45 protein-coding genes (1 of these 45 running past the window's edge) are annotated in these 57,671 nt (G+C 64.4%); 11 read left to right on the top strand and 34 right to left on the bottom strand.

Annotated elements, in window-relative coordinates; genetic code table 11:
• Positions 1 to 132: 132 nt before the first annotated feature.
• Positions 133 to 5,175 (top strand): diguanylate cyclase domain-containing protein, encoded by a 5,043-nt coding sequence (locus LSO07_RS19055; protein ID WP_151096285.1) that lies wholly within the window; start codon positions 133 to 135, stop codon positions 5,173 to 5,175.
• Positions 5,176 to 5,202: 27 nt separating this feature from the next.
• Here the strand turns inward: LSO07_RS19055 and LSO07_RS19060 are convergent, their stop codons facing one another.
• The 19 genes from LSO07_RS19060 to LSO07_RS19150 all read right to left on the bottom strand — a co-directional run bounded on the left by LSO07_RS19060 (position 5,203) and on the right by LSO07_RS19150 (position 26,874).
• A complete protein-coding gene (locus LSO07_RS19060) occupies positions 5,203 to 6,645 on the bottom strand; it encodes a nucleobase:cation symporter-2 family protein (protein WP_151097774.1) in 1,443 nt (480 codons plus the stop codon).
• Between the two features lie 526 nt (positions 6,646 to 7,171).
• Positions 7,172 to 7,330, bottom strand: a complete 159-nt coding sequence (locus tag LSO07_RS19065; RefSeq protein WP_170846291.1) for a hypothetical protein — start codon at positions 7,328 to 7,330, stop codon at positions 7,172 to 7,174.
• Positions 7,331 to 7,563: 233 nt separating this feature from the next.
• The gene (locus tag LSO07_RS19070) at positions 7,564 to 7,914 is read right to left on the bottom strand and encodes a hypothetical protein (RefSeq protein ID WP_151096286.1); all 351 of its coding nucleotides are present in this window, start codon (positions 7,912 to 7,914) and stop codon (positions 7,564 to 7,566) included.
• Positions 7,911 to 8,408 carry a glycoside hydrolase family 19 protein gene (locus LSO07_RS19075; RefSeq protein ID WP_151096287.1) on the bottom strand — a complete coding sequence of 166 codons (498 nt, stop codon included), beginning with the start codon at positions 8,406 to 8,408 and terminating at the stop codon, positions 7,911 to 7,913. The genes LSO07_RS19070 and LSO07_RS19075 overlap by 4 nt, the downstream gene beginning before the upstream one ends.
• A 14-nt stretch (positions 8,409 to 8,422) precedes the next feature.
• Positions 8,423 to 8,851, bottom strand: coding sequence for a hypothetical protein (locus LSO07_RS19080; RefSeq protein ID WP_034785835.1), 429 nt, complete (start codon positions 8,849 to 8,851; stop codon positions 8,423 to 8,425).
• A 68-nt stretch (positions 8,852 to 8,919) separates the two neighbouring features.
• Positions 8,920 to 10,242, bottom strand: a complete 1,323-nt coding sequence (locus LSO07_RS19085; protein ID WP_151096288.1) for a hypothetical protein — start codon at positions 10,240 to 10,242, stop codon at positions 8,920 to 8,922.
• Positions 10,243 to 11,097: a hypothetical protein gene (locus tag LSO07_RS19090; RefSeq protein ID WP_151096289.1), complete on the bottom strand. Its 855-nt coding sequence runs from the start codon at positions 11,095 to 11,097 to the stop codon at positions 10,243 to 10,245.
• A 394-nt stretch (positions 11,098 to 11,491) separates the two neighbouring features.
• On the bottom strand, positions 11,492 to 13,330 hold the full coding sequence (locus LSO07_RS19095) for a hypothetical protein (protein ID WP_151096290.1): 1,839 nt from the start codon (positions 13,328 to 13,330) through the stop codon (positions 11,492 to 11,494).
• On the bottom strand, positions 13,330 to 14,160 hold the full coding sequence (locus LSO07_RS19100) for a hypothetical protein (RefSeq protein WP_151096291.1): 831 nt from the start codon (positions 14,158 to 14,160) through the stop codon (positions 13,330 to 13,332). Before LSO07_RS19100 ends, LSO07_RS19095 begins: the two co-directional genes overlap by 1 nt.
• 20 nt (positions 14,161 to 14,180) lie before the next feature.
• On the bottom strand, positions 14,181 to 14,885 hold the full coding sequence (locus LSO07_RS19105) for a hypothetical protein (protein WP_151096292.1): 705 nt from the start codon (positions 14,883 to 14,885) through the stop codon (positions 14,181 to 14,183).
• Positions 14,882 to 15,166 (bottom strand): hypothetical protein, encoded by a 285-nt coding sequence (locus tag LSO07_RS19110; RefSeq protein WP_151096293.1) that lies wholly within the window; start codon positions 15,164 to 15,166, stop codon positions 14,882 to 14,884. The genes LSO07_RS19105 and LSO07_RS19110 overlap by 4 nt, the downstream gene beginning before the upstream one ends.
• Positions 15,163 to 17,337, bottom strand: coding sequence for a hypothetical protein (locus tag LSO07_RS19115; protein ID WP_151096294.1), 2,175 nt, complete (start codon positions 17,335 to 17,337; stop codon positions 15,163 to 15,165). The genes LSO07_RS19110 and LSO07_RS19115 overlap by 4 nt, the downstream gene beginning before the upstream one ends.
• A complete protein-coding gene (locus tag LSO07_RS19120) occupies positions 17,334 to 18,803 on the bottom strand; it encodes a hypothetical protein (RefSeq protein ID WP_151096295.1) in 1,470 nt (489 codons plus the stop codon). The genes LSO07_RS19115 and LSO07_RS19120 overlap by 4 nt, the downstream gene beginning before the upstream one ends.
• Positions 18,800 to 23,440: a phage tail length tape measure family protein gene (locus LSO07_RS19125; protein ID WP_191909725.1), complete on the bottom strand. Its 4,641-nt coding sequence runs from the start codon at positions 23,438 to 23,440 to the stop codon at positions 18,800 to 18,802. Before LSO07_RS19125 ends, LSO07_RS19120 begins: the two co-directional genes overlap by 4 nt.
• A 51-nt stretch (positions 23,441 to 23,491) precedes the next feature.
• On the bottom strand, positions 23,492 to 23,695 hold the full coding sequence (locus LSO07_RS19130) for a phage tail assembly chaperone (protein ID WP_051991236.1): 204 nt from the start codon (positions 23,693 to 23,695) through the stop codon (positions 23,492 to 23,494).
• A 140-nt stretch (positions 23,696 to 23,835) separates the two neighbouring features.
• Positions 23,836 to 24,279, bottom strand: coding sequence for a hypothetical protein (locus tag LSO07_RS19135; RefSeq protein ID WP_151096297.1), 444 nt, complete (start codon positions 24,277 to 24,279; stop codon positions 23,836 to 23,838).
• Positions 24,280 to 24,355: 76 nt separating this feature from the next.
• Positions 24,356 to 25,561 carry a phage tail tube protein gene (locus tag LSO07_RS19140; RefSeq protein WP_099394051.1) on the bottom strand — a complete coding sequence of 402 codons (1,206 nt, stop codon included), beginning with the start codon at positions 25,559 to 25,561 and terminating at the stop codon, positions 24,356 to 24,358.
• 335 nt (positions 25,562 to 25,896) lie between these two features.
• On the bottom strand, positions 25,897 to 26,439 hold the full coding sequence (locus tag LSO07_RS19145; RefSeq protein WP_034783962.1) for a zinc finger-like domain-containing protein: 543 nt from the start codon (positions 26,437 to 26,439) through the stop codon (positions 25,897 to 25,899).
• Between the two features lie 18 nt (positions 26,440 to 26,457).
• On the bottom strand, positions 26,458 to 26,874 hold the full coding sequence (locus tag LSO07_RS19150; RefSeq protein ID WP_099394052.1) for a FeoC-like transcriptional regulator: 417 nt from the start codon (positions 26,872 to 26,874) through the stop codon (positions 26,458 to 26,460).
• Positions 26,875 to 27,023: 149 nt separating this feature from the next.
• Here LSO07_RS19150 and LSO07_RS19155 point away from each other — a divergent pair, with 149 nt between their 5' ends.
• Positions 27,024 to 27,737, top strand: coding sequence for a S24 family peptidase (locus LSO07_RS19155; RefSeq protein WP_052140253.1), 714 nt, complete (start codon positions 27,024 to 27,026; stop codon positions 27,735 to 27,737).
• 44 nt (positions 27,738 to 27,781) lie between these two features.
• On the opposite strand, the gene LSO07_RS19160 is transcribed toward LSO07_RS19155, so the two are convergent.
• From LSO07_RS19160 to prpB, 7 genes are all read right to left on the bottom strand, one after another.
• A complete protein-coding gene (locus LSO07_RS19160) occupies positions 27,782 to 29,668 on the bottom strand; it encodes a propionate--CoA ligase (protein ID WP_151096298.1) in 1,887 nt (628 codons plus the stop codon).
• 31 nt (positions 29,669 to 29,699) lie between these two features.
• Positions 29,700 to 30,959: a hypothetical protein gene (locus LSO07_RS19165; protein WP_151096299.1), complete on the bottom strand. Its 1,260-nt coding sequence runs from the start codon at positions 30,957 to 30,959 to the stop codon at positions 29,700 to 29,702.
• Positions 30,960 to 30,971: 12 nt separating this feature from the next.
• Positions 30,972 to 32,498, bottom strand: a complete 1,527-nt coding sequence (locus LSO07_RS19170) for an MBOAT family O-acyltransferase (protein WP_151096300.1) — start codon at positions 32,496 to 32,498, stop codon at positions 30,972 to 30,974.
• A 137-nt stretch (positions 32,499 to 32,635) separates the two neighbouring features.
• On the bottom strand, positions 32,636 to 33,826 hold the full coding sequence (prpF, locus tag LSO07_RS19175; protein WP_151096301.1) for a 2-methylaconitate cis-trans isomerase PrpF: 1,191 nt from the start codon (positions 33,824 to 33,826) through the stop codon (positions 32,636 to 32,638).
• 116 nt (positions 33,827 to 33,942) lie between these two features.
• Positions 33,943 to 36,537 carry a Fe/S-dependent 2-methylisocitrate dehydratase AcnD gene (gene acnD / locus LSO07_RS19180; protein WP_151097777.1) on the bottom strand — a complete coding sequence of 865 codons (2,595 nt, stop codon included), beginning with the start codon at positions 36,535 to 36,537 and terminating at the stop codon, positions 33,943 to 33,945.
• Between the two features lie 11 nt (positions 36,538 to 36,548).
• The gene (gene prpC, locus LSO07_RS19185) at positions 36,549 to 37,703 is read right to left on the bottom strand and encodes a bifunctional 2-methylcitrate synthase/citrate synthase (RefSeq protein ID WP_034783952.1); all 1,155 of its coding nucleotides are present in this window, start codon (positions 37,701 to 37,703) and stop codon (positions 36,549 to 36,551) included.
• Positions 37,704 to 37,772: 69 nt separating this feature from the next.
• A complete protein-coding gene (prpB, locus tag LSO07_RS19190; RefSeq protein WP_034783951.1) occupies positions 37,773 to 38,660 on the bottom strand; it encodes a methylisocitrate lyase in 888 nt (295 codons plus the stop codon).
• Positions 38,661 to 38,710: 50 nt separating this feature from the next.
• Here prpB and LSO07_RS19195 point away from each other — a divergent pair, with 50 nt between their 5' ends.
• Positions 38,711 to 38,968 (top strand): hypothetical protein, encoded by a 258-nt coding sequence (locus tag LSO07_RS19195; RefSeq protein ID WP_151096302.1) that lies wholly within the window; start codon positions 38,711 to 38,713, stop codon positions 38,966 to 38,968.
• Positions 38,969 to 39,029: 61 nt separating this feature from the next.
• Here the strand turns inward: LSO07_RS19195 and LSO07_RS19200 are convergent, their stop codons facing one another.
• Together LSO07_RS19200 and LSO07_RS19205 are read right to left on the bottom strand one after the other, a co-directional pair.
• Entirely contained in the window at positions 39,030 to 39,278 is a 249-nt protein-coding gene (locus tag LSO07_RS19200; protein WP_034783948.1) for a hypothetical protein, read from the bottom strand.
• A gap of 123 nt (positions 39,279 to 39,401) precedes the next feature.
• Positions 39,402 to 39,638, bottom strand: coding sequence for a hypothetical protein (locus tag LSO07_RS19205; protein WP_070257673.1), 237 nt, complete (start codon positions 39,636 to 39,638; stop codon positions 39,402 to 39,404).
• Between the two features lie 188 nt (positions 39,639 to 39,826).
• Between LSO07_RS19205 and LSO07_RS19210 the strand changes: the two genes are divergently transcribed.
• The 6 genes from LSO07_RS19210 to LSO07_RS19235 all read left to right on the top strand — a co-directional run bounded on the left by LSO07_RS19210 (position 39,827) and on the right by LSO07_RS19235 (position 49,162).
• The gene (locus LSO07_RS19210) at positions 39,827 to 40,684 is read left to right on the top strand and encodes an MBL fold metallo-hydrolase (protein ID WP_151096303.1); all 858 of its coding nucleotides are present in this window, start codon (positions 39,827 to 39,829) and stop codon (positions 40,682 to 40,684) included.
• Positions 40,685 to 40,973: 289 nt separating this feature from the next.
• Positions 40,974 to 41,831 carry a serine O-acetyltransferase gene (gene cysE, locus LSO07_RS19215; RefSeq protein ID WP_151096304.1) on the top strand — a complete coding sequence of 286 codons (858 nt, stop codon included), beginning with the start codon at positions 40,974 to 40,976 and terminating at the stop codon, positions 41,829 to 41,831.
• Between the two features lie 121 nt (positions 41,832 to 41,952).
• Entirely contained in the window at positions 41,953 to 43,422 is a 1,470-nt protein-coding gene (locus LSO07_RS19220; protein ID WP_208672422.1) for an MFS transporter, read from the top strand.
• A complete protein-coding gene (locus LSO07_RS19225; RefSeq protein WP_052140251.1) occupies positions 43,419 to 44,561 on the top strand; it encodes an efflux RND transporter periplasmic adaptor subunit in 1,143 nt (380 codons plus the stop codon). The genes LSO07_RS19220 and LSO07_RS19225 overlap by 4 nt, the downstream gene beginning before the upstream one ends.
• 9 nt (positions 44,562 to 44,570) lie before the next feature.
• Positions 44,571 to 47,711 (top strand): efflux RND transporter permease subunit, encoded by a 3,141-nt coding sequence (locus tag LSO07_RS19230; RefSeq protein ID WP_151096305.1) that lies wholly within the window; start codon positions 44,571 to 44,573, stop codon positions 47,709 to 47,711.
• A 5-nt stretch (positions 47,712 to 47,716) separates the two neighbouring features.
• Positions 47,717 to 49,162 (top strand): efflux transporter outer membrane subunit, encoded by a 1,446-nt coding sequence (locus LSO07_RS19235; RefSeq protein ID WP_191909726.1) that lies wholly within the window; start codon positions 47,717 to 47,719, stop codon positions 49,160 to 49,162.
• A gap of 19 nt (positions 49,163 to 49,181) precedes the next feature.
• Here the strand turns inward: LSO07_RS19235 and LSO07_RS19240 are convergent, their stop codons facing one another.
• Positions 49,182 to 50,087, bottom strand: coding sequence for a LysR family transcriptional regulator (locus LSO07_RS19240; protein ID WP_034783938.1), 906 nt, complete (start codon positions 50,085 to 50,087; stop codon positions 49,182 to 49,184).
• 213 nt (positions 50,088 to 50,300) lie between these two features.
• Between LSO07_RS19240 and LSO07_RS19245 the strand changes: the two genes are divergently transcribed.
• A complete protein-coding gene (locus tag LSO07_RS19245; RefSeq protein ID WP_191909727.1) occupies positions 50,301 to 50,465 on the top strand; it encodes a hypothetical protein in 165 nt (54 codons plus the stop codon).
• 13 nt (positions 50,466 to 50,478) lie between these two features.
• Here the strand turns inward: LSO07_RS19245 and LSO07_RS19250 are convergent, their stop codons facing one another.
• From LSO07_RS19250 to gshA, 5 genes are all read right to left on the bottom strand, one after another.
• Positions 50,479 to 51,288, bottom strand: coding sequence for an HvfC/BufC N-terminal domain-containing protein (locus tag LSO07_RS19250; RefSeq protein ID WP_151096307.1), 810 nt, complete (start codon positions 51,286 to 51,288; stop codon positions 50,479 to 50,481).
• Positions 51,278 to 52,138, bottom strand: a complete 861-nt coding sequence (gene bufB, locus LSO07_RS19255; RefSeq protein WP_151096308.1) for an MNIO family bufferin maturase — start codon at positions 52,136 to 52,138, stop codon at positions 51,278 to 51,280. The genes LSO07_RS19250 and bufB overlap by 11 nt, the downstream gene beginning before the upstream one ends.
• Positions 52,138 to 53,649 carry a BufA1 family periplasmic bufferin-type metallophore gene (bufA1, locus tag LSO07_RS19260; RefSeq protein WP_092605669.1) on the bottom strand — a complete coding sequence of 504 codons (1,512 nt, stop codon included), beginning with the start codon at positions 53,647 to 53,649 and terminating at the stop codon, positions 52,138 to 52,140. The genes bufB and bufA1 overlap by 1 nt, the downstream gene beginning before the upstream one ends.
• A gap of 85 nt (positions 53,650 to 53,734) precedes the next feature.
• Complete coding sequence (gloA, locus tag LSO07_RS19265; protein ID WP_151096309.1) at positions 53,735 to 54,130, bottom strand: lactoylglutathione lyase; 396 nt, start codon at positions 54,128 to 54,130, stop codon at positions 53,735 to 53,737.
• A 35-nt stretch (positions 54,131 to 54,165) separates the two neighbouring features.
• Complete coding sequence (gene gshA / locus LSO07_RS19270) at positions 54,166 to 55,797, bottom strand: glutamate--cysteine ligase (protein WP_151096310.1); 1,632 nt, start codon at positions 55,795 to 55,797, stop codon at positions 54,166 to 54,168.
• A 428-nt stretch (positions 55,798 to 56,225) separates the two neighbouring features.
• Here gshA and LSO07_RS19275 point away from each other — a divergent pair, with 428 nt between their 5' ends.
• Positions 56,226 to 57,671 carry the start of an indolepyruvate ferredoxin oxidoreductase family protein gene (locus LSO07_RS19275; RefSeq protein ID WP_151097779.1) on the top strand. It continues 2,079 nt past the right edge of the window, so only the first 1,446 of its 3,525 coding nucleotides appear in the window; its start codon is at positions 56,226 to 56,228; the stop codon falls past the right edge of the window.

Below are 57,671 nucleotides of genomic sequence, written 5' to 3' on the forward strand. Positions count from 1 at the left end.
TTTACAACACAGCCCATCGCCCCGCTCCGTCCCCCATGACTCCCTACTGATATAATACTAACAATCAACTAATATTCCGAAATGTGCGCCTCAGGGCTCCCGCAACTGTCTGTGTAACGCCAAGCCCAGCCCATGCGCTCCCTTTTCGACTACGAGATCATCAAACAGCTGCACAGCGGTGCCCGCTCTCGGGTTTACCGCGCCCGGGCCGCCGATGGCACGACGCTGATCGTCAAGATGCCGAATCAGCAGTTCCCCTCATTTCAGCAACTGGCACAATTCAAGCGCGAGTATGCGATCGCGCGCCGCTGCCGCCATCCTGGCGTGGCGCATCCGCTGGCGCTGCAGCTGCACGGCGGGCGCTGGACGATGATCCAGGAAGATACCGGCGGCCTGGCGCTCGACCAGGTGTTGCGCGCGCAGGTGGCGGCGCGCAGGACGCCGTCGCAGCCCGCATTGGCGCTGGACGATTTTTTCGACATCGCGCTGCAACTGTGCGCGGTGCTGGACGAGGTCCATCGTCAGGGCGTGATCCACAAGGACATCAATCCCTCCAATCTGGTGTGGAATGCCGAGCGGCGTCTGCTGCAGCTGATCGATTTCGGCATCGCCTGTGAACTGCCCTCTGAAAGCCATGGCATCGTCAATCTCCAGACACTGGAAGGCACGCTGCGTTACATGGCGCCGGAGCAGACGGGGCGCATGAACCGGCGGGTCGATTGGCGCGCCGATTTCTATGCGCTCGGCGCCACCTTCTACGAACTGCTGGCCGGCCAGGCGCCATTCGAGACGGGCGACGAGATGGAACTCGTGCATTGCCATATTGCGCGCAGCCCGGACTGGTCGCACCCTGCGCTGGCAAGCTTGCCTGGCCCGCTGCTGCCGATCATCCAGCGGCTGCTGGAAAAAAATGCCGATCAACGCTACCAGAGCCTGCAAGGCTTGCGCAGCGACCTCGAAGCCTGCCGCGCGAAAAAGCCGGCGCAAGCGCTCAAGCTGTCCGACCACGACGGCCGCTTCCTTGTGCCACAAACGCTGCACGGGCGCGAGGATGCCATCGCCGTGCTGCTGGCGGCGTTTGAGCGCAGTGCCGCAGGCACGTGCGAGATGCTGCTGGTGGCCGGCCATTCGGGTATCGGCAAGTCGGCGGTCGTCAACGAGGTGCAAAAACCCATCATCGCCCGGCGCGGCCGCTTTCTGTCCGGCAAATTTGACCAGCTCCAGCGCGACGTACCGTATGCCTCGCTGATCCAGGCCTTCCAGGGGCTGGTGCGCCAGTTGCTCGGCCAGCCCGAGGAAACGCTGCGGCAGTGGTCCGCAAAACTGCACCAGGCCCTGGGCAGCGGCGTGGGGGTGATCGTCGAGCTGATTCCCCAACTGGCCTTGATCGTCGGCCCCACCGACGCGATGCCCGCGTCGGCGCCGGCACAAGCCCAGCTGCGCCTGGACCGGCTGTTCCCCCGCTTCGTCGAAGTCTTCGCCTGCGCCGGGCATCCTCTGGTGCTGTTCCTCGACGACCTGCAATGGGCCGATGCGGCCACGCTGCGGATGATCGAACGGCTCATGGTCTCCTGCGACAGGAGCTGCATGCTGGTCATCGGCGCCTACCGCGACAACGAAGTAGGCGCCGCGCACCCGCTCATCGCCCTGCGCGACAAGCTGCTCGCCCGTGACGTACGCCTGTCGACGCTATTGCTGAGCGCACTGACCGAGCCGCAGGTGGCGCAAATGGTGTCGGCCACCGTGCGCGTGGCGGCCCCCGATTGCGCGCCACTGACCAGCATTTGCTACCGCAAGACGGCCGGCAATCCCTTTTTCCTCAACCAGTTCCTCGCTGCGCTCAATGAGACAGGGCATCTGCGCTACCGGGCCGCCGACGATTGCTGGGACTGGGACTTGCCCGCGATTGAACAGGCCAAATACACAGATAACGTGGTCGAGGTGCTGCTGGAAAAAATCCGCCGCCTGCCCAGCGTAACGCAGCACCTGCTGCAACTGGCCGCCTCCAGCGGCAACCGCTTCACGCTCGACACGCTTGCGCTGGCAGTGGAGCGCGCTCCCCGGCAAACACAGCAAGACTTGTGGCCGGCACTCAGGGCGGGATTGATCCAGCCGCTCGACGAACGCTATAAATACGTCAACGGCGACACCGCTGCGGGCAACAGCGGCGTCAGTTACCGCTTCCTGCATGACCGGGTGCAGCAAGCAGCCTACCTGGTCGCCGATGCCGCTACGCGGGTGGCCAACCATCTTCTCATCGGTCGTCTGCTCCTGCGACATACGGCACCCGAGCGCCAGGACGAGACACTGTTTGACATCGTCGAGCAGCTCAACGCGGGGCGTGCGCTGATCGGCGATGCGGGCGAGCGCGCGCAGCTGGCGACGCTCAATCTCCAGGCCGGCGTCAAGGCACGGCGTTCTGCCGCGTTCCAGTCCACCCTGGAGCACATGCGCATCGGTCTCAACCTTCTGCCGGCGGACGCATGGAACGTCCACGCCGGCCTCTGGCTCGAACTGCAGCTGGGCGCGGCCGAAGCGGCCTACCTGTGTGGCCAGTTTGATGTCGCCGAGGCGATCTATCCACTGGTGCGCTCCCGTGTCTTGGGCTCCTTGCTGCAGGTACGCTGCATTGCCATCCAGGCGCACCAGTATCAATTGCAGGGCCGCCTGCTCGACGCCATCGCCGTGCAGCGCGACGGCCTGTCGCTGCTGCACATCGACATTCCGCACGATGTGGCGCATATGAAGACACGCTTCAACGATATCCTCGCCGACATCGGGCGGCAACCCGGCGCGCATGCGCCCGCGACCTTGCTGGAGGCCGACGACATGTGCGAGCCGGACGCGGTGGCCGCGATGCAAATGATGCAGGGCCTGTGGATGGCCAGCTACTATGCCGGCCAGCAGGATCTCAGCGCGCTGATGGTGGTGTCGATGACGCGCCTGTCCATGCAGCGGGGGAACAGCGATTTCAGCGCTGTCGCGTATGTCGGCTACGCGATGATGCTGGCGCTGTACAGCGGCGACGTCGCGCGCGGCTATGACTTCGGCGCGATGGCGATGGCGCTGGCCAGACGCCGTGCCAATCTGCAGACGCGCACCCTCACGGGCCTGATGTTCGGCGCGCTCAGTAACCACTGGACGCAGCCGCTGCGCGGCTCGGACGCCCTGTACGAAGAAGCGTTTGGCTGGGCGCTGGAAATCGCCGATTTCGTGCAGGTCGGCGTGGTGGCGGCCGTGCGCGCCACCGACCGGATCATCCTCGGCGACTACCTGCCGCACCTGATGCACGACATCGAGCACGACCTGGCGCTGATGCGCGCCAATGGCCAGCAGGCGATGGCCGACTGCTGCGTCGCCGCCGCGGTCCAGCCGATCAAGTGCCTGATGGGCCTCCTGCCCCGCCATGACAGTTACGACGATGCGGCCTTCAGCGAGGCGCGCTTCCTCGCACAATATGGCGAGTCGCACCTGTACCGCGCCTACTTCCTGCAAGGGAAGATCCGCAACGCCTACCTGTTCGACGGCGCCGACGCCGAACTGCTGGCCGACCAGCTCGGCATCGTCACGCAGATCATGCGCGGCCAGGCCAAGGTTGCCGAATGCAGCTTCTACGCCGCGCTGATCCTGATCCGCGCGTTGCGGCGCGCTCCTGCGCGCGCCGACACGGGCGATATGCTGACAGTGATCGGCACGCTGCAGGCGAGTCTCACCGAGTGGGCCAGGCAAGGCTCGGACAATAGCGACGCCAAACATCTGCTGGTGATGGCCGAGATGGCACGCTACCGCGAAGATCTGCCGCTGGCTACGCGCCTTTATCAGCAGGCGATCGACGCCGCCAGCCTGGCAGGCTACGTCAACATGCAAGCGCTGGGCAACGAACTATGCGGCGAATGCTGGCACGACCAGGGACAGGCGCGCGTGGCCGCCGTATTCATCCGCGACGCCATCGCGCATTACGGCCAGTGGGGCGCGGAGGGCAAAGTGGCGCAGCTGCAGCGGCGCCACGCCGCGCTGCTGTCAAGGATGGACGGCCGCAGCACGCAGCGGCATTCCATCTCCCACACGCACGGCAGTTCAGCGCTCGACCTGGTATCGCTGCTGAAGGCGGCACAAATCCTGTCGAACGAAGTCGGCCTGCGCAACGTACTGACACGCCTGATCTCCATCGTGTGCGAGAACGCAGGCGGCCAGGTAGCGCGCCTGCTGCTGCTATCCGAAGGCAGCTACCGGCTGGAGGCCAATCTCGATGGCGACGCCACCACCGTCCTGCAATCCCGGCTGATCGACCTGAACGCCGCCAGCGATCCGCAATTTCCGCTGTCGTTGCTGCGCTACGTCATCCGCACAGGCGCCGAGGTGATCGAGGATTGCATCACGGGCGCCTCGCGCTTTGCCGCCGACCCGTACGTGCAGTTGCAGCGGCCGCGCGCCGTCATGTGCCTGCCGATACGGCACGGCGGCCAGATCGACGGCATCCTGTACTTCGAGAACCGGCTGGCAGACGCCTCGTTTACGGAAGAACGCGTCGCATTCCTGCGCATGCTCGGCGCACAGGCGATGATCTCGATCTCCAGCGCCAGGCTGCATGACAGCCTGGAGCGGCGCGTTGCCGACCGCACGGAACAGCTGGAAGACGCCAACCGCAAACTGGCGACCCTGTCCATCACCGATGGCCTGACGGGCCTGTCGAACCGGCGCCATTTCGACGACGTGCTGCGCACCGAATGTGCGCGTGCCACGCGCGTCGGCCAGCCCCTCGCCGTCATCATGCTCGATGTCGACTACTTCAAGCTATTCAACGACCGTCACGGCCACCAGGCTGGCGATACCTGCCTGATCCGGGTCGCGCAGGCGCTGGCGGCCGGCATGCGGCGCGCGGGCGACCTGACGGCGCGCTACGGCGGCGAAGAGTTTTCAATCGTGCTGCCAAATACCGGTACGGACGAAGCGCAGCAGATCGGCGAAGCGCTGCGGCGCGCCATCGAAGATCTGGGCATCGTCCACGCGAGTACGCAGACGCAACAGGTGACGATCAGCGTCGGCATCGCGATCCAGCTGGCGCCGGGCGCCGCCGATCCGGACGCCCTGCTGCGCCTGGCCGATGCCGCGCTGTACCAGGCCAAGGATGCGGGACGCAATTGCGTGGTGCAGCGGATTCTGCCGCCTGGCTGACCTGCATTCGCGGTACGGGGCGGCTCCTCAATCGCTGCCATGACTGTTCGCGCGCGCCTGCTCCTGCGCCTTTTCCTGCGACGCCACTCCATTAAAGAACAGATTGAGCAGCACGGCGACGATGGCAGCGAGCAAGATGCCGCTGTGCAGCAGCGGCGACAGGGCCTTGGGCATGTGCTGCGCGTATTGCTCGGCCACCAGCGGCAGCATGCCGAAACCGATCGACAGGGCCACGATGAACAGGTTGTTGCGGTTGCTCTTGTAGTCGACGCCAGCCAGGATGCGGATTCCGGTGGCGGCGACCATGCCGAACATCACCAGCCCTGCCCCGCCCAGCACGAACGCCGGCACGGCTTCGGCCGTCTGCGCGATCTTTGGAATCACGCCCATGACGAGCAGGATGATGCCGGCCGCGACGCAGACCCAGCGGCTGCGCACGCCCGTTACACCCACCAGGCCCACATTTTGCGAGAACGAGGTGTACGGGAAGGTATTGAAGATGCCTCCGATCAAGGTGCCCAGGCCATCGACGCGCAAGCCACGGCTGATATCGGCCTGCGTGATGCGCTTGTCCGTCATTTCTCCCAGCGCCAGAAACATGCCCAGCGACTCGATCATGACGACGATCATCACCAGGCTCATCGTGACGATGGCAACCACGTCGAAGGTCGGCATGCCGAACTGGAATGGCGTGACGATGGCAAAGGCCTTGGCGCTGGCCACCTTGGCGAAATCGGCCTTGCCCAGGGCCAACGACAGGGCGGTACCGGCGATGATGCCGATCAATACCGCAATATTCGACAGGAAACCACGGCCATACTTGGCCACCAACAAGATGACAGCCAGCACGAAGAAGGCAATGCCCATGTTATCGAGCGCGCCATAGCCGGGGTTGGCAATCATGGGCACGGGACCGGCTGGCGCGGGCAAGCCGGCCGCCGTGGCGGCAGCGGCCATCTTGACGAAGGCAGGATCGGCAATCTGGGCCATGGCCGGCGGCCCGCCCATGGCCCAGTTCACGCCCACGCGCATCAGCGACACGCCGATCACGGCAATGATGCTGCCCGTGACCACGGGCGGAAACAGGGCCAGCAGGCGGCTGATGAAGGGAGCGATCAGCATGGACACGACGCCGGCGCCGATCACGGCGCCAAAGATGCCGGTGATTCCCAGGGCCGGATTGTTCGCCATGGCCAGCATGGGACTGACGGCGGCAAAGGTCACACCCATCATCACGGGCAGGCGGATGCCGAAGTACTTGCCTATCCCCAGGGACTGGATCAGAGTGACGAGGCCGCAGCAGAAAAGATCGGCACTGATCAGCGCCGCCACCTGCTCGGGCGGCAGCTTGAGGGCACGGCCGACGATCAGAGGCACGGCGATGGCGCCCGCATACATGACGAGCACATGCTGTAAGCCCAGCGTGAACAGTTTGCCGGCTGGCAGGACTTCATCGACGGGCGATGGCATGGCAGGCGTGGCGCCCGGCACGCTGCGGTGGATGGATTTCAGACGGGGAGTGGCCATTTACGCTCCATTTCCTGGGTTACCGCGGCCCGGATGGGCGCAGATGAAAGGGAAAAGCAAGAGAGAAACGGGACGACAGGAACGCACTGGCTGCGGATGATGCATGCGAAGCTCCTTGGATGGGACGACCAAGGAATACCATGCATGCATCGTGCCAGGTAAATTGTATACAGTAATTGTGCCGAAATAGCATCGCGGCTGTAAAAATCGGATGCTGGACGCGCTGCCGTGCACTGTTTTCTGGCGCGCCGGCACGCGGCCGCACCAGAAGGCAGCATCGGAAGCGGCGTCCAGACCTGGTACGACGAAGCGGTATCAAGGTCTGGGACTCTGGGACTCTGGCATGGCGAGTGGCGCCAGGCGACGACCTCAGGGAATCACGCGCGGCGCAAGCAAGCTGCAAGCCGACTGCAAACAGCCGCAGGCCAGCCGTAGAGCAGCCGCCGACGTCGTTGCGCAACAATCGACGCTAGCTGCCAGCACAGCCATCCATCAGCGCTTCCAGCTGCCGCACATAGGCCGCGCGCAAGTGTTCACGCGCCAGCAAGGCTTGCACTTGTTCAAAAATGCCATGCTGCGGCACGGTTGGCAAGACGGGTGCCGCAGGACGAACGGCGATACAGGGCACGCCGATGGGCAGCCTTTCCGCTGCGGCTTCAAGCTTTGCCCCACCTGCCGCGCAGCCGCCCAGCAGCCCAGCAAGCACGCAGACCAATACACAGGCCCATGAACAGGTCAGTGAATGGGATAGTGAGCAGGTCAGTGAGCAGGCTGATGAGCAAGCCCGTGCGCCAGCCCATAAACAAGCCTGCAAGTAGCCCCGGACACGCAGCAGCGCTGGCGCACTCGTCATTGCCGCCCTCATGGCGTCCCGCCAGCGGGTCTTCCAGCCATTTCACTGGCGATCAGCACCTCGGCCGCCTGGCAAGCGTCATCATCCGGCTGCAGCGCCAGAATGCGCGCCGCTGCCGCCTGGGCGTCTGCTTGCCCAGCCTGCGCATTGTCCAACGCCTGCCGGGCCCGTGTCGACCGCCGTACTCCCTCCTCCCGCATCGCATTCAGGGCCTGGGTCTGGCGCCGCAGCACAGCTTGCACCTCCAGCACCTGTGCCGCGCATGCGGCACGGCCAGCCTCATGCCCCCAGCGCTGGGCGCAAAACACGGCGGCCCCCAGCAACAGCAGCATGGCCAGCACAAGCAAGGGCGGCTTCATGCCAGCACCTTGCGTGCTGCTGCATACAAAGCCAGGCGCTCGGCCAGGCCGTTCACGCCACCGTTGATGCGGCGCGTAACGCGCTCCTGGTCGCCCGCGTCGGCCAGCCGGTTCAAGCCGCGCGATTGCCAGAACCAGCCCGCCGAGCGGCAAGCGGCAGTCGTTTGCTCCAGCAACTGCGGCGCGGCCAGCAAGTCCAGGCCCAGCGCCACGCCGCACGCGGCATAGTTGGCGCGCCCCGTTACCTGCAGCAAGCCGCGTCCCTTGAAGCGCACGCCATCGCCAGCAATCACATTGCCCAAGTCCGCCCGCCCTTCATAGGCCGCGCCGCTGGCCAGTTCGCGCACATAGCGCAACTGGCCCGATTCATGGCCCACCTGCGCCAGGAACGACGCCCGGCGCTGCGGCGTATCAATGCTGAACTCGGCCATCGCCGCATTCAGAGGTGCCAGGAACAGCGTAGCGCGGCGGCCGGCCAATGGCATGATCTGCATCAATTGGGCGCCTGTCACAGCATGCCCCGCACATCCTTGACGGCAGCGGCCGCATCAGCCGCCAGTTCGCCGATATCCTTGCCGCGCCGCTTGTCGAACCAGCGCACGCAGGCGCCCAGTACCCACCAGGCGGGCAAGCCGGCCGCCACCATCAGCGGCGCGGCGATGAATAAAAAACCCGTGGCCGGATCGCCGCCATACAAGCCCGCCACGGTCTTCGCGCTGTCGAACAGGCTGGGCCACCACGACAGCACGGCGGCCACGAGCACGGGACCGAGAAAAGTGGAAATGATGATGCTGGAACAAAAACGGATAAATGCCTCCTTGGTGGATTGGGGCCACATGAACATGAAGCCCAGCGACGTGGCAGCGGCGCCGGCCAGCACGGGCACGCCAAACAGTTTGATCAATGCGCCGCCGGCGGCGGTGGTTTCGAGGGCCATGGTTGCCTTTCAGGTGGTGGAAATAAAAAAACCCGCCGAAGCGGGTTTGGATGTTGCAAGCACAATCTTTATGCCACCTTCACGATTACACGTGCGCGCCCATCGTCTTCGGTGGCGATGACCTTGCCGATGGCACGCATATACTGCTTGAGCGTCAGCTCGTCTTCGTTGACGGGGATGCCCGTAATGCCCTCGCCTTGCTGCACCGGGACGATGAACTGGCCGGGCACGGCACCCACGACGTTGCATGGCACCTGGCCGGCAAAGGCGATGCGGTCAACCTTCTTGCGCAACGCTTCGAGTGCGGCATCGAAGACGAGTCCTGGTGCCTGACGAGCAGCCCACTCTTCATCCGTATCGCCTGCCAGCGGGACCTCGCGGTATACGGCAGCCTTAGCCGGGACAGCTGGAGTGAGCAGGGTCAGGCCGTCGTAGACGGCTTCGATAGCAGCTTGCGCCTCGCTGACAAGCTGCGATTCGACGCTGTCGAGTGTACGCGTCACAGATGCAGGACGCGGACCAAGCTGCTGCGACCACTTGTCGCCACCCACCATGCACGGATCAGTGGACTTCACGGCAAACGAAATGGCATCAACCCAGCGGTCGGTAAGCTGGCCATCCGCGCCGATGCCGATCACCTGTCCTGCGGCTACGATGCCGCATGCAGGGGACTTGAAAATGTATTCGGCATAGTCGGCGCCGCCTGCGTTGATCGTCCCGCTGACGTTAATGCTACGTCCCGTGTTAGTGCTTGCATTTACAGACACACTACACGCAGAAGCGGACCCCATTGCCCCTGCCGATACATAAAACGTCGTGCTGTTTGGGATTCGGAGGTTAGTCTTCCCCTGCGACTGGTCAATCCCTCCTATGATACTTTCGCTCTCCATTGCTGGAATGGGGCCGACTTGTATCGCACTAGAGACGATGCGTGCCGATGAAGACAGGGTGCCCCGAACTGCTAAATCTCCTGCCCCGCTGATGACCATCAGATCAGCACTTTCCAAGTTGCTCTTGACATCAATTGCACGCAGGCGCAGGTCGTATGACAAGCAGGTGTACGTGCCATTAGATGTGGGCCGACCAGATGACGTGTACCACCTGAACTGCCCCTGATACGATAAACCATTTGTCCCCCCGACCCCTAGCGCCGCCACCAGCGATGGCGATGTGCCTCCCTGATGCGCCGCACCACGCAGCATCGTGGGCGCGTCCCCGGGGGCCGGAGCGCCAGGAGTCACAAATGCAAGACTGCTGAAGCTGACGATCGGCCCAGATAAATTGCCGCCCGTCAGTGGCAGCGCATTGTACGGTCCCGCCGCAAACGCCCGATCCATTTCATTCAATTTCTCGTTGACGTTAGGCATACCGTCATAAAATTTATCAGCCATTTAAATTCCTTCAATTTGTAGTGCTGCAGAATAAGTGTCAAAGTACGGCGTAGCCACAGCATCGATATTGCTGACCTTGCCATACAGCATGTAGTCCTGTTCTACCAACGGATCCGGATTCTCCGGGAACAAGCTGAACAGCATCGGCTTGCCCTTGCCGTTCTCACGCAGGATGCGCATGAAGCGGGCTCGGTCCATCGGTGTCAGGTGCGTCAGATTGATGCTCAGCTTGTCGCTAGTCGTGCCCAGCGCGGTTTTCAGGTTACCTGCACCCGTTCGGTAATTTTCACTGCTATCCTGCGTCTGCAACTGGGCGCCGTAATCGGCGTTATATTGCGGTGACCAGTAGTTGCCCACCACCAGACGCGAGATTTCCAGGTAGCCTTCCGGGCTTTGTGGCGCAGACACGTCGATCACTATCTGGCGCACGCGCACCGGCGCGAACCATGTCACGCCGTCAGAGCCGCCGCCGCGCGGCCAGGTGTTCACACCGCCCCACTGGTAGGCGTTCCAGCCGAGCGGCAGCACACCCCAAGGATAGGATCCATGCACAGCAGCCGGACACGGGAAGATGCTGCCTGTGTCGAATACCGGCACGGCGTCGCCCGGCCGGGCATAACCGCGCACGCGCATGCGCGCGCTACTGGTCATGTTGGTGGAGATCAGCGCCACGCAGGCGATGGACTCCTGTGTCGGCCATATAGCTGAGATGGTCTGCGCCGTACCGACGGCGCGCAGCACGGCATTCTTGCTGTCGCGCTGTAGGTTGGCCGGGCCCAGTTCGCCGGTTTGGCTTAATGCAGTCAACACCGCGCGGTCAGCGGCATTGTCGTGGATGATGCGAAGATTTCTCATGGCAGCATTGCCCCTTCCAGGATGAGGTAAGTGGTTGGTAAAATCAACCCAGTGGTAACGCCCATAGGCTCGGTGGCGGTATATCAACAGCGCTGCCTCGTCACCATCCCCTCGACTATCTCGGCACCGGACGTGCGGCGCCGCATGCTCCGATAGAATTCGGCGCGTCAGCGATTGGTGCCGCCGCTGGGATCGTATGACGGATCGGAGGTTGGGCAGGCCATCACGACAGGCCGGATCGGCGGCGGGATCGTCATGACGGCCCCATTTGCTACACAAGATGCGAGCGGAAACTCAACGCGCCGCCGGCGCTAGTTTCGACGGCCATGGTTGCCTTTCAGGTGGTGGAAATGAAAAAACCCGCCGAAGCGGGTTTGTGGAGACTGCTGTTTTGCTACACGACCTTGACCATCACATAGGCCCGGCCCTCGGGTTCAATCGATATCACGCGGCCGACGGCATCGAGGTACTGCGAATGCGTGAGGTCTGCCTTGCAGACGGGAATACCCATGATGCCGGCGCCGTCCTGGACCGGCACGATGTAGTCGCCCGGCTGGGCACCCAGCACGTTCACCGGCACGCGGCCGGCGATGGCGATGCGGTCGACCTTTTGGCGCGCAACTTCCAGCGCCGCGTCGAAGGTGGCCATGGTCTCGGCGTCCTGCTGCACGGCAAGTTCGTGGGCGGCGAATGCAGCGGCGAACGCTGCCTGTTTTTCTACCCACTCGTCGTCGGTGTCTCCAAGCTCGGTGACCACGTCCTCGTATTCCGGTGGGTTGATGCCTGGAACTGGCTGCTGCGTTACCACATCGGCTCGACGCAGGGACTGGGTGGGCGCTGGCCCTGCCTGGGGCGACGGGCGCGCCCCTATGTCGCTTGCCCAGGAGTCGCCACCAACGAACGAGGGAGCGGTCGATTTAATCGAAAACATAACGGCGTCAGCCCACTGGTCGGTGACTTTATTGTCAGCAGTGATGCCTACTATTTGACCGGGAGCGACAATGCCGCAGGTCGGGCATTTGAAAATGTACTCGGCATAATCGTTGCCCATCGTATTTACTGTTCCTGGGACAGAAACGCTGCGTCCGGTCGCAGAATTCTTACCTGCATACAATACGCTACTGGCTGCGTTCCACCCTCCAAGGCCATCAGATACGAGAACAGCAACGCAAGGATTTGTCGCGCCACCTCTGCCAACATGTAAAATTTCATTGCCTTGTGCGGTGCCGCGACTAATATTGTGACGCAAGGTAGATGCGTCGCTGCTGCCAGCTTTAAGTAGCGGCATGTACACAGCACCATCGCCCTTAATACTCAACAGGTCAGCTGACCATACATTAGACCCTGTATCGTACGCTTTCACGGCTAATCGGAATCCTTCTTTTTGTAGCGATCCAGTACCAGCAGAGGCAAGAAATCCAAAGCACCCTGGATGAGCAAGACTATCTATCCCACCAACACCGAGTCTTAATATCTCTTTCGATGCTCCCGGAGCAAGCTCATTTTGTAAAGCTCCTGCCGAAAGGAATGTTGTCGTAATACCCCCGTCACCAGCCCCGACGGCTTTGTTAAATAGTGTACCAGCGCCAGGACTTGGAAAATCATACCAACGTGGGGCCACATACCCGGCTGCTCCCACTGTTTGCGCAGTGTTAAACACCAGGGTTCCCGTCACAGCAGAAGTTTCCACAGGGGATGAGAACGTTGTAGCACCACTTCCTAGCAGGTCAAACGAGCACCGGCAGTATGCCCCTGGCCCTAAATATGCATATACGTTGTATGCGCCATCACCAAGAAGAGTAACTAAAAAGCTAGTTTGCTCGGAGCGCCGGCCATTGGCATGCCATTCAACTTTCAGGCCGTCCTGCCCATGAATCACAATGTTTACTTCGGTACTGTGCCATACGCCGCCGGAAAAGAATGTCTGTACCCCACTAATTCGCAAAGAAGCGTAGGTTCCCACAAGAATCTGCGCTACAAGAAGGCAACGCGCTCCTCCGCCGTTCTGCAGGTAATCATACCCATACTTGGCCGTACCTCCAGCACCGAGCGGCTTATCTGACCGGATCGGAATAGCCGGATCAATCCATGCCGGATTCATATAACCATTCGGCCCACCAAGCGGCGACCGCCCCACAGCTGGCGCATACGACGCCACCACGGCGCCCCGTCCAGCCAGCTCGTTCAAGCGCTGGATGGTGTCCTTCTGTCCATAATAAAAAAAATCGCTCATTACAACTCCTCTATTTCAATGTTGGTGGCATAAGCCTGGAAAGATGGCGTCGTGATGGCGGCCAGGTTGGCCAGACGGCCATACACCTGATGCGCTTGCTCCAGTTCGACATCGTTGCTATCCGGATACATGCTGGCGAAAAGCGGGCGCGACAGACCGTTGCCGCGCACGATGCGCCATAGTTCTGCACGGTCCAGCGGCGTCATGTGATCGAGCGCCAGCGACAGTTTGCGGTACATCACACCCCGTTCCACCTTCTGTTCCCCAGCGCCGTTACGGTATTGGGTGCTGGTGTCGACCGGTGTAATACCAGCGCCATACGAGGCGTTCTGCTCGGGACTCCAATATGCCCCTGCGACCAGGCGCGCGGCCTCGATGTAGCCGGCAGGATTGCCGGGGTCGGCCAGGTCGATCACCAGCTTCCTGATGCTGCGCATCTGGAACCAGCAACGGGCGTAGGTACCGCCTCCGTAACTATAGGCATTCAAGCCCAGCGGCAACGCGCCCCAATCCCACATGCCCAGCCGCGCATACTCACATGCTGGCATGACGCCCGTATCGAATGCAGGCGCAATGTTGCCGGGCTCGATGTAGCCGCGCACGCGGATGGTTGCCCCTGGGGTCAGGTTGCAAAACGGCAGGGCCACGCCACCGACAATTTCCGGTGACGGCCACGTTGCCGTGATGCTCAGCGCAGCACCGATTGAACGCAGCACCGAAGATTTTCCTTCCCGCTGCAAATTGGCCGGCCCCAGCGCCCCCGCCTGGCTCGATGCCGTCAACACAGCACGGTCGGCGGCATTGTCATAGATGATGCGAAGATTTTTCATATAAATTCCAGCAATAAGCTTTATGGCAAAAACTGCCCGTCGATCACGAAAAAAGGAGATGGATCGCTGACCGTTGACCCTTCCGGCATATTTCCGCTCATGAGGCCCGACATGAACATCACACCTGTCGAATACGCGACGCTATTACTTTCACGCAGCAAAAATTGCCGACTATCCATCTTTATAAAGCCTGACTCACGGTCGATATAGTTGACGTCGTAGAAAGGGCTGTTACCGATAGCAACTGGACGGACAGTGGGAGGCAAGTACGCAGCGGAAGACAGATTGCCCGCAGCTACAGGAAACGTGATATTGGGTGCGGCAAAGTCATGGGCAATGGCACCATCGCTATTTCTCAGTAGCAAACCAAACTGTGAACTGGCAGCGGAAATCGTTGAAAATGCCCATATATCAACCGCATACTGCTGATCAAATCCAGAAAAATCGGGGTTGCCTCCACAATACGCACCGATAGTGTAAACACCGTTTTTGTGACCGGTGCCAACAATACCGACTCGTCTCCCCATAGGCAGATCGATAGCCCATAAAACAGGCCTGGTGGATGTAAATGTGTGCGTGGAGTAACCTGCAGTACGAACGCCTCCAGAAGTCGATGGCTGTACCACGCGCGACAGCGTCGCCTTGCCGATGCATTCTGTGCCACGCGATTCGTTGTGCACTACCAATTCCTGCTTTAAATTACTAATCCTGAGTGCAGTCTTCATTTGAGATAGATCCCTGCAAATGTGCGGTTTTGAGAGGATGCTGTTCCCGTTGCCGGAAAACTGAAACGCGGAACGCCCGATAGTTCGTCGTAGCTCCAGTTACTGTGTGTCGCACCATCGCTGTAGACCACCATTGGGGTACGGCCTCTGGGCATAAGGGGATAGGAACGCACGATCTCGGCACCCGATATTTCAATGATGTCGAGACAAATGCCGCCGGCAGCAATTTGCGAATCGAAGACCACCACATCGCCGCGGCGGATTTTCAGACCGGTACTCATGTGATGTATTCCCCAAGCTCAATACAGGGCAGCGAATGAATGCCATCGTAAAAATACAGTCCGCTACTGGTCATGTCGTAACCTGCCCCGTCCCCTCTAGGAATACGGCCTGGACTGCGTATCAGCTGAAACGAGCCCGTTACCCCAGACAAGGTACCGCGAAAAGTGCCACTATTCGCGTGTAAATTCCCATTTCGATCCAAACACCATCCCGTCGTGCTGCCACTCCCATTCCAATTGCTGCTATAAATATCGCCGCCAATCTGCGCATTCACAATGGCAGCGTTGGCGATGTAGGTCGGCGAATTGGTCGGCGTGATCTGGCCGTAAAGATTGTCGCCGAAACCGGCCCCTGGGCCGTCCGCCCAAGCCGATGGCACCGTCTGCGCGGCCAGCGCCACGCCGAGATACCACGATGAAGTAAAAAGGTAGGCATCGACTTCTCCCTTGCCAACAAGCACGCCACGCACAGACGCGTAAGCTGCCCCTGCCGGCGCCGCAGCAAATACCACGGATCTTGGCCACGCGCTCAGAGGGCCTGTGGACGACACGCTATCCACAACATTGCCAGCCATCTCCGTTATATATGCTCCTGTGCCATCGAAAAATGCGATGTTTACCGCGCCCTTGCAGCGGTGGGTAGTCATGTAGATGCTGAACTCGTAGCGTACGCCAGAAATCACCGGAAATTTTCGGAATGCACCAGCCTGCCTCGGGGTCATAATAGCCACGGCGTCTACTGGAACGGTGCCCGGACACCGCATGTAGACGCCACCGGCGCCGGTCGGCCGGTAGAGCTCTGGACTCTCGATCACTGCCGTTAGCGCCGGTGCGAAGGAATACTCCACGCCGAAGCCCCCCACAGTGCCAGGGTAGGGGCCGGAATTGCTGATCAGATTGCCTGCGCCTATCCCTGTATTGATATAGTTGGACGTCAAGGGCGTGCCAGCGCTGAGAATAATCTTGCCAGTGGAATCCTTGATACTCAGGCCGCGCGCATCGATCTTTTCGGCGGTAACGGAGTCTGCCGCCAGCGCCTGGGTGGCCACCGATCCGTTGACCAGCAGATTACCATTCAGCACCGTGCCAAGTACCAGCCAGGCGCCGCTGTCAAAATACTTCGTCACCGCATGCGTCGCGTCATACAAGGTCACCACGTCGCGGTTGACCGGTGCGCCATAGCCTGCACGCCCCAGTTCATACACTGCCGAGGCATCCGACCAGGCCGAGTACCCGGGCGCCGTCACCGTCACGGTGCCGCGCTGGCCAGTAGCACCATCGGCGGCCAGGCGCGCTGCGGCGGCCCATTCGCCTGGCGCGATGTCGTCGGTCGCCGTGCGCGACGCGGCCGTGGCGCCCGATGTGAACAGATAGGCGCCGCCCGCCGCCGGCACCTGGGCTGACCAGCCATTGTTCAGGCCAGTGAGCGCACCGGTGGCAAACGTGAACGTGCATGCCGCACTCGGTAGTGCCGGCGCGATGTTGGTGGCGCCGCGCTGGTAGATGCGCACGGGTGCCACGTTCAAACCGTCGGTGCCGTCCTTGGCCAGCTGCACCGCCGCCGACCACTCATTGGCGGCGATATTGTCCGTGGCATTGCGCGAACTGGCTGCTGCCACGCGCACGTACAGCGGCGCCGTGCCGGCAGGGATGTTCTTCGACCAGCCATTGGCCAGATCATTGCCGGCCGGCGTCGTGATGGCCGCCGTGGCGAAGGTAAAGATAACGTCGCCCGGAGAGTCAACGGGTGCCGCAGCGGCGCGCTTGTAGGCGAAGGCCTGGCCCGTGTTCAATCCGGCCAGGCCGGTATCGCCATTGACGCCGTCGAAGACCTTGCTGACCATGTAGTTGGCGATGTAATCGACGCCAAATTCACGGATGCGTGCCTGCACCAGCGCCGTATCCGTAGTCATGCTGGAAAAATCGACGGTGGCCACGTTGCCGTTGACCCGCAACGCCGTGCCGGCGGATACGGAAAAGACGATATCGCCCACCACATTGACGGACTTGGCGGTGATGGCGATCGAGCCTGGCGCGCCGGCGCCGGCGCTGTTCACGCGAAAGACGGGCGTACTGGCAGACATCAGGAGCGCCTTGCCATCGGCCGTCGTGCTGAAGCGCTCCGCCGTCGCCTGCAGCAGCGTATCGCGTTCCCCCACTATGGCGCTCATGCCAGCACCCCCACCGTCACTCGGCCGGTCAGCCAGAAGCGCGACAGCAGTACCACCACGCCCGGCACGCCGTCCTGCAAGCCAAAGCGTTCAGCGCGCAGTTGTACGGGCTGTCCCAGTTCCAGCATCATCATCTCGGGTTCTCCATCGAATTCGTAAATGGTGCGCGGTACCTTGCTCAAGGCCAGGCGCCGCTGCGCTTCCGCGCGGGCATCGGCCCGCGTCTTCAGGCACGTATCGATCTGCACCGGGTCGTCGCTCAAGCGGTAACGCGTGCGCACCGCCGCGTCGACCACCGTCTCCGTCAGCCATTCGGTGGCATACAAATCCGCATGCGCGGGCGGTATGCTGGTCGTCAGGCCAGCCTGCGGCGTCCAGTTCCGGTCAAAACCGATCTTCACGGCGGCCGTCACCGGCAGGCGCTGCGCGGGACGCAGCGAGCGTTCGCGCATCTGCTCCGGACCGATCGCCACCGGCACGCCGGCGGCCGGCAGCGCGATCTGCACCAGGCGCAGCTGGCCCGTGCGCGACATGATCGCCTGGGCGCCCACGCTGGCCGCCAGTTGCTGGATGGCCTGCGCCTGGTTCGTGCGGTCCGCAACATACAGCCCCACCGGCTGCGGGTGGGACGCGTCGAAGGCGGCCAGGTTGTCCAGGTCCAGGTCCGCCAGGACAAAACGGTCGGCCGCCTTGCCGTAGGCCGTGGCGATACGTTGCACCAGCGGCGCGATGCGCGGCGCATAGCCGCCGCCTTTGTCGCCCTGTACGCTGGCCGTGATCGTGGTGGAAAACGGATCGGTAGTCAGGTTGAAGCGGCCCGCCTGGTCATTCAAGGCCACGGCAATCGGCTTGCCGTTGGTGCGCACTTCAAACGTCGATTCGACCGCGCCGAGAAAACCGTATTCCAGCGTGGCGGGATTGGTCAGCAAGGGCGTCACGTTGTGGCACTCGCCAAACGGTATCGGCAGGATGGCGTCCTTGTTCGGCGTCGTGCCACCCAGCTTCGCCTCGGAGATCGGCGTATTCAGGCGCTGCAGCTTGTCGCGCAGTACCAGGTTGACCGACTCGCGCCCCGCACTGGCCACGTCGGCGATGATGCCGTCAAAGACCAGCTGGAAGTCGGCGCGCGGCCAGGACGGATCGCCGGCCCAGGCCTTGATCGGCCGGTTCATCCAGACATCATCCAGCCAGCCATCAAGCGCGCCATCGGCGTTATCGAGTTCGATATCGCCGCCCGACAGCCCCGCCTCGCCGGACAGGCTGACCTGTTCCGTGAAAGCCAGGCCGCCCTTGGCTAGCGGCTGGTAGGCGGTATTCGCCGGCACTTCGCGCGGCCCGGTGATGTAGGGCCGCGAAGCGATATACCGCGTCACCTCGCTGCCGGCCACGTTCACTTGCGCCTCGATCAGCACCATGCGGATGGCCGACGGGCTTTGCAGCCAATCCTGAAATTGCGCATCGGTCATGCGTACTCTCCTTTCACTGCATTGGCCCAGGCGGATGCCCGGGACGATTTATCCACGCCATCGACCACCGTCCTGGCGGCGCTGGCATTCGATTCAAAGGTGGCCTGGATGGTGGCGCCCGTCTGCGCCCGCTGGTCGGCGCGCAAACCTTCCAGCTCCACGCGCATGGCCTGGTTGTCTTCGCGCAGGCCGCGGATTTCGGCTACCAGTACATCGGAGCCGACGTTCGCCGCCGACGAGTAGCGCACGGGGTCGAAGACGGCCGCTGTAACGGGCGAAGTCATCGCCGCCAATGCAGCGACCACGGGAGGATTACTGAACTGCACACCGAGGTCCGCCGCACCACCCATCGCCGCCCGCAGACCGGCAATGGCCTGCGCCACCGTCAGCACACTGTCGTTAATCGTGATCAAGCCCGACACCTGGGCATTGAGCGCATCCAGGCTGGCCTGCTGCACGTCGACCTGCGCGGCCGCCCACTTCAACGCTTCCTTGTTCGCCTCCACCACGCGGGCATAGTCCGCCGCATAGCGGGCGTCGGACGCGTTGACCACTTGCGATGCCGTCAAAAACGCCTGTTCGGCGGCAGACAGACCCGATTGCGCCGTCGTGTCCCCCGCATTCGCGGCAGCCAGGGTTTTCTCGAACTGGGCGCGCGCCTCGGCATATTTCTGTTCCGGCGTCAGCGTCGACTGGGCACCCAAAGCCATGCTTGCATTGAGCCCGTTCAAGGTCGTCACCCACGATTTCGACTTCTCCAGCGCCGATTTGGCCGCCGCCGATTCCGTCTCGTAGGCCTTGGCCAGCGCATCCTTCGCGCTGGTCACCGCCTTGACGGCCTGGATCTGGTCGAACAGCCCCCGATTGACTTCGGCGACGCTGCTGCGTTGAGCAGCCAGCAACTGCGCTTCGCTTTGCGTCAACTGATTCAACTGCTGTTGTAAGTCCCGCCGTTCGCTGGCGATGTCGCTGGCTGTCCTGGTGACAGCAGCCAGCTCGCCAGTGGCAGCGGACAGGTCGGCGGCATAGTCGGCCGCCTTCTTGAACGGCTCGGCCAAGGACAGCAGGGCCACATACAATTCAGCCGACCCTTCTTTTCCGATGGCCACGCCATCAGCAGCGGACAGTACGGCAGCCTTGAAGCCGTCCATCGTCGTCACGCCACCCAAGCTCAACTTGCCCATGGCGTCATTCACCGACTTGGTGATCGGCGCCATTCTTTCGGCTTCAGTCAGGAAGTTTTCGTAAAAATACGAGGTGCCGCTGGTCAGCTTTTCCAGGCCACCGGCAGTATCGATCAAGTCTTCGCTCAGCTTTACCGCTGCCATCCCCGTGACGCCGAAAGATTTTCCCAATACAAACAGGACATCGCTGACCTGCTGGAAATCATTGGCGATGCGGTTCAGTGTTTCAAACGCGCCTTCGCCTATCTTGGCGAAATCGCGCAAGCCGGCGACGCCAGCATCAGCCATCTTGTCGCCCAGCGCAGAAAATGCCGTTTCCAGCGCTTTCTGCTGATCCTCGGCCGACAGTCCCTTCAAACTGATCTTGCCCAGATCGACCTTGAAACTGTCCATCCGTGCATTGAAATCGCCACCAGCCACACCCATGACGTTGGCTGCGCCACGAATAGCGTTGCCCATGCTGACGATAATCATCGTGAACTGCTGATTGACGTCATCGGACATTGCTGCCGTCTCGGTCTTGTTCTTATTGCTATAAGTAAAGCCCAATGCTTTCTTCTTGGTATTGACATCGGCATACGATTGGGCGGTAAAACCGATATCCTCGATCTGCCCCAGACTCATGGCCTTGCCGGTAATCCCCTGATCGACCACCGTCTTGGAGGTATTGAACAGTTTGGAAACAGCACTGCCTAACACGGCGCCCACTACACTGCCGAGTACCAATCCGAGGGGGCCGCCAATCGCCGCCATGCCCATGCCCAGATAGGTACCCAGCATGGCGCCACCCAAGCCACCAGCTGAAGTACCCGCCAGAAAGCCCATCGTGCCTCCCAAGACCTTGGTTCCTGTCTGCACACCCGCAGCAGCTCCGCCCGCTCCCGTCGCCACCGATTCGCGTGCCAGCAGGTTGGCCAGGTTGCCGATACCGGCAGCGAGCTTGCGCAGTGAGTTGTCCATTGAAATGGTATGCGCCAGGCCCAGTCCGGAATTTTTTTCCATGATGACCAGGCTGCGCGCGATCGAATCGCTTTTGGCGGATGAGTCACCCAGCACCGTGCCGGTGCCGTTTGCTTTCTGACGCTCCTTGGCAACATCGACATTGCCGCCACCTCCACCGCCAATCGCCACGCCCAGGCCAGCCACGATCGCCGCCATGGCCGCCATGCGGCCAAACGCCGTATAGGGATCACCCGATCCCTGGCTCAGTACTGCGCTGATTCCCTTGGGCACCAGTTCGGCCAGAGTCATGGCCACTTCCGCAGCATGAAATACCTGGGAAACCGTGGTCAAGGCCTTGTAGCCGGCACTTTGCTCGTCAAAGAAGCCGGCCGCGGCACCGGCCATGTCGCTGTAACCTTTCATCTGTGCTTGCGTGGAATCAAGCTGCGCTTTCGATTTCGCGGCGATTTTCGCTGGTTCGTCCGCCTCGGCATCCTCCTTCGCATTCGCCAGGGTCCGTTGAATATCCTGCTGAGCCTTCTTGTGATCAACCAGCGCTGCGGTAACCTTGCCTATCGTGCCGCCCACCTTGCCGAAGGCCTTTTCCAGCGCATCGCCCAAGGCTTTGGCGCCATCGGCAGCCTCTTTCCATTGCTGCTCGTCGGCTGCCTTGGCATCGGCGCGGTCCTTGGCCGTTTTTGCCTTCGCGTCGTCTTCCTTCTTTTTCCGCGTATCTGCTGCCTGCTGGCGGGCGATTTCTTCCACCTGCGCCAGCTCGGCCTGCATCTTCGGCTCCACCCTCGCTTTGGCGGCGCCAGTTTCGGCGATCTTGTTCTTGTTTTCCTGAACAGCTTGCGGCGTTTTCGCCTTAAAGGCGCTCAACACATCGATCTGCTTCTGGTAGGCATCCGCTTCCGCCTTGCCCCGCTCGCGAATGGCGTTTTGACGACGCTCAAAGTATTGCTCGTCGCTCAGTGCGCCCCCCTTGCGATACAATTCATCGAGCTTGGCGCTCTGCTCAAAGCCCTCCGTTTTCAAGCGCAACTCATCTCGAATGGCTTGCAACTGCCCCGCACGCCGCGCATCGCTATCATCGGAACCAAATGCGGGCGGAGGCGGCGCAACCTTGTATGCAGCGCGAATATTGGCACGCATCTTTTCCTGCTCAGCAAGGGGAACCGCCAGTGGCGTTCCATTTAGCGAGGCAACGTTTTTGTTGTATTGATCAATTGCTGCAGCCTCCTCGTTAATTCTCCTGGCATAACGCGCCTTAATCGCGTCGATACCATTCTGTGCCTGTTTTTCAGCATGATTTTTTTCTTGAACCCCGCGCTGTGCATCGGCAACACTGTTCTCCTGGGCTAGCTTAGTCACCAGTACCTGCCGTTCCTTTGCCCTCTGCTCAAGATATCGCTGCAGTTCCTTGCCGCTCATGCCCATGCCTTCATGCGTACCCATGCTGGCATGGCCGGTAACTTTGGCTGAATTGACCTCCAGATCCAGTTGCTTGATCTGGTCTTCCACTATGGTTGTGCGGCCCATGCCATTGACACTATCTTCGCCATTCGACCAGAGGGTCTTAATAGCCCGCATCGCCGTACCAACAATGCTCAGGTTTTCGCCACGTTTTTTCAGTTCCTCGTTGTAACTTCTCGCCGTCGCGATCATCGCCTCCTGGGTCTTGCCTTCCTCCTCGAGCGTCTTGATATGCTGGTACTGGCTGGCATCCAGCGTTCGATACACCTCGGCATGGGTATCGACCCAGTTGACAACACCGCCAGCCATCGTGGCAAAATTCGCGGCCACCTCCCCTGCCGGCTTGTTTGTAATCTGTGCCGTGGCCACCGCGGCGGCGCCAACCGACAACAAGGCCTCGCCCGTAAATTCTCCCGTTTCCAGCAGCGTTTGCAAGGCTACGCGCGCCTCGCCCATGCCGGCATTTTCAAGATCGGCAACCGACTTGACCATGGTATTGAACTGCCCTTCCGTGATGCCTGCAGCGTTGCCTGTCAGTTGCATCGCCCTGGCAAAATTATCCGACTCCTGTTGTCCCTTCACATAGGCATTCGCTGCAAATGCGGCAGCTTCCCCAAGCATTTGCAGCGCCAGCACCGGCCCCGCGCCCAGGCGCGTGACTGCCACTTCCGTCAGGCCGGATACATTCGCCAGCTCTCCCAGGCCATCCTTGATTTTCCCGACGTCGGCGTTCATGCCTCCTTCGCCGATCTTCAACGATGCCCTGGCAAAGCCTTCAACGGCGGTCATACCCTTGAACAAGGCATCCGAAGCGTCGCTGCTTTCGTCACCAAGTACTCTGGACGCGTCTGCCGCCGCCCGTACAGCTTCGGCCTGCGCACGCATGACTTGCTCAGAATCGCGCATCCTGATGTTCGCATCCTGGACTTGATGTCCAGCCTCGCCGCTGGCGGCGGCCAGGTCGCTTATCGCCTGCGTACCTGCCCTCACTTCCGCCGTATTCACAACAATTAATATTTCCGTTATATCTGGCATGGTTGGCCCATAAAAAAAGCCGCGCATGGCGGCCGGGTTGGAAAATGCGGGTCAGCCCGCCGCATGCTGGTGCGACAGGAACAGCGCATCGAGCTGGTCCAGCAACTGATGCTCGAACGGCTCGATGGCGATGGCGTGGCGCGCCTGCCAGGCGAGGATTTCCGTGCTGGCGATGGGATTGACGGCCATGCCGTTCTGCCGCTTGCGGTTCAATTGCGCGAACCATTCCCACACGTGGGCCAGCTCGAACGGCATTGGGGGCGTCGCCTCCTCGGGCGGCGCGCGGTACAGCGGATGGCGCCGGGCCGCATCGATATGCTCGCCCTTGGCATGGCCATCGGCCGCCCGCGCGCCGCGCTCGAACTGGTGCCCGGCGTAGCGCAGCAGGCTGGCCGTCAGAGTTTCAAAAAATTCGACTCGTTTTCCAGCGCCGTGGTGACCTTTTCCTGCCAGGTCGGGTATTTTTCAAAGGCCGCTTCCAGCAGCTCGGCATCGAGCGGCACTGGCGCGCCGTTGCTGGTGAAGCCGTACCAGCCCGTGACCACGGCCAGCGCCAGGCGTTTCTGGTTACCGTCGATGGCTTGCACCAGCAGTTCCGCGCCTTCGTCGGTGGAGGCGTCGATGGCCGTCTTGCGGCGCGCCGATTTCTTGTAGCCTTCGGCGCGCACGGCGTTGTTGGCCAGGCGGTATTGCTCGCTGTTCTTGCCGACGATGGTCAGGCCGGCCACCGCTTCGCCATCCGCGTCGAAGATGACGGGCACGTCGAACGTGACTGGAGTGGCGGCCGCATGGATATTGCCGATGTCGAAACCTGCCTGGATTTTTTGCGCGTTGTTCATGTGTGCTGCTTTCTGGATGATGTGAAAAAATGTAAAAAGGCCGCCATCAGGCGACCCCGGGTCAAGCGTCAGCCGCTTACAGCGCACTGTCCTGGATGGTCAAGGTGGTCGCTTCGTGCTGCGCGTCCGTGCCCTTGTAGCGCAGGACGTCGAAGGCGCAGGTGACGATCTTGTTTTTCTCGCCGTCGTCGATCTTGGCCGAGGTGATCTTGATGCGGCCCATGGCCAGCGCCAGCACGTCGGCGGCCGGCGCGGTGCCCGATGCCATGGCGTAGGCCAGCGGGATTTCCGTCTCGGACTTGAAGTAGTCGAGGTAGGTGGCGTCCTGCAACAGCACCGTGAACTGGCCCGAGCCCATCACCTTGCCGCGCGAGGCGGCCGTGGCGTACTTCGAGCCGATCACCGGGTCGACCTTGACCTGGCCGTCCAGCGAAACGGACATGCCGGTGCAGATCTGCGACGGGATGCCGTTCACCGACAGCATCGCCGTGGCGCCCGAAAACTTGCCGCTGCCAGGTGCGGCCAGCGGCGCGGGGAAGTACGGCACGGCCGTGGTCGGGCCTTCCGCCTTGCCCATCAGAGTGAAGTCCAGGCTGGTGATGCCGTTCGGCTGCACTGCGATATCCATCTTGCTGACCAGCTGGTCGATGAAGCTGCGGTGCACGCCGATCTTCGGGTCCTGCACTTCGGCCGTGAACCAGTCGGTGGTATGGCCCGTCAACGGGGTGAAGCTGCGCTTGCCCACGGCCGCCACGCCGACCGAGTCGCCGGCCGCCTTGACGATCATCGCCGAGCCGTCCATGAACTGGCCATTCAGGTTGGTGGCCGTCACCGACGTGACGAAGAAATTCTTCGCGTTGTTGGCGGCGGCCGGCGCCGTCATGCCGGTGATGCGCACCACGCTGCCGGCGCGGAAGCCTTCGCTCAGCCAGGAACCGGCACTGCGCGTCAGGCCGGAGGCTGCCGCGGCGATGGTGGTTTGTGCGGCAGCCACGCCGCCTGCCGTGAAGTCGCGGCGCAGCAGCGCCGCCATCAGCGGTGCATACGTGCCGCACGCCGCTTCGGCCTTGATGGCGCCCGTGGTGCGGAAATTGCCCAGGCGGGTATCGCCCTGCTGCTGGCTGGCGTCGATTTCGGCGCTCGCGTATTTGTCCGCTTCCGTGTCGAAAGTGGCTGTGACGCGGGGATAAATCTGGCCGCCGCCGGCGGCGGCCTTGCTGCCTTCGGCGCTTTGTTTGCTGATAACGATCAAGCTGTCGATGCCGTTTGCTGTCGATGCCATAAGTAATACCTTTCGTGGGATGAAAAAAAAGACCGCATCTGCGGTCTTGAGGGGGGAACTGCCGATAATCAGGAAACGAAAAAGCCCGCACGCGGTGAGGCGGCGGGCTGGCGTCCGGATGGCGCGGGGCCATGCAGGACGGAAGGTGAGCGAAGGGGCCATGAAGGCCGTTCGCTGCGCTGAGTTCCCCTATCGGTGTCGCGCCTTGGGCGCGTCTATTACGAGTGGAGAAGCATGTGGTGTACTGCGGTGCTGCCGGTGTTGCTGTTGCTGCGTGATCGAGACTCTATTGTAGGGGCGTTTTTTTCAGTGCCAGGCATATTGCAGAAAATTTGTCAGTGGCCGAGGCGGCGCATGGCGCGGGCGCCGTGCGACTGGAAGATGCCTTCCAGTTCGCTGACCATATCCTTGATGCGTTCGAGCTCGAAGCCGCCGGAGCAGCTGATGGCCGCCTCGCCGGCGCCGTGGCAAGCCTTGCAGACGACAGGCGCGCCGGCCTGCATGGCAGCGACGACGCCCGTGCCGTGGCAGACCTTGCATTTGCTGTCGAGCCAATGCGCGAGCGACGCTTCGGCAACGCGGCGGTACAAGGTATTGGCCGCCTGCGCATCCCAGGCCGTCTGCGCCTTGACCCAGCGCCGCGCACGGCCCTTCTGCGTCACGGCAGCCGTCCAGGCGCGCAGCAACTGCGCCAGGTTGCCCGCATTGCCTTCGAACAGGCGGCTGACGGTGCCGTCCGCATACTTGACGCGGCACAGCAAGGCACCCATGTCGCCGGCCAGCGCGGCCGCCGCGATAACATCCAGGTCGTGGTGGACAGCATCGTCGCGCAAGTTCTGCGACGACAGCGATGCGATGAATTTTTCTGCAAACCCCATGATTTCTCCTCGTTGATACTAATCGTTATTCTGTGCCGGGCCAAACAGCGCCGCCACCAGCGGATCGCGGTGCGCCGTGCCGCGTGCCCAACTGGCCGTACGGCGCACTTGCGGCGGCAGTTCGGCCCAGCCATCGACCTCGTCATCCTGCTCGCCCAGCGCGTACAGGGCGGGCCGCTGGCGTCCCGGTTCCGTGCAATGGCGCTGCGCCAGGTGGATCTGTCCCATGCCGCACATGTGGCGCAAATAGCGGCTCATGGTGCCCGCATCGAGTCCCAGCAAGGCGGACAATTGCGCCGCGCTGGCCTGGCCCTGCTCGCGAATGTACTGCGCGATGCGGGCGATATGCAGCTGCGACTTCTTGCTGCGTCCCTGTAACTGGCGCCCCTGCCGCGCCGCCGCCCTGCTTTCAACCAACTGACTGCTGTTCAACATCTGCCTGACCTCCCGTGGTGTCGCCAACCGGCAGACGCTGTAGTGCGTTTGCGACAGGCAACGAGTGGACTTTATCAATCGCTAATGTTAAAGTCAAGCATTTGGTAATTTATCAAACGGTAAATTTCAGGTTTAATGTGGAGATGAATATGTATCAATACAGACGCGACCGCCTGCTGGCCCTGATCCGCGAGCACTACGACAACACGCGCAAGAAAATTTCCGACGTCAGCGGCTGGAGCGAGGCGCGCATCTCGCAAATCCTCTCGCCCACCTACCGCGAGGGCCGCGCCTTCAGCGAAAAGATCGCGCGCAAGCTGGAAGCGGACCTGCAGTTGGACAGCATGTACTTCGACCAGGGTGCGGCGCCGGACCAGGTGACCATGGCCGCGCGCGCGCTGGCAGGCGTGCAGGCCGTGGTGGTGGAAGATGGCGAGGATGAACGCTTCTACCCGATCCGCAAGGTGAAACTGCGCCTGTCGGCAGGCATCACGGGCTTCGCCATCGAACCGGAAACGCACGACGGCAGCACCATCAGCGTGCCGCGCAGCTGGGTCGAGCGCAATGGCTACCATCCTGAAAAACTGGTGGCGATCAAGGTCAAGGGCGAGAGCATGGAGCCGGCCCTGTACGAGGACGACGTGGTGATCATCAACACGGCCGACAACCGGCCAGCCGACGGCATTGTGTTCGCCATCAATTATGAAGGCGAGCCGGTGGTCAAGCGCATGGCGCGCGATATCGGCGAATGGTGGCTGACGTCGGACAACCCCGACCAGCGCAAATACCATCGCAAGCTGTGCCGCGGCAATGAATGCCTGATCGTCGGCAGGGTCGTGCGCAAAGAAAGCGACCGGATTTGAATGCGAAGTTTATCGATTGATAAACTTCGCTTGCTTCCTGGCGCTTACGCCAGCGCCGCCTGGATCTGCTGCAGCGATGCCGGGTCGTCCATCGACGTCAGATCGCCTGGGCTGCGCCCTTCACAGATGGCCTGGATCGAACGGCGCAGCAGCTTGCCCGAGCGCGTCTTCGGCAGCTGCGACACGAACAGCACGCGCGCAGGCCGCGCCACGGCGCCCAGCTGGCGGTCAACGACGGCCATCACTTCGCGCTCCAGCACCGCTTTCGCTTCGACGCTGTCGAAACCGCGCGGGTCCTTCAGGATCACGAAAGCCATCGCCACCTGGCCTTTGAGCTTGTCTTCCACGCCCACCACCGCCACTTCCGACACGTTCGGGTGACTGGTGATGCTTTCCTCGATTTCACGCGTGCCCAGGCGATGGCCGGCCACGTTGATCACGTCATCAGTGCGGCCCAGAATAAAATAATAGCCATCCGCATCGCGCAGGCCCCAGTCGAAGGTGGAATACACTTGCCGGCCGCTGAAGGTGGACCAGTAGGTGTCGACGAAACGCGCGTCATCACCGTACACCGTTTGCATGCAGCCCGGCGGCAGCGGGCCTTCCAGTACCAGCACGCCCTTCTCGTTGGCGGCGCACTCCTCGCCCGTCGCTTCGTTGAGCAGCTTGATCTGGTAGCCGTACATGGCCAGGCCGGGGCTGCCCAGGCGCGTCGGGGTATCGGCCACGCCTTTCGCCACCGAGAGAATCGGCCAGCCCGTCTCCGTCTGCCAGTAGTTGTCGATGATGTCCACTTTCAGTTCATCGGCGATCCACTGCGAGGTGGTTTCATCGAGCGGCTCGCCCGCCAGGTACAGCGCCTTCAGGGAAGACAGATCGTATTTGCGCATCAGTTCCACCGGGTGCTTGCGCAGCACGCGGATGGCCGTCGGCGCCGAGAACATGCGCGTGACCCTGTATTTTTCAACGATGCTCCACCAGATGCCGGCATCGGGACAGATGGGCAAGCCCTCGTACAGGATGGTGGCCATGCCGGCGATCAGCGGACCATACACGATGTAGGAATGGCCAACCACCCAGCCGATATCCGAGGTGGCAAAGAAGGTTTCGCCGGGCTTGCCGCAGAAGTTGTACTGCATCGACGATGCCAGCGCCACCGCGTAGCCGCCCACGTCGCGCTGCACCCCCTTCGGTTTGCCCGTCGTGCCCGAGGTATACAGCACATACGACGGCTCGTTCGATTCGAGCCAGGTGACGGGCACCTGCGCGTCCAGGTGCTGCTCACACAGAGCCGCGTAATCGACGTCGCGGCCGGGCGTCAGTTCCATCGGCACGAGATGGCGGTCGACCAGCAGCACCTGCCGCGGCTTGTGCGCGGCGATACGGATGGCTTCGTCGAGCAGCGGCTTGTAGGCTATCGCCTTGCCATTGCGCGAGCCGGCGTCGGCGGAGAACACCAGCTTGGGCCGCGCATCGTCGATGCGGCTGGCCAGGCTGTTGGCGGCAAAGCCGCCGAACACCACGGAATGCACGGCGCCGATACGCGCGCAAGCGAGCATGGCGAACGCCGCCTCGGCGATCATCGGCATGTAGATCAATACGCGGTCGCCCTTGCCCACGCCCAGCGCCAGCAGGATGGCGGCGCAGCGCTCCACTTCGCGCTGCAGCTCGCGAAAGCTGTAGCTGCGCTCGGTATTGGTCTCGGTGGAAATGGCGATCAGCGCGGCGGCATCGCCCTGGCTTTCCACCCAGCGGTCAACGGCGTTGTGGCACAAATTCGTGGTACCGCCGACGAACCACTTGGCAAATGGCGGGCGGGAATAATCGAGCACTTGCGAAAACGGGGTGTTCCAGTCGATCTTGTCCGCTTCCTCGCGCCAAAAAGCGTCAGGTGTGTCGATCGAGCGTTGATAAAATGCTGCGAAATCCATGTCTCCTCCGGTAGGCGTGCAATCTGTGGTGTTATTTGTTCGTATATGTTGCGCTTGTTTGTGTTTGTGTGCGTCCTCCAAAATGACTGCCCTGCATAGCGAACAGCTGACTTGAAAACAATGCCGGTTGCGCCGCCGCGCAACTGCTGCGCTCTTGCGCGATCCGCGCGCGGTTTTCCTCCAGGCGGGCACCATCGAGCGGCATGCCAAACTGTCCCTCGCCAGGCGCATTTTCCCGTGGCGACATCAGGCGCTGCAGCACGATGTCGCCCAGCGCCTTCTTGAAATGCCCCGCTTCCCAGTACCAGCGCGTGGCCCTCTCCCTTTCATTCGCGGCGGGAATCGGCTCGCAGTTGTATGCGCCATAGCCGCTGAAATCAGTCAGGGAAATACGTGCGTCCGGGTACCGCGCCCTGACCTCGCCAATTGCCAGCACCAGCTGGTCTTTCCATTCATCGAAGAGGGGCCACAAACCGGCAGCTTCAAACATGGCCAGCAGTTGCGCGTGATAGGGATAGATCACCAGCTTGATGTCGGCTTGCGTGGCCGCCATCGCCAGCAAAAAGGCACGCAGGACTAGAAAGTCTTCGGTGGCAAAGCCGTGCGTCGATTTCCGGCGCAAACTGGCGGCACTTTCCCGCGCCCGCTGGGTAAACATCTTGTGGTAGCCATCGCGGCGCACATGGGCGCCATACTCCAGCAAGGGATTGAAACCGTCTGCCGACAAGGTGGCCGCCTCGCCATCATGCTGGATGCGCAGCGTATGCACGGCATCCTTGACGGAAGCCAGCGAAAAGAGCGCATCAAAGCGCCAAAATATGCGGCCATGCGCGGGTGGCGCAGTAGCCGCCGCCGGGCGCGCGGCGGATGCGACGGCCGGATTGAGAAAATCGATGAATTCCATGCCCGCGATGACCGTGCGCGGCCGGATGCCAGCCTGGCGCAATTGCGCGAACTGGCTGGCGGACGTGGCCAGGCCAGTGCCGGGAATCGCCAGGTTATAGCCTGTGCCCAGCGCGGACAAGGCACTGGCGCGCGGATCGAAGCCGATCTCCGCGCGCGAGTTACCCAGGATGATGAATTGCGGCCGCCTGCGCAGCGCATGTTCCTGCTTGATCTGGCTCTGGTAGCGGCTCAAGCCCGGCTTGACGGCATTGAAATTGTCGCGCCGGACGACGCCATACAGGCCGTAGGGATCGACAATGATCACGAAGGCGACAAGCAGCAGGGCGCCACCCGTCAGCGCCAGCGCCAGGATGGCCAGATAGGATTTGAATGGGGATGCCGTCATGGTTCGCTCCCCCTAGAATTGAAAATACAGAAATTCGGCGGGACGGTTCAGGGCCAGCATGCTCGCCAGCGCCAGCAGCGCGATGGCCGCCGCCCACGCGGGCGAGGCGCGCCAGGTGAGCAGGTGCCGCCCACTTGCCTGGAAGTCCAGCGCGGGCTCGAAACGACGCATGATCTGCTGCGTATTCGGCATGGCGAAGGTAATCAGCGCCGCAACCGCTATCCACGTCCATGTTTCGATGAAGAGCGTGCCGCCGCCCAGGTAAAAGTCCATGCCCATGGCTGCCAGCGCGGGCTGCAAGGACTGCCAATGGGACGCCAGCGCATCGGGCAAGGCCAGGCCAAAGCCGCCCGCCATGCCTTTTAATATCGTCAAGGCCACCGGCATGTCCGGCGCGCGAAAGAAGACCCATGCAACGCAGACGGCGATGAAAGTGAGGATCGTCGTCAGGACATTCCCAACCCGCGTATCGGACGGCAGGTGGAATTGACGCGCAAATGTGCTCCAGCCCTTGTGGATAGCCAGGTAGGCGCCATGCAGAGCACCCCATGCGATGAAGTTCCAGCCAGCGCCATGCCACAGGCCGCCCAGCACCATGGTGACCATCAGATTGAGATGGCGCCGCAGCGGGCCGCAGCGATTGCCGCCAAGGGGGATATACAGGTAATCACGCAGGAAGCGCGACAGGGTCATATGCCAGCGGCGCCAGAATTGCGCAATATTGCGCGCCTTGTAGGGCGAAGCGAAATTGAGCGGCAGGCGTACGCCGAACAGGCGCGACAAGCCGATGGCCATGTCGGAATAGCCGGAGAAATCAAAATACAGCTGGAACGCATACGCCAGCACCCCGCCCCAGGCGATCAGCAGGGATGGCGCCGCAGGGCTGTCGAACAGCGGCGCCGCATACGGGCCGATATTATCGGCAATCAGCACCTTCTTGGCCAGGCCGATGAAAAAAATCGTGCTGCCGATGGCGATATTGCTGGCCGAGAGCCGGAAGGTGCGCTTGTCTGCGAACTGCGGCATCATTTCCTTGTGATGCAATACGGGACCGGCAATCAGATGGGGGAAATAGGTAACGAACAGCAGATAATGGACAAAGCGGCTTTCCTGCGCCTTGCCCTGGTAGGTATCGACCAGGAAGGCGATCTGGGTAAACGTAAAGAACGAGATCCCGATAGGCAGCACCACGTGCAGGGCGGGCAGCGGCTGCGCCAGCAATTGCGCCAGGCTGGACACGAAGAAGCCCGCATACTTGTAGTAGGCGAGCAGGCCCAGGTTGGCGGCGATCGCGGCGGCCAGTATCCACTTGCGGCGCGCTCCCGCGCTGGCGCCCAGCCAGGCCGCACAGCCATAGTTGAAGACGACGGAGCCGACCAGCAATGGCAGATAGCGGTAATCCCAGTACGCGTAGAAAAACAGGGACGCCGCCGCCAGCCAGGCCGCAGCCCACAACTGGCTGCGCCGTCCCAGGATGAAAAATCCGGCCACCGTGATGGGCAGATACGCAAACAGGAAGACGTAAGAGTTGAATAGCATCGGTTCACCCGTCGGGAAGAATGGGAGGTCATCACCGCATGCGCATCGCGGCCGGCGCTCCCCCATTTTCCTTGTCGCTCGGTTTCTTTGCTAGCAGAAATATCAACTGATCTGCATGCGCATCTGCCTGCTTGGCCTTAAAACGCGTCGCCGGGAATGCGCACGAACCCTTCCATCAGCACGCGCGCACTGCGGCTCATGATGGCCTTGGTGACGCTCCATGCGCCATCGGCCAGCGCCGCTTCCGCGCCCACCATCAGGGTGCCGGACGGATGGCCGAAGCGCACGCTGGTTTTTTCGCCGCCTCCCGCCGCCAGGTTGACCAGGGTACCGGGGATGGCTGCCGCCGTGCCGATGGCGACAGCGGCCGTGCCCATCATGGCGTGGTGCAGCTTGCCCATGGACATGGCGCGCACCAGCAGGTCGATATCGCCCGCGTCCACCTGCTTGCCGCTGGACGAGACATAGCCGGCCGGCTTGGCGACAAACGCCACCTTCGGCGTGTGCTGGCGTTTCGCCGCCTCGTCGAGATGCGCGATAAGGCCCATGCGCAGCGCCCCATGCGCGCGGATGGTCTCGAAACGGGCCAGCGCGGCAGGGTCGCCATTGATGGCGTCCTGCAGTTCCGTGCCCGTGTAGCCGATGGCGTCCGCGTCGACAAAGATCGTCGGGATGCCGGCGTTGATCATCGTGACTTTCAGGCTGCCGATGCCGGGCACGTCGAGGTCATCGACGAGGTTGCCAGTAGGGAACATGGCGCCACCGCCCCCCTCTTCCTCCGCGGCCGGATCGAGGAATTCCAGTTTTACTTCGGCGGCCGGAAAAGTCACGCCATCGAGTTCGAAGTCGCCCGTTTCCTGTACTTCGCCATGTGTCATGGGGACATGGGCGATGATGGTCTTGCCGATATTGGCTTGCCAGATGCGCACCGTGGCCATGCCGTCTTGCGGCACGCGGGCGGCGTCCACCAGTCCGCTGGCGATGGCGAACGAGCCGACGGCGGCCGACAGGTTACCGCAATTGCCGCTCCAGTCGACAAAAGGCTTGTCGATGGAGACCTGGCCGAACAGGTAGTCGACGTCGTGCTCCGGCTTGCTACTTTTTGCCAGGATCACCGTCTTGCTGGTACTCGACGTGGCGCCGCCCATGCCGTCGATCTGCTTGCCGTACGGGTCGGGACTGCCGATGACGCGCAGCAGCAGCGCATCGCGCGCCGCGCCCGGCACTTGCGCGCTGGCGGGCAGATCCTGCAGGCGGAAGAACACGCCCTTGCTGGTGCCGCCGCGCATGTAGGTGGCGGGAATCTTGATTTGGGGGATGTGAGTCATGGTCTGTCCGAAAGTAGGCCGGATTAGCGTGGCATCGCCACGCGTAATCCGACACATTGTTGGCGGGTTTTTCACAAATATTGTCGGATTACGCTTCGCTAATCCGACCTACCCGTTTACGCGGCTTTTGAGGACTCCAAAAAGTCCTGCGCAAAGCGCTGCAAGACGCCGCCGGCCTCGTAGATCGACACCTCTTCCGCCGTGTCGAGGCGGCAGGTGACGGGCACTTCCACCGTTTCGCCGTTCTTGCGATGGATCAACAAGGTCAAGGTGGAGCGCGGCGTGCGCTCGCCGGCGACGTCGTAGGTTTCACTGCCGTCCAGGCCCAGGGTCTTGCGGTTCACGCCAGGGAGGAATTCCAGCGGCAGCACGCCCATGCCCACCAGGTTGGTGCGGTGGATGCGCTCGAAGCCTTCAGCCACGATGGCTTCCACGCCGGCCAGGCGCACGCCCTTGGCGGCCCAGTCGCGCGAAGAACCCTGGCCGTAGTCGGCGCCGGCAATGATGATCAATGGCTGCTTGCGCTCCATGTACACCTCGATGGCTTCCCACATGCGTGAAATCGTGCCTTCCGGCTCGATGCGCGTGAGCGAACCCGCCTTGACTTTACCGTCCTCGATGACCATTTCGTTCTTCAGGGTCGGGTTGGCAAACGTGGCGCGCTGCGCCGTCAGATGGTCGCCCCGGTGCGTGGCGTAGGAATTGAAGTCTTCCTCCGGCAAGCCCATCTTCGCCAGGTACTCGCCGGCCGCGCTATCGAGCATGATGGCGTTCGATGGCGACAAGTGGTCGGTCGTGATGTTGTCGCCCAAAACGGCCAGGGGACGCATGCCTTTCAATGGGCGAGCGCCAGCCAGCGCGCCTTCCCAGTATGGCGGACGGCGGATATACGTCGTCTGCGGACGCCAGTCGTACAGGGGGCTGACCTTGATGCCGTCGTCCGCCTGCTTGGCGAACATGGGGATATACACCTTGCGGAACTGCTCCGGCTTGACGCTGGAAGCGACGATGGCGTCGATTTCCTCGTCGGACGGCCAGATATCCTTCAGCAGGATAGCCTTGCCGTCCGCATCATGGCCCAGCACATCCTTTTCGATATCGAAGCGGATGGTGCCGGCGATTGCGTAGGCCACCACCAGCGGCGGCGAAGCGAGGAAAGCCTGCTTCGCATATGGGTGGATGCGGCCGTCGAAGTTGCGGTTGCCCGACAAGACGGCCGTGGCGTACAGGTCGCGCGACACCACTTCATCCTGGATCACGGGGTCGAGCGCGCCCGACATGCCGTTGCACGAGGTGCAGGCGAAAGCCACCACACCGAAGCCCATTGTTTCGAGTTCCGGCATCAGGCCCGCTTCCTGCAGGTACAGTTCCACGGTTTTCGAGCCGGGCGCCAGCGACGATTTCACCCACGGCTTGCGCGTCAAGCCGAGGCGGTTCGCATTGCGCGCGATCAGACCGGCCGCGATCATGTTGCGCGGATTGTTCGTGTTGGTGCAGCTGGTAATCGCGGCGATGATGACGGCGCCGTCCGGCATCTTGCCCGGTTCGTCTTCCACCACGCCGGAAATCCCGCGCGCGGCCAGTTCCGACGTCGGCACGCGGTTGTGCGGATTCGACGGACCGGCGATATTGCGCACGACGGACGACAGGTCGAACGTCAACACGCGCTCATACTGCGCGTCCACCAGGCTGTCGGCCCACAGGCCCGTCTCTTTGGCATACAGTTCCACCAGCTTCACCAGTTCGTCGTCGCGGCCCGTCAGTTTCAGATATTTGATGGTTTGCGCGTCGATGTAGAACATGGCGGCCGTGGCGCCGAATTCCGGCGCCATGTTGGAAATCGTGGCGCGGTCGCCCAGGGTCAGGTGCGAAGCGCCTTCGCCAAAGAATTCCAGGTAGGACGAGACGACCTTCTGCTTGCGCAGGAATTCCGTCAGCGCCAGCACCGTGTCCGTGGCCGTGATGCCCGGCTGCGGCTTGCCCGTCAGCTTGACGCCGATGATGTCGGGCAGGCGCATCCACGAGGCGCGGCCCAGCATCACGCTTTCCGCTTCCAGGCCGCCCACGCCGATGGCGATCACGCCCAGCGCATCGACCATGGGCGTGTGCGAATCCGTGCCCACCAGGGTGTCGGGATAGGCCACGCCGTCCTGCACCTGGATCACGGGCGACATGCGCTCGAGGTTAATCTGGTGCAGGATGCCGTTGCCCGGAGGGATCACGTCGACGTTCTTGAACGCTTTTTTCGTCCAGTCGATGAAGTCGAAACGGTCTTCGTTGCGGCGGTCTTCGATGGCGCGGTTCTTGGCGAAGGCGTCCGGGTCGAAACCGCCGCATTCGACGGCCAGTGAATGGTCGACCACCAGCTGCGTGGGGACCACCGGATTGACCAGCGCCGGGTCGCCGCCCTGGGCCGCGATGGCGTCGCGCAAGCCGGCCAGGTCGACCAGGGCCGTCTGGCCCAGGATGTCATGGCAGACGACGCGGGCCGGGAACCAGGGGAAATCGAGGTCGCGGCGGCGTTCGATGAACTGGCTCAGCGAAGCGTCCAGGGTGGCCGGGTCGCAGCGGCGCACGAGGTTTTCGGCCAGTACGCGCGAGGTATAGGGCAAGGTTGCGTAGGCGCCTGGCTGGATCGCATCGACGGCGGCGCGCGTATCGAAGTAGTCTAGCTGGGTGCCCGGCAAGGATTTGCGGTGCAAGGTATTCATCTTGATGCTCATTATTTGCGGTCCTTGATCGGCACGAATTCCAGGTCTTCCGGGCCCACGTAGTTGGCGCTCGGGCGGATGATCTTGTTGTCGATGCGCTGCTCGATGATGTGCGCGGCCCAGCCCGAGGTGCGCGAGATGACGAACAGCGGCGTAAACATCGCCGTCGGCACGCCCATCATGTGGTACGACACGGCCGAGAACCAGTCCAGGTTGGGGAACATGTTCTTGATTTCCCACATGACCGATTCCAGGCGCTCGGCGATGTCGAACATTTTCGTGGAACCGGCTTCCAGCGACAGATTGCGCGCCACTTCCTTGATGACGACGTTGCGCGGGTCGGAGATCGTGTAGACGGGGTGGCCGAAGCCGATCACCACTTCCTTGTTGGCCACGCGCTCGCGGATATCCGCTTCCGCTTCGTCGGCGTTGTCGTAGCGTTTCTGGATCTCCAGCGCCACTTCGTTCGCGCCGCCGTGTTTCGGGCCGCGCAGCGCGCCGATGGCGCCCGTGATGGCCGAGTGGATGTCCGAACCCGTGCCGGCGATCACGCGGCTGGTAAAGGTCGAAGCGTTGAATTCGTGTTCCGCGTACAGGATCAGCGACGTATGCATGGCTTTTTCCCACGACGCCGACGGTTTTTCGCCATGCAGCAGGTGCAGGAAGTGGCCGCCGATCGAGTCGTCGTCCGTTTCCACTTCGATGCGCTTGCCGTTATGGCTATAGTGGTACCAGTACAGCAGCATGGAGCCGAACGACGCCATCAGGCGGTCGGCGATGTCGCGCGCGCCTGGCGCGTTATGGTCGTCTTTTTCCGGCAAGGTGCAGCCCAGCACGGACACGCCCGTGCGCATCACGTCCATCGGGTGGGCGGCGGCGGGCAAGGCTTCCAGCGCGGCTTTGACGGCGGACGGCAGGCCGCGCAAGGATTTCAGTTTGGCCTTGTAGCCTTTCAGTTCGGCGCTGGTGGGCAGCTTGCCGTGCACCAGCAGGTAGGCGATTTCCTCGAACTCGCAGCTGTCGGCCACGTCCAGGATGTCATAGCCGCGGTAGTGCAAATCGTTGCCGGTCTTGCCGACCGAGCACAGCGCCGTGTTGCCGGCGGTGACGCCGGACAGGGCGACGGATTTTTTAGGCTTGAAAGTGGCGGCTTGCGGTGCGTTCATTGATTTCTCCAAAAATTGACTAGTCTCGGTTGCGTCACTGCGGGGCCGGCATGCGGCCCCTGCTTCTGTTTATTTCTTTTGCGCGGCGAACAGCGCGTCGAGCTTTTGCTCGAAATCATGGTAATTGATCGATTCATACAGTTCCATGCGCGTCTGCATGGTGTCGACCACGTTCTTTTGCGTGCCATCGCGGCGCAGCGCCTGGTAGACGTTTTCCGCCGCCTTGTTCATGGCGCGGAAGGCCGACAGCGGATACAGGGCCAGGCCCACGTGGGCGCTGCGCAATTCGTCCAGCGTGAACAGCGGCGTGGATCCGAATTCCGTGATGTTGGCCAGGATCGGTACGTTGACGGCCTTGGCGAACGTGGCGTACATGTCCAGGTCCGTGATGGCTTCCGGGAAGATCATGTCGGCGCCCGCTTCGACGCAGGCGACAGCGCGCTCGAGCGCCGCTTCCAGGCCATCGACGGCCAGCGCATCGGTGCGCGCCATGATGACGAAATTCGGGTCCGTGCGCGCATCGACGGCCGCCTTGATGCGGTCGACCATTTCTTCCTTGCTGACGATTTCCTTGCCCGGACGGTGGCCGCAGCGCTTGGCGCCCACCTGGTCTTCGATGTGCAGGCCCGCCGCGCCAAACTTGATCATCGATTTCACGGTGCGCGCCACGTTGAAGGCGGACGAACCGAAACCCGTGTCGGCGTCGACCAGCAGCGGCAGGTCGCACACGTCGGTGATGCGGCGGATATCGGTCAGCACGTCATCCAGGCTGGAAATGCCCAGGTCGGGCAAGCCCAGCGAGCCGGCCGCGACACCGCCGCCAGACAGGTAAATGGCCTTGTAACCGGCGCGCTTGGCCAGCAAGGCGTGGTTGGCGTTGATGGCGCCGACGACTTGCAACGGGGATTCTTCCTGGACGGCCTTGCGGAATGCGGCACCTGCGGAGTATTGAGTCATGTGTTCACCTTATGGGTTTCGGATGGTCCCGAATGTTTCACGGAGTGGCTATGAGCATCAGTATTGCAAATGCCGTGCCAGGACCTGCCGGCCAGGGGAGACACCATCTGCGGCAGAGTGAAAATGCGGGCAAGACGGCCATGGGCCGCGCATCGTGCGCTGTTACACAGCGGAGCAGCGATGTCACGTTTGGCGTCAAGGATGTTTCAAATATGTTTCATACTATCCATTTTGAAACATATCATGAAACATGCAACAAACAGGAGAACAGCGGGGATGAAGGCCAAGGCAGGCAAGACGCGCAATAAAAACAGCCGGCGGGCGCCGGCTGAGTAATACAGGGACTGCGACAGATAGTGCGAAGGCAAACTAGGCCAGCCGCACCAGCGGGTTGGCGATGATGTTGTCGATCTGGCGCACGGCTTCTTCGCAGGCGGCGGCAATGGCGCCCTCCTCGTCGTCGCGCACGAATTGCATGGTCGAGCCTTCAAACACTTCCAGGCCTTCCGCGGTGGCGCGCTCGATATCGCAACTGGCCGACCATTTGCCGTCGGTGGTGGGCACGGCCAGGGGAACGATTTCCCAGCCTTTATAGTGAATTTTAGAACTGCTATCCATGGGGTGCCTCCTTCGTGACTGACTCAATAGTGGAAATCGTAGCATGAAGCGCGACTGGCAGCGATGTGTTTCACGCGCCAGCCGTAGTCAGGCTCACTTTCGGGCTAAACGATTTACGCCGGCTCAAGGGCGCAGCAGATTATCCACTTCCGTCCTGGCCACTTCCAGGCCAGCCGTGCAAGCCGTTTCCGGGGCCGCGTAGCCGCCCAGGGTGCGGCTGCGCGTGATCGCCTGCGCCTCGGGTTCGCCTTCGCGCTGCAGGCGGTAGGTGAAATCCCATAAATCGTCGTTATCCTTTTGCGGGGTCACCGAAATCGTAAAACCGCGGTATTGTTCGCTGCGTGCAGTGATATCGTTCATGAATTCCTCCTTGTAAGAATGAGGTTACCATGCTGCAAGCGCCAGGGTGCGCACGACTGTGCCAGGCGCATGCGCGCCCGCTTATCTGTTTTTCGCATGTTAAATGTCGATTTTCAACATTTTTTGGGCGAACTCTGGCGATATAATGCCATTCCCTGTCCCTCCCTTGCCCGCCCCTTGCCGCCGTGATGACTCCACAAATCCAAGCTTTCTTCGACCCCGCCACCGCCACCGTCACCTATGTTGTGTACGAGGCCGATGGCCGGGACTGCGCCATCATCGATTCCGTGCTCGACTACGACCCCAAGGCGGGGCGCACGTCCACCTCCTCGGCCGACAAGGTGATCGCCTTCGTGCACGAACACGGTTTGCAATGCCGCTGGCTGCTGGAAACCCACGCGCACGCCGATCATCTTTCCGCCGCGCCCTATCTGCAGCAGCAGCTGGGCGGCGACGTGGCCATCGGCGCCGCCATCCAGACGGTGCAGCAGGCGTTCGCGGCCGTCTACCACCAGGATGACGCCAGGGCCGACGGCTCGCAGTTCGACCAGCTGTTCGCGCCCGACCAGGTCTTTCATATCGGCAAGCTGGAAGTACGCGCCCTGCACGTGCCCGGCCATACGCCGGCCGACCTGGCGTACCAGATCGGCGACGCCGTGTTTGTCGGCGACACCCTGTTCATGCCGGACGTGGGCTCGGCCCGCTGCGACTTTCCCGGCGGTTCCGCTGCCCTGCTGTACCGTTCCGCGCAGCGATTGCTGGCGCTGCCGCCGCAGACGCGACTGTTCATGTGCCACGACTACCCGCCCAACGGCCGCGAGGCGCGCTGGGAAGTGACGGTGGCCGAGCAGCGCGCCGGCAACATCCACTTGCGCGACGGCATCACGGAAGAGCAGTTCGTGGCCATGCGCACCAGCCGCGACGCCACCCTCGACATGCCGACACTGATCCTGCCCGCCATCCAGGTCAACATCAATGCGGGCAAGCTGCCCGAGCCGGAAGACAACGGCGTGCGCTACCTGAAGATTCCACTCAACGCGCTGTAATTTCGCGGGGCCACGCTGCGCCCCCTCCTTCCCGCCGCATCGCACCGCCCCCTGGCGCCGCCTGCCCGAGCGCCGGCGCGGCATGCGCCCCTGCCACACCCTCCCCAAGCATCAGGAATCGTGAGCCGCGCGCTCAGTATTTACGATTTGCTTCGCCCCCTGCGGCGGCTTATCGTGTACCCGCAATCCGCGCAGCCCGGCCTTCCGGGGCCCTGGGCACTTGCCAGCCGGCGCCGGCGTTGTTGCCAGGCGCTCCACTTTTCCTTCCTTTGCCTGGACAGGCGCCACGATGACTTACTTGACATACGCCAGCCCCCTGCCGCCCGCGCCGCCCCTGCGCCGCATTGACGCCGCCGCAGCCTGCCAGCCCGCCAGCGTGGACTGCACCTGGGAGCAGGTACGCGAACTGGCGCTGCGGCTCGCCGCGCGCGAACCCTTGCTGCGGCCCATGCTCGACGAGCTGATTCTGCCGCACGACAGCCCCGCCGGACTGCTCGCCGCCGTCCTCGCGCACCGCCTGGGCGCGCGCGACATGCGCCCGGCCGTGCTGCGCCCCCTGTTCGAGGACATTTTAAGCACGCAGCCGCGCATCCTGGCCAGCATCACGGCCGACCTGGCGGCCATCGCGCAGCGCGATCCGGCCTGTCCCGACGGCCTGCACGCGCTGCTGAACCTGAAGGGCTTTCATGCGCTGCAGACCTACCGCATGGCGCACCATCTGTGGACGGCGGGCCGCAGCGAGGCCGCCTTTGCCCTGTCCAGCCACGCGGCCAGCGTCTTCGGCATCGACATCCATCCGGCCGCGCGCATCGGCGCGGGCATCATGCTCGATCACGGCAGCGGCATCGTCATCGGCGAAACGGCCGTGGTCGACGACAACGTCTCCATCCTGCAGAACGTCACCCTCGGCGGCACCGGCAAGGAGCATGGCGACCGCCACCCGAAGATCCGTTCGGGCGTGATGCTGGGTGCGGGCGCCAAAATCCTCGGCAACATCGAGATCGGCGCCATGAGCAAGGTGGCCGCCGGCAGCGTGGTCCTGCGCGACGTGCCCGCGCATTGCACCGTGGCAGGCATTCCCGGGCGCATCGTCCGCTACCACCAGGCCGACAGCCTGCCGGCCTTCGAGATGGACCAGATGCTGTAGCGCTGCCCGGCGCACCAGACATGGCGTCAAACGCAATAACAAAGTGCAAATTGTGCGTCTTCCGCCATACCAAATCCCTCAGTACCATGTAATGACCGTTAATGGATGGATCAACCACCTTATGAATTCGCCGTCAAAACCCGTACCACCCTCACCCAGCCAGCAGGCCGCCCCGGCCGCTACCGCCACGATGCCCGTGCGCGGCGCGCTTGCCAGCCTGTCCCTGTCGATGCTGCTGCCCGCGCTGGGCACCAGCATCGCCAACGTGGGCCTGCCCGACATGGCCAAGGCCCTGCATGCGCCGTTCCAGGATGTGCAATGGATCGTGCTGGCCTACCTGCTGGCCATCACCGCGCTGATCGTCAGCGTGGGCCGCCTCGGCGACATGATCGGCCGGCGCCGCCTGCTGCTGGCAGGCATCGCGCTGTTTGCCGTCGCCTCCATCCTGTGCGCCCTGGCACCCACCCTGTGGCTGCTGGTCGCCGCGCGCGCCCTGCAGGGCCTCGGCGCTTCCGTCATGATGGCCCTGACCATGGCCTTTGTCGGCAGCACCGTGCCCAAGGCGCAGACGGGCAGCGCCATGGGCCTGCTCGGCACCATGTCGGCCGTCGGCACCACGCTCGGTCCCGCACTGGGCGGCCTGCTGATCGCGCAGTTCGGCTGGCAAGCCATTTTCCTCGTCAACGTGCCGCTGGCCGGCGTGGCGCTGCTGATGGCATGGCGCTTCCTGCCGGCCGACCAGCGCGGCGCGCACGCCAGGCGTCCCGTCTTCGACCACCGCGGCACGCTGCTGCTGGCGTTGACCCTGGCCGCCTATGCGCTGGCCATGACCCTGGGCCGCGGCCATTTCGGCATGCGCAACGTGGCGCTGCTGCTGGCAGCCTGCGTGGGCGGCGCCCTGTTCGTGTATGTGGAACTGAAGGCGCCGGCGCCGCTGATACGCCTGGCCATGCTGCGCGCGCCCGTGCTCAGCGCCGGCCTGGCGACCAGCATGCTGGTGTCGACGGTCATGATGTCCACCCTGGTGGTCGGCCCCTTCTACCTGGCGCGCGGCCTGGGCCTTGGCACGGCCGTCACCGGCATGGTGCTGGCGGCCGGACCGCTGGTGGCGGCGTTCTGCGGCGTGCCGTCCGGCTGGCTGGTGGACCGCTACGGCGCGCAGCGCATGGGCGGCGCGGGCCTGTGCGGCGCGACCGCTGCCTGCCTGGCGCTGTCCCTGCTGCCCGCCAGCCTGGGCATCCCCGGCTACGTCGCGCCGATCATGCTGCTCACGGCCAGCTACGCGCTATTCCAGGCAGCCAACAATACCGCCGTGATGGGCGACATCGTTCCCGACCAGCGCGGCCTCATCTCCGGCATGCTCAATCTGTCGCGCAATCTGGGCCTCGTCACGGGCGCCTCCGTGATGGGCGCCATCTTCGCTTTTTTTGCCAGCGCCAGCGATATCGCCAGCGCCCAGCCAGCCGCCATGATCCGTGGCATGCACGCCACCTTTGCCGTCGCCAGCGCGCTGATACTCGCCGCGCTGGCCATTTTCGCGCTCGGCCGCGCCCTGGCCAAGCCCCCTACGCCTTCTGGAGACCCCGCATGATGCGCCCCCGTCCGATCCCGTCCCTGCCCGTCCCGCTGTTACTGCTGCTGGCCCTGGCCTGCAGCGCCACCTTGTCCGGCTGCGGCCGTTCCCAGGCCGCGCCTGGCGGCCCGCCGCCCAAGCCCACCGTTTCCGTGGCCCTGCCGGAAACGTCGATGGTGCAGGCGACCCTCGACTACACGGGCCGCATCGAGCCGTCGCAGCGCGTGGAAGTTCGCTCGCGCGTGTCGGGCTATCTGCAACAGATCGCCTTTCGCGATGGCCAGCAGGTCAAGGCCGGCGATGCGCTGTTCGTCATCGACCCGCGTCCCTTCGCGGCGGCGCGCGACCGCGCCCAGGCCAGCCTGGCCCAGGCCAATGCGCGCAGCAAGCTGGCAACGGCCCAGTTCGAGCGCAGCAGCCGGCTGCAGCAAACGGGCGCGGCCAGCACCGAGGAACTGGAACGGGCGCGCGGCGAGCTGGAAGGCGCGCAGGCGGCCGTCATGCTGAGCAAGGCGGAATTGCGCAGCGCCGAACTGGAGCTGTCCTTCACCACCATGCGCGCTCCCATCGCCGGCACGGTGTCGGACCGCCGCGTCGATGTCGGCAACTACGTGGCCGGCGGCGCGGCGCAGAGCGGCGTGCTGACCACCATCGTTGCGCACAGCCCCGTGCGCGCCATGGTCGACCTGTCGGAAGCGGATTTCCAGCGCCTGCGCCAGCAAAGCAAGCTGCCGGGCAAGGTGCAGCTGGCGCTCGATGGCGGCGGCCCCGCCCAGGATGCCACCGTCGACTTTGTCGACAACGAGATCAGCGCCCGCTCGGGCACGGTGCGCCTGCGCGCCAGCCTGGCCAACGCCGACCGCGCCGTCATGCCGGGCAGCTTTGCGCGCGTGCGCATTCCCGTCGGCGCGGCGCAAGAGCGCCTGCTGGTGCCCGACGCCGCCATCCTCAGCGACCAGAACAAAAAGATGGTGTTCGTCGTGGACGCGGCGGGTAAGGTGGCGCCGCGCAAGCTGGAACTGGGCGGCCTGCAGGGCGACAAGCAGATCGTGCTCTCCGGCCTCACGCCGCAGGACAGGGTCATCGTCTCCGGCGCGGCCAAGGTGCGGCCGGGCGACCAGGTGCTGGTGGCGACTCCCCGCGCCAACGGCGCATAAGGAGAGACCATGCGTTTTTCCCAATTTTTCATCCGCCGTCCCGTGTTTGCCATCGTGCTGTCTATCCTGATCACGCTGGTGGGCGCGGTGTCGGCCATGCGCCTGCCGATCTCGGAGTTTCCCGAGATCGTGCCGCCCACGGTCACGGTGAAGGCCAACTACCCGGGCGCCTCGGCGCAGGAAATCGCCGATACCGTCGCCGCGCCGATCGAACAGGAAATCAATGGCGTCGACGGCATGCTCTACATGTCCTCGCAATCGGTGGGCGACGGCAAGCTGACCATAAGCGTGGTGTTCAAGCCGGGCACCAACGTCGAGCAGGCCCAGTCGCTGGTGCAGAACCGCGTGGCGGTAGCCGAAGCGCGCCTGCCCGAAGCCGTGCGCCGGCTGGGGCTGGCCGTCAAGAAGGCCTCGCCCGACCTGCTGATGGTGGTGCTGTTCGATTCGCCGAAAGGCACGCGCGACCAGCAGTACATCTCCAACTTCATCGGCACCGCCATCAAGGACAAGCTGGCCCGCGTTGAAGGCGTCGGCGACATCTACACGCGCGGCGCGCGCGACTTCTCGATGCGCATCTGGCTCGATCCGGCGCGCGTGGCCTCGCTGGGCCTGACGGCGCCGGAAGTGATCGCCGCCGTGCGGCAAGCCAACTCGCAGGTCGCCGCCGGGGTATTGAACCAGCCGCCGGGCGGCAGCGACGGTGCCTACCAGGTGCAGGTGCAGGCGCAAAGCCGCTTGCGCGACGTGGCCGAATTCGAAGCGATCGTCGTGGCCGCGCATGCCGATGGCGGCGTGGTGCGCCTGCGCGACGTGGCGCGCGTCGAGATGGGCGCGCAGGATTACACGGAAAGCGGCTTTGTCGACAACCGCACGGCCATCGCGCTGGGCATCAGCCTGCTACCCGGCTCGAACGCGCTGGCCACGGGCGACCGCGTGCTGGCCCAGCTGGCGAAGATGGAAGCCGATTTCCCGCAGGACGTCGCCTACCACGCCTACTACAACCCGACCGAATTCATCCGCTCCTCGATCGACAAGGTGCGCGACACCATCTTCGAGGCGGCACTGCTGGTGTGCCTGGCCATGCTGCTGTTTCTCGGCTCGTGGCGCGCCGCCATCATTCCCATCCTGGCCATTCCCGTGTCCCTGGTCGGCACCTTCACGGTGCTTGCCGCGATGGGCTATACCCTGAATACCCTGTCGCTGTTCGGCCTGGTGCTGGCGATCGGCATCGTCGTCGATGACGCCATCGTGGTGGTGGAAAACGTCGAGCGCCACATGGAGGAAGGCATGAGCCCCGTCGCCGCGGCGCAGCGCAGCATGAACGAGGTGGGCTTCGCCCTGGTCGCCATCGCGCTGGTGCTGGTGGCGGTGTTCGTGCCGACGGCCTTCATCGATGGCATCTCCGGCATGTTCTACCGCCAGTTCGCCGTCACCATCGCCGCCTCCACCGTGATCTCGGCGCTGGTTTCGCTGACGCTGTCGCCGGCCCTGGCCGCGCTGCTGCTCAAGCCGCAGCACGATGCCAACAGCCTGGGCGCGCGCTGGATGACCATCTTCAACCGCGGTTTTTCCCGCCTGACAGGCGGCTATGTGCAACTGACCGGGCGCATACTCTCGCGGCGCTGGCTGATGCTGCCCGTGTATCTGGTGCTGGCGGGCCTGACCCTGTGGCGCCTGGACGTGACGCCGCGCGGCTTCGTGCCGCAGCTGGACCGCGGCTATGCCATCGTCTCGATCCAGCTGCCGGCCGGCTCGACCCTGGCGCGCACCAGCGAAGTGGTGCAGGACGCCACGGCCCGCCTGATGAGCCACCCCGGCGTGGCCCACACGGCCGCCTTCGTCGGCACCGACGGCGCCACGTTTACCTCGGCGCCCAACACGGCCGTCATCTTCACCATGTTCAAGGACTTCGGCGCGCGCGCCAGCGATGGCCTGGACGGCCCGGCCATGCTGGGCGCCATGCGCGCCAGGCTGGCGCCCATCAGCGCGGCGCGCGTGATGGTGATACCCCCGCCTTCCGTGCCCGGCATCGGCACCGGCGGCGGCTTCAAGCTGATGCTGCGAGACACGGGCGGCCTGGGACCGCAAGCGTTGCAGGCGGCCGCGCGCGGCATCGCCGAGGAAGCGGGGAAACTGCCCTCGGTGATGGGCGCCTTCACGCCGTTCAACGCCATGAGCCCGCAGATCAAGGTTGAACTGGACCGCACCAAGGCCGAGTACCTGGGCGTGCCGCTGCTGCGCGTCAACGAGACCCTGCAAAGCTACATGGCGCCCGTGTTCGTCAACGACATGAATCTGATGGGCCGGGTCTGGCGGGTGACCGCGCAGGCGGACGCGCCCTACCGGCGCAGTGTGGCCGACCTGGCCGCGCTGAAGACACGCGCCGCCAACGGCGACATGGTGCCGCTGGGCAGCGTGGCCACCTTCAGCGAAGGCACGGCGCCGTTCCGCGTGCCGCGCTACAACCTGTATCCCGCCGCCGAAATCCAGGGCAGCACCAAGCCTGGCTACTCGACGGGGCAAACCATCGCCGCGATGGAAGAGCTGCTCAAGGCGCGCCTGCCGGCCGGCTTCGACTACGAGTGGACGGAACTGGCGCTGCAGGAAAAACACGCGGGCGGCAGCACCGGCATGGTGCTGGGCCTGGCCGTGCTGCTGGTGTACCTGCTGCTGGCGGCCCTGTTTGAAAGCTGGCTGCTGCCCCTGTCCGTCGTGCTGATCGTACCCAGCTGCGTGCTGGCCACGCTGATCGGGGTATCGTGGCGCGGCCTGGACAACAACGTGCTGACGCAGATCAGCATCGTGGTGCTGATCGGTCTGGCTGCCAAGAATGCCATCCTGATCGTCGAATTCGCGCGCCAGGCGATGGCGGCCGGCGCCGATGCGCGTGAAGCGGCCATCGCTGCCGCCCGCACGCGTCTGCGGCCCATCCTGATGACCTCACTGGCTTTCTTGCTGGGCGCGATACCGCTGATGCTGTCTTCCGGTGCGGGCGCGGAAATGCGCCAGTCGATGGGCACGGCCGTCTTCGCCGGCATGCTGGGCGTGACCTTGTCGGGCCTGTTGTTTACACCCTTGTTTTTCACTTTGCTGAGCAGACGCCGCACGGCGCCTGCCACGCGCACGGTCGCGCTGGGAGAAGCCGCATGAGCCGCATGAGCCGCATGACTCACTTGAACACGCGCCACGCCGCGCCGCTGCTGGCGGCCGCCATGCTGGCCCTGGCAGGCTGCAGCGTCGGCACGCCCACGGCCACGGCCACGCGGGCGCTCGACACGGCGCAGCTGCCGGTCCTGCCCTCGGCCGCCGGCGCGCCGGAGCTGCAGGCCGGCGCGCCGCCCGCGCTGTGGTGGCAAGAGCTGGGCGATGCCAGGCTGGAGCAGCTGGTCAAGCGCGCCTGGCAAGACAATTACGACGTGCGCATCGCCACCGCGCGCCTGGCCAGCGCCAGCGAGTTCGCGCAAGCGGCGCGCGGCGCCCGCCTGCCGGCGGTAGATCTTGATGCCCAGGCCGGGCGCGCGCGCCTGGCGACGATCGAGAGCAGCGATGGCCAGCCGCACATCGCCTCGCCGGTGCAGTGGAACGCCGTCTTCAGCTGGGAGCTCGACCTGTTCGGCCGCGTGCGCCACAGCATCGCCGCGGCCGAGGCTTCGGCGGACGAGCGCGCCGCCGTGCGCGACGACGTGCGGCGCCTGATCCTGGCGCAGGTGGTCGATGCCTACCTGGTGCTGCGCGGCGCGCAGCAGATGCGCGCCAGCCTGCAGGAGCAATTATCGAACCAGTCCGGCACCTTGCGGCTGGTGCGCGAGCGGGAGAACGCGGGCCGCGCCGCGCCGGCCGAACGCATGCGCGCCGAGGCGCAGATGCGCCTGGCCAGTGCCCGCCTGCCCAGCCTGAACTTTGATGAGCGCGTGGCGCGCAACCGGCTGGCCACCCTCACGGGACAGCGCCTCGATGCGCCGGAACTGGCGGCGCTCGACCAGCCGATGCCGCTGGCGCTGCCGCAATCCTTGCTGACGGACGAACCGGCCCATTTGCTGCTGCGCCGGCCCGACGTGCGCGCGGCCGAACGGGCGCTGGCGGCGGCCAGCGCCCGCGAAGGCGCCGCCATCGCCGAGCGCTTCCCGCGCATCAGCCTGGGCGCGCTGTTCGGCGCCTCCGGCGTGGCCGGCGACTGGAATGGCGGCGATGCGGCGCGCTGGCATGCGGGCGCCGCCTTTTCCCTGCCGCTGTTCGATGGCGGCACGCGCCGCGCCCGCGCGCGCGCAGCCGGCGCCGAAGTGCTGGCCGCGCAGGCCGGCTTCGACAAGGCGCTGGCGCTGGCACTGGAGGAAACCGACAGCGCCATCGCGCAATGGGTACAGCTGCGCAGCCGCCACGCGGAACTGCGCGAGGCGCACCAGCTGGCACAGGAGAGCGCCCGCCTGGCAAGGGTGCGCTACCAGGAAGGCGCGGAAAGCCTGCTCGGCGTGCTCGAAGCGGAACGTATTGCGCTGGCCACGCAGGAGCAGCTGGTGACGGCCCACCGCGACGTGGCCATTGCCACGGCCCGTGGCTACACGGCCATGGCGGGCGGCTTCGACGGGCCTGTGACGCGCTAGGATGACGCTGCCGGCGGCGTCAGGCGGCGCCTGACTGGCCGGCGCAGGCGTCGACCACGCAGCCGCGCAGCCAGCGGTGGGCGGGGTCGGCGTCCATGCGTGGATGCCACATCAGGGAGACGGTCAGATCCGGCATGCGCAGCGGCAGCGCAAAGCTGAACATGCCGGCGCGCAGATTGCCCGTATGCCGTTCCGGCACGGTGGCGATCAGGTCGGAACCGGCGGCCAGCGCCAGCGCCGCCGTGAAGCCTCCGACGATGCTGGCGATCGTGCGCTGCAGTCCCAGCGCCGCCAGCGCGTCGTCCATCGGTCCCGTATCCTGGTCGCGCCGCGCCACCAGCACATGCTGGCCGGCCGCATAGCGCTCGGCGCTGATCTCGCCCTGGGCCAGCGCATGGCCGCTGCGCACCACGCCCACGAAACGGTCGCCGAACAGCCTGCGCGTGCGCACTTCCGGGCTGGTGAAATTTCCTATCACGCCCGTCTCCAGGTCGATGCTGCCCTCGCGCAGCTGCACGCTTTCACGGTCGACCTTTTGCACGAAACGCAGGCGCACGCCGGGCGCCTGCGCGCCGATATGCGCAAGCAGCGCAGGACCGAAATTTTCCACGAAACCGTCGCTCGAACGCAGCGTGAAGGTCTGCTCCAGCTGGCGCGGATCGAGCCGCTGCGCCGGTCCCAGCACGGCCAGCGCCTCGCCCACCAGCTGGCCCACCCGTTCGCGCAGCTCCAGCGCGCGCGGCGTGGGCACCAGTTCACGCCCGGCGCGCACCAGCAGCGGATCGCCGGTCGTCTCGCGCAGGCGCGCCAGGGCGCGGCTCATGGCCGATGGACTCAGGCGCAAGCGCCGCGCGGCGCGCGTGACGCTGCCTTCGGCAAGCAGGACATCGAGGGTGATTAACAGGTTCAGATCGGGTATCGACATAGTTTCTTACCTTAGCATGATTTGCCGGCGCCATGGCGCCAGACGCATGGATACATTGCGCGCCACACGCCTTCCGGCGCGCCCGGCGCGGCGCTACGATGGCTGCATCGCCACTTTGATCGACAACGACATGCCAGCCATTCTTGCTCCTTCATCCGCCCCAGCCTTCCGCACCATTTACCACGCAGTGGCATCGATGCCGGGGAGCACCCGGTGAGCCGCCTGCTGTCCTGGGCCGCGCGCTTCCTTGCGCCGGCCAGCGAAGCGCCGCTCCAGGAGCAGGAGCAAGACGGCAGCGAAGGCAAGGCTGCGGCCGCGCCGGCCGATGCCTATCCTCTGGACGCCACCGGCTGGGGCACCTGCGGCTGGCCATTGTAGGCACGCCTTTGGGTCAGCACGCGCGCCCGCCATCACTCACCTGCACCAGCAAGCCATCGGCCAGCCAGCGCAGCAGCAAGGGCGCAGGCGCGAACGGCGTGCAGCCGTTGCCCTTCAGGTGCGCCTGCTGCGCCGCCGCCAGCGCAGCGCCCAGGGTGGACCCGCCAGCCAGCACGTCCAGCGCCGCCGCTTCCACCGCGTCGATCTCGCGCACCTGCGCCGTCCAGCCGTGGCGGTACACGAGTGCCAGCGTCTCGCCCCGTGCATCAGGCGGCATGGCATGCCGCGCCGCGGCGTCGTGCGCCAGCCAGATCGCCGCCGCGCGCCAGGGCGAACGGTACGGCACGGCCGCCGGATGCAGCGCCAGCTGCCAGGCATCGACCTGGCCCGCCCCGGCCGCCTGCACGTCGCGCAACGTCAGCGCAGCGGCATCGGGCGCGCCATGGGCTTCATGCAGCAGCCACTCCAGGCGCGCCACGTCGGCAAAATAGCCATGCGCGGCGGCCGGCGGCCAGGCGGCAAGAAACACCGGCAGGCTGGCGCCGAAACGGGCCAGGTCGGCGCTGCGTGACGGATGCGCATCGCCGTAGGCATGCGCCATGGCCAGGAACCAGGAGGCGCCGCCCAGCGCGTGCAGCACCGGATATACGAGCTCCAGCGAGCGCGCGTGATGCTGGCGCAGCGCCTGGCCATAGCGCGCCAGGGCGCTGGCGCTGCGCGCATCGGTGTCCAGCCACGACGCCAGCGCGCAGGCATCCGGCGTCTGCGCGCTGATCTGCGCGCCGAACGCGGCCTGCAGGCGCGCCAGCTCCTCAAGCGTCATCGCACGCCGCCAGGCCCGCCGGCGCGAGCACCTCGCCGGCAAGCGCCCGCGCGCGGGCCACTTCGTCGAGCAAGGTGGCAAAGGGCGGCAAGTTGGTATCCCATTCGACCAGGGTGGGCAGCGGACCGTAGCGGCGCAAGGCGGCGCGGTACAGTTCCCACACGGCAGCGGCCACGGGCGCGCCGTGGTGGTCGACCAGCAGGCCGCCGTCTTCGCAGTGGCCGGCCAGATGCAATTCGCCGACCAGGCCCGGCGCCAGCGCCGCCATCGCGGCCAGGGCATCCTCGCCGTGGTTGCATTGATTGACATACAGGTTATTGATGTCCAGCAGCACGCCGCAGCCGGTACGGCGCGCCACACGGGCGAGGAACTCCGTCTCGCCCCAGCTGTCGCCGGGAAAGCGCAGATAGGTCGAGACGTTCTCCAGCAGGATGCGACGGCCAAGTACCTCCTGCACCAGGTCGACGCGCCGGCAAACCAGTTCCAGGCTGGCACCGTTCAGCGGCAGCGGCAGCAAGTCGTTGAGCATCGCCTCGCCGGTGGCGCCCCAGCACAGGTGCTCGGACACCAGCATCGGCTCGATGCGCGCGGCCAGGCGCTCGATGCGCTCCACGTGCGCGCGCGAAAAGCCGTGCACCGAGCCGAGACCCATGCCGACGCCATGCAACGAAACGGGATAATCGGCGCGCAGCGTCTCGAGCACGTGCAGGTCCCAGCCGCCTTCGGCCAGGTAGTTCTCGCTGTGGACCTCGAGCCAGTCCACGGGCTGGCGCCGCGCCAGCATGTCGCGGTAATGCGCGCCGCGCAGGCCAATGCCCACCAGGGGCGCGGCCTGCGCCACGTCGCGCATCAGGGCAAGCCGCGCGTGCCCGCCGGCGCCGCGCCGCCCTTGGCCGCCGTGCCGGGCGCCGCGTCCATCTCGCGCACCACGCGCAGGCCGATCCAGCCGCGCCGCCCTTCCGCGCCCAGGCCCAGGCGGGTGGCCGCGCGCACGAAGTTCGGCGTGTCGGTCCAGGAGGCGCCGCGCGCCACGCGCTTCTTGCAAGCCGCTTCATCCCACACGCGGCCATCTTTCGGCGCGCCTTCGTAGTCGCTGTGCCAGCAATCGGCCGTCCACTGCCACACATTGCCCAGCACGTCGTACAGCCCTGCCGGATTGGGCGCGTAGCTGCCCACGGGCGCCGTGGTGGGCCAGTTGCCCGAACCGGAGACGACGCCGCCGCAATGCTTCTGCTGCGGGCAGTCGTCGGGGCCGTACTTGGCGTCGCCGCGCGTGATGTCCTCGCCCCACCAGCGCGCCGTGACGGTGCCTGCGCGCGCCGCATACTCCCACTCGGCCTCGGTGGGCAGGCGGTAGCGCGCCCCGCTCTTTTTCGACAGCCAGCGCAGATAGCTTTGCGCATCGTTCCAGCTGACGTTGACGGCCGGGCGCGTGCCGCGTCCCCAGCCTTCGTCTGACGGCCGGTAGCCGTCGCAGCCGCCATCCTGGATGCAGGCATCGAACTGCTCGAACGTCAGGCTGAAGCGGCCGATGGCAAACGGCTGCAGGATCTCGACCGGGTGCTGGCCTTCATTGCCGAAGCGCCCGCTCTCGCCAGGCGGCGATCCCATGAGGAAGCGCCCGGCCGGCAGCGGCACCATCTCCGGGCACGCGCCGTCGCAATCGCGGAACGACTTGCCGGCGGCCACGGGAGTGGTCAGGCTGGGGTCGATGGCGTCCGGCTTTTGCCTGGACAAATAGGCGGACAGGTTGGCGATATCGCCATCCGTCAGGGGCGCGACAGCCGTGTTCATCAGGGGGCTGACGCGCGCATGCGAGCGGAAGGCGCGCAGCTGGCCATCCAGGTAGGCCAGGTTCTGCCCGGCCAGCTTCGGATAATCGGCGACGGCGGCATTGCCCTTGGGGCCATGGCAGGCGGCGCACGCCGGCAGCGCGCGCGCCGCGTCACCCTCGTGGTACAGCGCATCGCCCGCCGCCACATCGGCCGGTGGGCCGGTCCTGGCGGGCGCCGCGCCCGGGCAGGCCAGCGGCGCCGCTTCCACCTTGCCGCCCAGCGCCGTGCAGGTGCCGGCCGGGACGGTCATCCATTCGCCAGGATCGCGGTCGACGGTCGCCATGCCCGAACACAAATGGAAGCAGGTGGTATTGGCGCATTCATTCTGGCCGGCCTTGGCCACGCCATAGCAGATTTCGCTCTTGGCGGCGGCCTTTTTTTCCGGCGCCTGCGCCGGCGCGGGGAGCGCCACGGCCAGGGCGCAGGCCGCGGCCACGGCCGCCTGTACCAGCGCCTGCCGGTTCTGCGGCTGCGGCACTGGCGCTGGCGGCGTGGCGGCCTTGCCTGTCGTTGATACTTGCACCATGCGGTGGCTTCCTTTTCAAAAATGCCGGCAGGCGCCGCCAGCGGCGCGCCTGCCATGCCGTGTCAGTCGTTGTTAAGTCGATGTATCAGTCATAGTGCGCGCTCGCTTCGATCAGCTCGATGCGGTAGCCGTCGGGGTCCTGCACGAAGGCGATGACATTGCTGCCGTGTTTCATCGGCCCCGCCTCGCGCGTGACCGTGCCGCCATGCGCGCGCACCCTGGCGCAGACGCTGGCCGCATCGTCGACCGCCAGGGCCAGGTAGCCGTAGGCGTCGCCATGGGTATACGCTTGCCGGTCCCAGTTATGCGTCAGTTCGATGGCGGCGTGCACCGGCGCTTCGCCATAGGCGACAATGGCGCGCGTAAAGCGCGCATCCGGATAGTCGTGGCGCCGCTGCAGGGTCATGCCCAGGGCGTCGCGGTAGAAATGCAGCGCGGCGTCGAGGTCGGCGACGCGCAGCATGCAATGAAGTATGCGCATGGTGTGATGGCTCGGATCAGGTTGGGACAAGGACTTCAGGCTACGCGCTGCTGTGGCAAGACGGTTTCCATGGCCGGTTCGTCCGGCACCGGCAGGTAGCGGGCGCCCGCCTGGTAGCGCTGGACGAACTGGCCGAAATCGCCGCTGTCGGCGCGTTCCACGCGCTCCTGCTCGGCCAGCGAGGCATCGGCCTGCGCCGTGAAGCGCGCCAGCGCCGCAGGCGCCAGGGGTCGGCCGCGAAAATACGCCGCGTGCGCCGCGCTCTGGCGCAGGGCGAAGGCGTCGAAACTGCCTTGCTCTTCGCGGATCGCCGCCAGCACGCGCGCCGAAGGCGTCAGCGTCACGTCCGCCAGCTTGGCGCGCTGCGCCGCCAGCGCCGTGGCGCAATCGTCGCCGCCGCGCGCCTGGTCCAGCAGCGCGGCCATGGGGGCAATGCGATCGAGCAGCTCGCCAGCCCACGCCTGCAGGCTGAGCTGTTCGCCGTGGCGCTCCAGCAGCAGTCCCGGACGGCGCCCTTCCTTGACGGTGCGGGCGAAATTCTCGGTGTTCTCGCGGCTTTCCGCATGGCCGGTGAGCGGGCTGTCCTGCAGCGCGCAAAACAGCAGAAAGGCGTCGAGGAAATGGCAGGCTGGCGCGCCGATGCCCAGCGGCTCGAACGGGTCGACATCGAGGCAGCGCACCTCCACGTATTGCACGCCGCGCTGGGCCAGCGCATGCAAGGGGCGCTCGCCGCTGTGCGCCACGCGCTTGGGGCGGATCGCCGAGTAGTACTCGTTCTCGATCTGCAGGCGGTTGGTATTGATCTGCACCCACTGCCCCTCGCGCCGCGTGCCCAGCTCGACATACGGCAGGTACGGATGGTTCATCGCCGCCGCCAGGCTGGTGATATAGCTGTCGAGCGTGTTGTAGTCGGGGGTCAGACCGGCCTGGGCATCGTTCTGATAGCCCATGTCGCTCATGCGCAGGCTGGTGGCGTACGGCAGGTACAGGGTATCGGCCGACAGCTGCTCCAGCGGGAAGTCGCCGCGCCCAGGGAAATGCGCCGACAGGGCTGGCGCGGCGCCGAACAGATACATCAGCAGCCAGCCATAGCGGCGGAAGTTGCGGATCAGCCCGACATAGCTTTCCGACTGAAACTGCATCGCCGTGCGGCCATCGCCCTCGTCCGCGCGCAGGCGCTCCCACAATGCGGGCGGCAGCGAGTAGTTGTAGTGGATGCCGGCGATGCACTGCATGCTTTTGCCATAGCGCAGCGCCAGGCCGCGCCGGTAGACATGCTTGAGCATGCCGATGTGCGAATTGCCGTACCAGGCGATCGGAATGTCGGGGTCGGCGGGCAGACGGCACGGCATCGAGTGGCTCCACAGCATTTCGTCGCCCAGTCCGCTGAAGACGAAACGGTGCAAGGCGTCGTAGCCGTCCAGCATGGCGGCCGTATCCTGCTCGGGCGGCGTGATCAGCTCGATCAGCGCCTCCGCATAGTCGGTCGTGATGGTGGGATGGGTCAGGGCCGCGCCCAGCGCCAGCGGATGCGCCGTGGCGGCCAGGTGGCCGCGGCCGTCCACGCGCAGCGCTTCGCGCTCGATGCCGCGCAATCCCTGGGCCAGCAGCGCATGTCCGTCCGCGCCTGCCAGCAGCGCCATGCGGCGCGTCAATAATGAACTCATAGCTGTGCTGCCTTTACAAAAAAACATCGTTCGGCTTTCCATCTCGACGCCGACGATAAGCCCCAAGCCCCGCACCACACAACTCGCAAATCCTGAGTGCGGGGATCAGAAACACTGATGCCAGGGGCCAGGCACCCGGATTTCCGAGGCCTGCGCCCGGCACCGGCGTTCGCATCAGTGTTATTGAGTGCTGCACTCAGCATTTGCGAATTGCGCCGTCCCGCGCGGCCCCTTATCTTGATAAACGAATATCAATAGACGGAAAAGTTTGGTTGCGCCGGCATCGCAGCGCCGGCGCGCCCCTCTTCCGTATCCGGCGCGCCGACACGGCAGCGTGCTCAAGACACATGCATGCGTGCATGCGGCATGCAAGCCAACAAGGAAGCCGACAAGGCGATGGGAGAACACAGGTGGAAGTGATGGACAAGATGGTCGCGGACGACCCGGGCGTTGTACGCCTGAGCACTTATGCGCTGGAGGACAACTTGCTGGCACGCGGCGGCAGCGTCTTCCTGACCGGCACCCAGGCACTGGTGCGCCTGCCGCTGATGCAGCGCTGGCTCGACCGCGAGCGCGGCCTGAACACGGCCGGCTTCATCAGCGGCTACCGGGGCTCGCCGCTGGGCGGCTACGACCAGGCGCTGTGGCGCGCGCGCGGCGTGCTGGAAGCGCAGCAGATCCGTTTCCTGCCCGCCATTAACGAAGAGCTTGCAGCCACCGCCGTGCTGGGCAGCCAGCAGGTCGAGACCGATCCCCAGCGCACGGCACATGGCGTGTTCGCCCTCTGGTACGGCAAGGGACCGGGCGTCGACCGGGCCGGCGATGCGCTCAAGCATGGCAATGTGTACGGTTCCTCGCCGCACGGCGGCGTGCTGGTGGTGGCCGGCGACGACCACGGCTGCGTCTCGTCATCGATGCCGCACCAGAGCGATTTCGCCATGCAGGCGTGGAGCATGCCCATCGTCAATCCGGCCAGCATCGCCGAATACCTGGAATTTGGCCTGTACGGCTGGGCGCTGTCGCGCTTTTCCGGCATGTGGGTGGGCTTCAAGGCCATTTCCGAAACGGTGGAAAGCGGCGCCACGGTCGACCTGGACGGCCTGTGCACGCGCTTCGAGCAGCCGGCCGACTACACGGTGCCTGCCAGCGGCCTGCATTACCGCTGGCCCGACCTGCCCGGCCTGCCCATCGAGACGCGCCACGCGCACAAGCTGGCCGCCGTGCACGCGTTCGCGCGCGCCAACAGCATCGATCGCCTGCTGTGTCCCAGCCCGCAAGCCGATATCGGCATCGTCACCTGCGGCAAGGCGCATCTCGACGTGCTCGAAGTGCTGCGGCGCCTGGGCCTCAGTCTCGATGTGCTGGAACGCGCCGGCGTGCGCCTGTACAAGGTGGGCCTGAGTTTTCCGCTGGAAGCCGACCGCCTGGCGCAGTTCAAGGCGGGCTTGCGGGAAATCCTCGTCATCGAGGAAAAGGGGCCGCTGGTGGAGCAGCAGATCCGCACCCTGTTCTACAACTTGCCGGACAGCGCCCGCCCGCTGGTGCTGGGCAAGCTCGATGCCGGCGGCGCGCCGCTGCTGCCGGCGCAGGGCGAACTGCGCCCGTCGCGCATCGCCGGCGTGCTGGCGGCCTGGCTGGCGCGGCACAAGCCGGCGCTCGACCGCCGCGCCCTGCTGCCCGGCTTCGCGCCCCCCGCGCTGCTGGCCAATGCGGCCGACGGCGTGCGGCGCCAGCCTTATTTTTGTTCCGGCTGCCCGCACAACAGCTCGACCAAGGTGCCGCAGGGTTCGCGCGCGCAAGCCGGCATCGGCTGCCATTTCATGGCCTCGTGGATGGAGCGCGACACCACCGGGCTGATACAGATGGGCGGCGAA

It is taken from the genome of Janthinobacterium sp. PLB04 (genome assembly GCF_021165895.1).
GTDB classification, from domain to species: Bacteria; Pseudomonadota; Gammaproteobacteria; order Burkholderiales; family Burkholderiaceae_D; genus Janthinobacterium; species Janthinobacterium lividum.

What these genes read in the sequence shown, in the direction of transcription:
- LSO07_RS19140 (WP_099394051.1), bottom strand. Translation starts at nt 25,561, where the DNA reads ATGGCATCGACAGCAAACGGCATCGACAGCTTGATCGTTATCAGCAAA.
- LSO07_RS19165 (WP_151096299.1), bottom strand. Translation starts at nt 30,959, where the DNA reads ATGACGGCATCCCCATTCAAATCCTATCTGGCCATCCTGGCGCTGGCG.
- LSO07_RS19250 (WP_151096307.1), bottom strand. Translation starts at nt 51,288, where the DNA reads ATGACGCTTGAGGAGCTGGCGCGCCTGCAGGCCGCGTTCGGCGCGCAG.
- LSO07_RS19170 (WP_151096300.1), bottom strand. Translation starts at nt 32,498, where the DNA reads ATGCTATTCAACTCTTACGTCTTCCTGTTTGCGTATCTGCCCATCACG.
- bufA1 (WP_092605669.1), bottom strand. Translation starts at nt 53,649, where the DNA reads ATGGTGCAAGTATCAACGACAGGCAAGGCCGCCACGCCGCCAGCGCCA.
- LSO07_RS19115 (WP_151096294.1), bottom strand. Translation starts at nt 17,337, where the DNA reads ATGAGCGCCATAGTGGGGGAACGCGATACGCTGCTGCAGGCGACGGCG.
- prpC (WP_034783952.1), bottom strand. Translation starts at nt 37,703, where the DNA reads ATGAACGCACCGCAAGCCGCCACTTTCAAGCCTAAAAAATCCGTCGCC.
- cysE (WP_151096304.1), top strand. Translation starts at nt 40,974, where the DNA reads ATGACTTACTTGACATACGCCAGCCCCCTGCCGCCCGCGCCGCCCCTG.
- LSO07_RS19160 (WP_151096298.1), bottom strand. Translation starts at nt 29,668, where the DNA reads ATGGATTTCGCAGCATTTTATCAACGCTCGATCGACACACCTGACGCT.
- LSO07_RS19195 (WP_151096302.1), top strand. Translation starts at nt 38,711, where the DNA reads ATGAGCATCAGTATTGCAAATGCCGTGCCAGGACCTGCCGGCCAGGGG.
- gshA (WP_151096310.1), bottom strand. Translation starts at nt 55,797, where the DNA reads ATGAGTTCATTATTGACGCGCCGCATGGCGCTGCTGGCAGGCGCGGAC.
- LSO07_RS19060 (WP_151097774.1), bottom strand. Translation starts at nt 6,645, where the DNA reads ATGCCATCGCCCGTCGATGAAGTCCTGCCAGCCGGCAAACTGTTCACG.
- LSO07_RS19145 (WP_034783962.1), bottom strand. Translation starts at nt 26,439, where the DNA reads ATGGGGTTTGCAGAAAAATTCATCGCATCGCTGTCGTCGCAGAACTTG.
- LSO07_RS19235 (WP_191909726.1), top strand. Translation starts at nt 47,717, where the DNA reads ATGAGCCGCATGACTCACTTGAACACGCGCCACGCCGCGCCGCTGCTG.
- LSO07_RS19150 (WP_099394052.1), bottom strand. Translation starts at nt 26,874, where the DNA reads ATGTTGAACAGCAGTCAGTTGGTTGAAAGCAGGGCGGCGGCGCGGCAG.
- LSO07_RS19155 (WP_052140253.1), top strand. Translation starts at nt 27,024, where the DNA reads ATGTATCAATACAGACGCGACCGCCTGCTGGCCCTGATCCGCGAGCAC.
- acnD (WP_151097777.1), bottom strand. Translation starts at nt 36,537, where the DNA reads ATGAATACCTTGCACCGCAAATCCTTGCCGGGCACCCAGCTAGACTAC.
- LSO07_RS19135 (WP_151096297.1), bottom strand. Translation starts at nt 24,279, where the DNA reads ATGAACAACGCGCAAAAAATCCAGGCAGGTTTCGACATCGGCAATATC.
- gloA (WP_151096309.1), bottom strand. Translation starts at nt 54,130, where the DNA reads ATGCGCATACTTCATTGCATGCTGCGCGTCGCCGACCTCGACGCCGCG.
- LSO07_RS19210 (WP_151096303.1), top strand. Translation starts at nt 39,827, where the DNA reads ATGACTCCACAAATCCAAGCTTTCTTCGACCCCGCCACCGCCACCGTC.
- LSO07_RS19105 (WP_151096292.1), bottom strand. Translation starts at nt 14,885, where the DNA reads ATGAAGACTGCACTCAGGATTAGTAATTTAAAGCAGGAATTGGTAGTG.
- LSO07_RS19120 (WP_151096295.1), bottom strand. Translation starts at nt 18,803, where the DNA reads ATGACCGATGCGCAATTTCAGGATTGGCTGCAAAGCCCGTCGGCCATC.
- LSO07_RS19125 (WP_191909725.1), bottom strand. Translation starts at nt 23,440, where the DNA reads ATGCCAGATATAACGGAAATATTAATTGTTGTGAATACGGCGGAAGTG.
- LSO07_RS19055 (WP_151096285.1), top strand. Translation starts at nt 133, where the DNA reads ATGCGCTCCCTTTTCGACTACGAGATCATCAAACAGCTGCACAGCGGT.
- LSO07_RS19220 (WP_208672422.1), top strand. Translation starts at nt 41,953, where the DNA reads ATGAATTCGCCGTCAAAACCCGTACCACCCTCACCCAGCCAGCAGGCC.
- LSO07_RS19240 (WP_034783938.1), bottom strand. Translation starts at nt 50,087, where the DNA reads ATGTCGATACCCGATCTGAACCTGTTAATCACCCTCGATGTCCTGCTT.
- LSO07_RS19100 (WP_151096291.1), bottom strand. Translation starts at nt 14,160, where the DNA reads ATGAAAAATCTTCGCATCATCTATGACAATGCCGCCGACCGTGCTGTG.
- LSO07_RS19110 (WP_151096293.1), bottom strand. Translation starts at nt 15,166, where the DNA reads ATGAGTACCGGTCTGAAAATCCGCCGCGGCGATGTGGTGGTCTTCGAT.
- LSO07_RS19080 (WP_034785835.1), bottom strand. Translation starts at nt 8,851, where the DNA reads ATGGCCCTCGAAACCACCGCCGCCGGCGGCGCATTGATCAAACTGTTT.
- LSO07_RS19090 (WP_151096289.1), bottom strand. Translation starts at nt 11,097, where the DNA reads ATGAGAAATCTTCGCATCATCCACGACAATGCCGCTGACCGCGCGGTG.
- LSO07_RS19075 (WP_151096287.1), bottom strand. Translation starts at nt 8,408, where the DNA reads ATGCAGATCATGCCATTGGCCGGCCGCCGCGCTACGCTGTTCCTGGCA.
- LSO07_RS19130 (WP_051991236.1), bottom strand. Translation starts at nt 23,695, where the DNA reads ATGCCGTTCGAGCTGGCCCACGTGTGGGAATGGTTCGCGCAATTGAAC.
- bufB (WP_151096308.1), bottom strand. Translation starts at nt 52,138, where the DNA reads ATGCGCGACGTGGCGCAGGCCGCGCCCCTGGTGGGCATTGGCCTGCGC.
- LSO07_RS19095 (WP_151096290.1), bottom strand. Translation starts at nt 13,330, where the DNA reads ATGAGCGATTTTTTTTATTATGGACAGAAGGACACCATCCAGCGCTTG.
- LSO07_RS19225 (WP_052140251.1), top strand. Translation starts at nt 43,419, where the DNA reads ATGATGCGCCCCCGTCCGATCCCGTCCCTGCCCGTCCCGCTGTTACTG.
- LSO07_RS19085 (WP_151096288.1), bottom strand. Translation starts at nt 10,242, where the DNA reads ATGGCTGATAAATTTTATGACGGTATGCCTAACGTCAACGAGAAATTG.
- LSO07_RS19205 (WP_070257673.1), bottom strand. Translation starts at nt 39,638, where the DNA reads ATGAACGATATCACTGCACGCAGCGAACAATACCGCGGTTTTACGATT.
- prpB (WP_034783951.1), bottom strand. Translation starts at nt 38,660, where the DNA reads ATGACTCAATACTCCGCAGGTGCCGCATTCCGCAAGGCCGTCCAGGAA.
- LSO07_RS19230 (WP_151096305.1), top strand. Translation starts at nt 44,571, where the DNA reads ATGCGTTTTTCCCAATTTTTCATCCGCCGTCCCGTGTTTGCCATCGTG.
- prpF (WP_151096301.1), bottom strand. Translation starts at nt 33,826, where the DNA reads ATGACTCACATCCCCCAAATCAAGATTCCCGCCACCTACATGCGCGGC.
- LSO07_RS19200 (WP_034783948.1), bottom strand. Translation starts at nt 39,278, where the DNA reads ATGGATAGCAGTTCTAAAATTCACTATAAAGGCTGGGAAATCGTTCCC.
- LSO07_RS19070 (WP_151096286.1), bottom strand. Translation starts at nt 7,914, where the DNA reads ATGAAGCCGCCCTTGCTTGTGCTGGCCATGCTGCTGTTGCTGGGGGCC.